General features: G+C 59.4%; 54 protein-coding genes, 1 pseudogene and 2 riboswitches (2 of these 57 cut by a window edge). Of the genes and pseudogenes, 18 read left to right on the forward strand and 37 right to left on the reverse strand.

Annotated features, from left to right (window positions below; genetic code table 11):
- Positions 1–1,392 carry the 5' portion of an acyl-CoA dehydrogenase family protein gene (locus ACR3EQ_RS13920; RefSeq protein WP_480490956.1) on the reverse strand. The gene continues 372 nt to the left of window position 1, outside the view, so only the first 1,392 of its 1,764 coding nucleotides appear in the window; it begins with the start codon at positions 1,390–1,392; its stop codon lies off the left edge, out of view.
- Positions 1,393–1,504: 112 nt separating this feature from the next.
- Between ACR3EQ_RS13920 and ACR3EQ_RS13925 the strand changes: the two genes are divergently transcribed.
- On the forward strand, positions 1,505–2,533 hold the full coding sequence (locus ACR3EQ_RS13925) for an AraC family transcriptional regulator (RefSeq protein ID WP_480490958.1): 1,029 nt from the start codon (positions 1,505–1,507) through the stop codon (positions 2,531–2,533).
- Between the two features lie 45 nt (positions 2,534–2,578).
- On the opposite strand, the gene ACR3EQ_RS13930 is transcribed toward ACR3EQ_RS13925, so the two are convergent.
- From ACR3EQ_RS13930 to ACR3EQ_RS13950, 5 genes are read right to left on the reverse strand one after another with little or no spacing between them, the layout of a single operon-like run.
- Positions 2,579–3,235, reverse strand: coding sequence for an energy-coupling factor ABC transporter ATP-binding protein (locus tag ACR3EQ_RS13930; protein WP_480490959.1), 657 nt, complete (start codon positions 3,233–3,235; stop codon positions 2,579–2,581).
- Positions 3,232–4,014 carry a cobalt ECF transporter T component CbiQ gene (cbiQ, locus tag ACR3EQ_RS13935; RefSeq protein WP_170612600.1) on the reverse strand — a complete coding sequence of 261 codons (783 nt, stop codon included), beginning with the start codon at positions 4,012–4,014 and terminating at the stop codon, positions 3,232–3,234. The genes ACR3EQ_RS13930 and cbiQ overlap by 4 nt, the downstream gene beginning before the upstream one ends.
- Entirely contained in the window at positions 4,014–4,595 is a 582-nt protein-coding gene (locus ACR3EQ_RS13940; protein WP_170612603.1) for a cobalt ABC transporter permease, read from the reverse strand. Before ACR3EQ_RS13940 ends, cbiQ begins: the two co-directional genes overlap by 1 nt.
- Complete coding sequence (cbiM, locus tag ACR3EQ_RS13945; RefSeq protein ID WP_170612605.1) at positions 4,592–5,203, reverse strand: cobalt transporter CbiM; 612 nt, start codon at positions 5,201–5,203, stop codon at positions 4,592–4,594. Before cbiM ends, ACR3EQ_RS13940 begins: the two co-directional genes overlap by 4 nt.
- Before the next feature lie 6 nt (positions 5,204–5,209).
- Entirely contained in the window at positions 5,210–5,995 is a 786-nt protein-coding gene (locus ACR3EQ_RS13950) for a DUF4198 domain-containing protein (RefSeq protein ID WP_170612607.1), read from the reverse strand.
- A gap of 129 nt (positions 5,996–6,124) precedes the next feature.
- Positions 6,125–6,324: riboswitch (cobalamin riboswitch) on the reverse strand.
- A gap of 358 nt (positions 6,325–6,682) precedes the next feature.
- Here ACR3EQ_RS13950 and ACR3EQ_RS13955 point away from each other — a divergent pair.
- A complete protein-coding gene (locus ACR3EQ_RS13955; RefSeq protein ID WP_170612609.1) occupies positions 6,683–7,708 on the forward strand; it encodes a LacI family DNA-binding transcriptional regulator in 1,026 nt (341 codons plus the stop codon).
- Positions 7,709–7,712: 4 nt separating this feature from the next.
- Complete coding sequence (locus ACR3EQ_RS13960) at positions 7,713–8,927, forward strand: DNA glycosylase AlkZ-like family protein (protein ID WP_170612611.1); 1,215 nt, start codon at positions 7,713–7,715, stop codon at positions 8,925–8,927.
- A 3-nt stretch (positions 8,928–8,930) separates the two neighbouring features.
- Here the strand turns inward: ACR3EQ_RS13960 and ACR3EQ_RS13965 are convergent, their stop codons facing one another.
- Complete coding sequence (locus ACR3EQ_RS13965; RefSeq protein WP_170612613.1) at positions 8,931–9,629, reverse strand: fumarylacetoacetate hydrolase family protein; 699 nt, start codon at positions 9,627–9,629, stop codon at positions 8,931–8,933.
- A 211-nt stretch (positions 9,630–9,840) separates the two neighbouring features.
- Here ACR3EQ_RS13965 and ACR3EQ_RS13970 point away from each other — a divergent pair, with 211 nt between their 5' ends.
- Positions 9,841–11,256, forward strand: a complete 1,416-nt coding sequence (locus ACR3EQ_RS13970; protein WP_170612615.1) for a pyridoxal-dependent decarboxylase — start codon at positions 9,841–9,843, stop codon at positions 11,254–11,256.
- A gap of 3 nt (positions 11,257–11,259) precedes the next feature.
- Here ACR3EQ_RS13970 and ACR3EQ_RS13975 read toward each other — a convergent pair whose 3' ends face one another.
- Entirely contained in the window at positions 11,260–12,402 is a 1,143-nt protein-coding gene (locus tag ACR3EQ_RS13975) for a DUF3095 domain-containing protein (protein ID WP_170612617.1), read from the reverse strand.
- A gap of 151 nt (positions 12,403–12,553) precedes the next feature.
- Here ACR3EQ_RS13975 and ACR3EQ_RS13980 point away from each other — a divergent pair, with 151 nt between their 5' ends.
- The 4 genes from ACR3EQ_RS13980 (at position 12,554) to ACR3EQ_RS13995 (ending at position 17,019) form a co-directional block, all read left to right on the forward strand.
- A complete protein-coding gene (locus ACR3EQ_RS13980; protein ID WP_170612619.1) occupies positions 12,554–13,726 on the forward strand; it encodes an MFS transporter in 1,173 nt (390 codons plus the stop codon).
- Positions 13,726–14,793 carry a glycosyltransferase family 4 protein gene (locus ACR3EQ_RS13985; protein WP_480490962.1) on the forward strand — a complete coding sequence of 356 codons (1,068 nt, stop codon included), beginning with the start codon at positions 13,726–13,728 and terminating at the stop codon, positions 14,791–14,793. The genes ACR3EQ_RS13980 and ACR3EQ_RS13985 overlap by 1 nt, the downstream gene beginning before the upstream one ends.
- A 114-nt stretch (positions 14,794–14,907) precedes the next feature.
- Positions 14,908–15,930, forward strand: coding sequence for an aspartate-semialdehyde dehydrogenase (locus ACR3EQ_RS13990; RefSeq protein ID WP_170612623.1), 1,023 nt, complete (start codon positions 14,908–14,910; stop codon positions 15,928–15,930).
- 171 nt (positions 15,931–16,101) lie between these two features.
- Entirely contained in the window at positions 16,102–17,019 is a 918-nt protein-coding gene (locus ACR3EQ_RS13995) for an endonuclease/exonuclease/phosphatase family protein (RefSeq protein WP_480490965.1), read from the forward strand.
- Positions 17,020–17,057: 38 nt separating this feature from the next.
- Here the strand turns inward: ACR3EQ_RS13995 and ACR3EQ_RS14000 are convergent, their stop codons facing one another.
- Positions 17,058–17,594 (reverse strand): SRPBCC family protein, encoded by a 537-nt coding sequence (locus tag ACR3EQ_RS14000; protein WP_480490966.1) that lies wholly within the window; start codon positions 17,592–17,594, stop codon positions 17,058–17,060.
- A 203-nt stretch (positions 17,595–17,797) separates the two neighbouring features.
- On the opposite strand from ACR3EQ_RS14000, the gene ACR3EQ_RS14005 reads away from it, so the two are divergent.
- The 3 genes from ACR3EQ_RS14005 (at position 17,798) to ACR3EQ_RS14015 (ending at position 20,367) form a co-directional block, all read left to right on the forward strand.
- Positions 17,798–18,187 (forward strand): hypothetical protein, encoded by a 390-nt coding sequence (locus ACR3EQ_RS14005; protein WP_170613141.1) that lies wholly within the window; start codon positions 17,798–17,800, stop codon positions 18,185–18,187.
- A gap of 63 nt (positions 18,188–18,250) precedes the next feature.
- Positions 18,251–19,633 (forward strand): leucyl aminopeptidase family protein, encoded by a 1,383-nt coding sequence (locus ACR3EQ_RS14010; protein WP_480490968.1) that lies wholly within the window; start codon positions 18,251–18,253, stop codon positions 19,631–19,633.
- The gene (locus ACR3EQ_RS14015; RefSeq protein ID WP_170612631.1) at positions 19,630–20,367 is read left to right on the forward strand and encodes a C40 family peptidase; all 738 of its coding nucleotides are present in this window, start codon (positions 19,630–19,632) and stop codon (positions 20,365–20,367) included. The genes ACR3EQ_RS14010 and ACR3EQ_RS14015 overlap by 4 nt, the downstream gene beginning before the upstream one ends.
- Here ACR3EQ_RS14015 and ACR3EQ_RS14020 read toward each other — a convergent pair.
- From ACR3EQ_RS14020 to ACR3EQ_RS14085, 14 genes are all read right to left on the reverse strand, one after another.
- Positions 20,364–20,714 (reverse strand): DUF2794 domain-containing protein, encoded by a 351-nt coding sequence (locus ACR3EQ_RS14020; RefSeq protein ID WP_170612633.1) that lies wholly within the window; start codon positions 20,712–20,714, stop codon positions 20,364–20,366. The two genes, ACR3EQ_RS14015 and ACR3EQ_RS14020, sit on opposite strands and share 4 nt — an antisense overlap.
- A gap of 75 nt (positions 20,715–20,789) precedes the next feature.
- On the reverse strand, positions 20,790–22,454 hold the full coding sequence (locus ACR3EQ_RS14025) for an ABC transporter permease (RefSeq protein ID WP_170612635.1): 1,665 nt from the start codon (positions 22,452–22,454) through the stop codon (positions 20,790–20,792).
- A 121-nt stretch (positions 22,455–22,575) separates the two neighbouring features.
- Positions 22,576–23,793: a phenylacetate--CoA ligase family protein gene (locus tag ACR3EQ_RS14030; RefSeq protein ID WP_170680234.1), complete on the reverse strand. Its 1,218-nt coding sequence runs from the start codon at positions 23,791–23,793 to the stop codon at positions 22,576–22,578.
- 19 nt (positions 23,794–23,812) lie between these two features.
- Positions 23,813–24,646, reverse strand: coding sequence for an ABC transporter ATP-binding protein (locus ACR3EQ_RS14035; protein ID WP_170612639.1), 834 nt, complete (start codon positions 24,644–24,646; stop codon positions 23,813–23,815).
- A gap of 113 nt (positions 24,647–24,759) precedes the next feature.
- Positions 24,760–26,043: an ABC transporter substrate-binding protein gene (locus ACR3EQ_RS14040; protein WP_480490971.1), complete on the reverse strand. Its 1,284-nt coding sequence runs from the start codon at positions 26,041–26,043 to the stop codon at positions 24,760–24,762.
- A gap of 74 nt (positions 26,044–26,117) precedes the next feature.
- Positions 26,118–27,194 (reverse strand): branched-chain amino acid ABC transporter permease, encoded by a 1,077-nt coding sequence (locus ACR3EQ_RS14045; protein WP_170612643.1) that lies wholly within the window; start codon positions 27,192–27,194, stop codon positions 26,118–26,120.
- A 3-nt stretch (positions 27,195–27,197) separates the two neighbouring features.
- On the reverse strand, positions 27,198–27,455 hold the full coding sequence (locus ACR3EQ_RS14050; RefSeq protein WP_170612645.1) for a hypothetical protein: 258 nt from the start codon (positions 27,453–27,455) through the stop codon (positions 27,198–27,200).
- Between the two features lie 3 nt (positions 27,456–27,458).
- Positions 27,459–28,445, reverse strand: coding sequence for a branched-chain amino acid ABC transporter permease (locus ACR3EQ_RS14055; RefSeq protein WP_170612647.1), 987 nt, complete (start codon positions 28,443–28,445; stop codon positions 27,459–27,461).
- 29 nt (positions 28,446–28,474) lie between these two features.
- A complete protein-coding gene (locus ACR3EQ_RS14060) occupies positions 28,475–29,293 on the reverse strand; it encodes an ABC transporter ATP-binding protein (RefSeq protein WP_170612649.1) in 819 nt (272 codons plus the stop codon).
- 78 nt (positions 29,294–29,371) lie between these two features.
- Entirely contained in the window at positions 29,372–31,315 is a 1,944-nt protein-coding gene (locus tag ACR3EQ_RS14065) for an AMP-binding protein (RefSeq protein WP_170613143.1), read from the reverse strand.
- Positions 31,316–31,933: 618 nt separating this feature from the next.
- On the reverse strand, positions 31,934–32,968 hold the full coding sequence (locus tag ACR3EQ_RS14070; RefSeq protein ID WP_170612651.1) for an NADP-dependent oxidoreductase: 1,035 nt from the start codon (positions 32,966–32,968) through the stop codon (positions 31,934–31,936).
- A 224-nt stretch (positions 32,969–33,192) separates the two neighbouring features.
- On the reverse strand, positions 33,193–33,591 hold the full coding sequence (mutT, locus tag ACR3EQ_RS14075) for an 8-oxo-dGTP diphosphatase MutT (protein ID WP_170612653.1): 399 nt from the start codon (positions 33,589–33,591) through the stop codon (positions 33,193–33,195).
- A 55-nt stretch (positions 33,592–33,646) separates the two neighbouring features.
- On the reverse strand, positions 33,647–34,873 hold the full coding sequence (argJ, locus tag ACR3EQ_RS14080; RefSeq protein ID WP_170612655.1) for a bifunctional glutamate N-acetyltransferase/amino-acid acetyltransferase ArgJ: 1,227 nt from the start codon (positions 34,871–34,873) through the stop codon (positions 33,647–33,649).
- Between the two features lie 5 nt (positions 34,874–34,878).
- The gene (locus ACR3EQ_RS14085) at positions 34,879–35,727 is read right to left on the reverse strand and encodes a peptidylprolyl isomerase (RefSeq protein ID WP_170612657.1); all 849 of its coding nucleotides are present in this window, start codon (positions 35,725–35,727) and stop codon (positions 34,879–34,881) included.
- A gap of 176 nt (positions 35,728–35,903) precedes the next feature.
- Here ACR3EQ_RS14085 and secA point away from each other — a divergent pair, with 176 nt between their 5' ends.
- The 3 genes from secA (at position 35,904) to ACR3EQ_RS14100 (ending at position 41,232) form a co-directional block, all read left to right on the forward strand.
- Positions 35,904–38,621: a preprotein translocase subunit SecA gene (gene secA, locus ACR3EQ_RS14090; protein ID WP_170612659.1), complete on the forward strand. Its 2,718-nt coding sequence runs from the start codon at positions 35,904–35,906 to the stop codon at positions 38,619–38,621.
- 100 nt (positions 38,622–38,721) lie between these two features.
- Positions 38,722–39,651 carry a hypothetical protein gene (locus tag ACR3EQ_RS14095; protein ID WP_170612661.1) on the forward strand — a complete coding sequence of 310 codons (930 nt, stop codon included), beginning with the start codon at positions 38,722–38,724 and terminating at the stop codon, positions 39,649–39,651.
- A 24-nt stretch (positions 39,652–39,675) separates the two neighbouring features.
- The gene (locus ACR3EQ_RS14100) at positions 39,676–41,232 is read left to right on the forward strand and encodes a phosphate ABC transporter substrate-binding/OmpA family protein (RefSeq protein WP_170612663.1); all 1,557 of its coding nucleotides are present in this window, start codon (positions 39,676–39,678) and stop codon (positions 41,230–41,232) included.
- Between the two features lie 19 nt (positions 41,233–41,251).
- Here ACR3EQ_RS14100 and radC read toward each other — a convergent pair whose 3' ends face one another.
- The 13 genes and pseudogenes from radC to dnaK all read right to left on the reverse strand — a co-directional run bounded on the left by radC (position 41,252) and on the right by dnaK (position 52,952).
- Complete coding sequence (gene radC / locus ACR3EQ_RS14105) at positions 41,252–42,007, reverse strand: RadC family protein (RefSeq protein WP_170612664.1); 756 nt, start codon at positions 42,005–42,007, stop codon at positions 41,252–41,254.
- A 35-nt stretch (positions 42,008–42,042) separates the two neighbouring features.
- Positions 42,043–42,780 (reverse strand): ABC transporter permease, encoded by a 738-nt coding sequence (locus tag ACR3EQ_RS14110; protein WP_170612665.1) that lies wholly within the window; start codon positions 42,778–42,780, stop codon positions 42,043–42,045.
- Positions 42,777–43,504 (reverse strand): annotated as a pseudogene (locus tag ACR3EQ_RS14115) (ABC transporter ATP-binding protein). The gene ACR3EQ_RS14110 and the pseudogene ACR3EQ_RS14115 overlap by 4 nt, the downstream one beginning before the upstream one ends.
- Positions 43,501–44,175: a thiaminase II gene (gene tenA, locus ACR3EQ_RS14120; RefSeq protein WP_170612669.1), complete on the reverse strand. Its 675-nt coding sequence runs from the start codon at positions 44,173–44,175 to the stop codon at positions 43,501–43,503. Before tenA ends, ACR3EQ_RS14115 begins: the two are co-directional and overlap by 4 nt.
- Complete coding sequence (locus tag ACR3EQ_RS14125) at positions 44,172–45,107, reverse strand: ABC transporter substrate-binding protein (protein WP_480490976.1); 936 nt, start codon at positions 45,105–45,107, stop codon at positions 44,172–44,174. Before ACR3EQ_RS14125 ends, tenA begins: the two co-directional genes overlap by 4 nt.
- A gap of 20 nt (positions 45,108–45,127) precedes the next feature.
- The gene (locus ACR3EQ_RS14130; RefSeq protein WP_480491785.1) at positions 45,128–46,093 is read right to left on the reverse strand and encodes a HesA/MoeB/ThiF family protein; all 966 of its coding nucleotides are present in this window, start codon (positions 46,091–46,093) and stop codon (positions 45,128–45,130) included.
- Positions 46,090–46,686 carry a thiamine phosphate synthase gene (locus ACR3EQ_RS14135; RefSeq protein WP_480490978.1) on the reverse strand — a complete coding sequence of 199 codons (597 nt, stop codon included), beginning with the start codon at positions 46,684–46,686 and terminating at the stop codon, positions 46,090–46,092. Before ACR3EQ_RS14135 ends, ACR3EQ_RS14130 begins: the two co-directional genes overlap by 4 nt.
- Positions 46,683–47,453, reverse strand: a complete 771-nt coding sequence (locus tag ACR3EQ_RS14140) for a thiazole synthase (protein WP_480490980.1) — start codon at positions 47,451–47,453, stop codon at positions 46,683–46,685. The genes ACR3EQ_RS14135 and ACR3EQ_RS14140 overlap by 4 nt, the downstream gene beginning before the upstream one ends.
- A gap of 1 nt (position 47,454) precedes the next feature.
- Positions 47,455–47,649 carry a sulfur carrier protein ThiS gene (gene thiS, locus ACR3EQ_RS14145; protein WP_321249930.1) on the reverse strand — a complete coding sequence of 65 codons (195 nt, stop codon included), beginning with the start codon at positions 47,647–47,649 and terminating at the stop codon, positions 47,455–47,457.
- A complete protein-coding gene (locus ACR3EQ_RS14150) occupies positions 47,633–48,610 on the reverse strand; it encodes an FAD-dependent oxidoreductase (protein WP_480490982.1) in 978 nt (325 codons plus the stop codon). Before ACR3EQ_RS14150 ends, thiS begins: the two co-directional genes overlap by 17 nt.
- Positions 48,607–49,410, reverse strand: coding sequence for a bifunctional hydroxymethylpyrimidine kinase/phosphomethylpyrimidine kinase (gene thiD, locus ACR3EQ_RS14155; protein ID WP_170612681.1), 804 nt, complete (start codon positions 49,408–49,410; stop codon positions 48,607–48,609). Before thiD ends, ACR3EQ_RS14150 begins: the two co-directional genes overlap by 4 nt.
- A gap of 45 nt (positions 49,411–49,455) precedes the next feature.
- Positions 49,456–49,562, reverse strand: a riboswitch (TPP riboswitch).
- Between the two features lie 262 nt (positions 49,563–49,824).
- The gene (gene dnaJ / locus ACR3EQ_RS14160; RefSeq protein ID WP_170612683.1) at positions 49,825–50,970 is read right to left on the reverse strand and encodes a molecular chaperone DnaJ; all 1,146 of its coding nucleotides are present in this window, start codon (positions 50,968–50,970) and stop codon (positions 49,825–49,827) included.
- 74 nt (positions 50,971–51,044) lie between these two features.
- On the reverse strand, positions 51,045–52,952 hold the full coding sequence (gene dnaK / locus ACR3EQ_RS14165) for a molecular chaperone DnaK (RefSeq protein WP_170612685.1): 1,908 nt from the start codon (positions 52,950–52,952) through the stop codon (positions 51,045–51,047).
- A gap of 214 nt (positions 52,953–53,166) precedes the next feature.
- On the opposite strand from dnaK, the gene ACR3EQ_RS14170 reads away from it, so the two are divergent.
- A complete protein-coding gene (locus tag ACR3EQ_RS14170) occupies positions 53,167–53,769 on the forward strand; it encodes an alpha-ketoglutarate-dependent dioxygenase AlkB (protein ID WP_170612687.1) in 603 nt (200 codons plus the stop codon).
- On the opposite strand, the gene ACR3EQ_RS14175 is transcribed toward ACR3EQ_RS14170, so the two are convergent.
- Positions 53,766–54,587 carry an ABC-2 transporter permease gene (locus tag ACR3EQ_RS14175; protein ID WP_170612689.1) on the reverse strand — a complete coding sequence of 274 codons (822 nt, stop codon included), beginning with the start codon at positions 54,585–54,587 and terminating at the stop codon, positions 53,766–53,768. The two genes, ACR3EQ_RS14170 and ACR3EQ_RS14175, sit on opposite strands and share 4 nt — an antisense overlap.
- Positions 54,588–54,709: 122 nt before the next feature.
- Here ACR3EQ_RS14175 and cysQ point away from each other — a divergent pair, with 122 nt between their 5' ends.
- The 3 genes from cysQ to galE all read left to right on the forward strand — a co-directional run.
- Complete coding sequence (gene cysQ, locus ACR3EQ_RS14180; protein ID WP_480490984.1) at positions 54,710–55,507, forward strand: 3'(2'),5'-bisphosphate nucleotidase CysQ; 798 nt, start codon at positions 54,710–54,712, stop codon at positions 55,505–55,507.
- The gene (locus ACR3EQ_RS14185) at positions 55,507–56,307 is read left to right on the forward strand and encodes a 3-deoxy-manno-octulosonate cytidylyltransferase family protein (RefSeq protein WP_170612693.1); all 801 of its coding nucleotides are present in this window, start codon (positions 55,507–55,509) and stop codon (positions 56,305–56,307) included. Before cysQ ends, ACR3EQ_RS14185 begins: the two co-directional genes overlap by 1 nt.
- Positions 56,308–56,377: 70 nt before the next feature.
- Positions 56,378–56,705, forward strand: partial view of a UDP-glucose 4-epimerase GalE gene (gene galE, locus ACR3EQ_RS14190; protein WP_170612695.1) — the 5' end (the start) only. 656 nt of this gene lie beyond the right edge of the window; 328 of the gene's 984 nt are visible here — the first part of the coding sequence; the start codon lies at positions 56,378–56,380; its stop codon lies beyond the right edge, outside the window.

The following is a 56,705-nucleotide window of genomic DNA, read 5'->3' on the forward strand; positions in this document are numbered from 1 at the left end:
CTCGGCTATTCGGGCGGCGAACCGGCGGGCGGTTTCTCCTCCGTCGCGCATCACCTTGCGGCCCAGAAGATCGTTGGCCTGAATGGCTGTGGTGCCTTCGTAAATCGGCAGAATGCGGGCGTCGCGGTAGTGCTGCGCGGCTCCTGTTTCTTCGATAAAGCCCATGCCGCCGTGGATTTGCACGCCAAGCGAGGCGACCTCGACCGCGCGTTCCGAGCAGAAGCCTTTGACCAGCGGGACCATGAATTCGGCCAGCGCAGCGATTGCCGGATCGTCCTGAAGATGCGCGATGTCCAGCAGGCCTGCCGTTGCGGCCGCCATAGCCCGGCCACCTTCGGTCAGGCCGCGCATCCGCATGAGCATACGGCGTACGTCCGGGTGTTCGATGATGGCGACCGCGTCTTTGGCCTGACCATTCACGGGACGGCTCTGCACCCGGTCGCGCGCATAAGCCAGAGCGCGTTGGTAAGCCCGTTCAGAGGTCGCGATGCCCTGAACCCCAACAGAAAACCGAGCGGCGTTCATCATGATGAACATATATTCCAGTCCGCGGTTTTCCTCGCCGATCAGGAAACCGGTGGCGTCTTTGTATTCCAGAACCGCCGTCGGGCTGGCCCGAACGCCCAGTTTGTGTTCGATGCTTACGCAATTGACCGTGTTCTCGACGCTTGGCGTGCCATCCGGCCCCACCAGTTTTTGCGGAACGATGAACAGGCTCAGCCCCTTCGGCCCGGCAGGCGCGTCAGGTGTGCGGGCCAGCACCAGATGAATGATGTTCTCAGTCAGATCGTGCGCGCCATATGTGATGAAGATCTTGGTGCCAGAGACGCCGTAGCTGCCATCCCCACGCTGCGCCGCCCTGGTCGCCACGCGGCCCAGATCACTGCCTGCCTGCGGTTCGGTCAGGTTCATCGTGCCGGACCAGCGCCCTGCGATCAGCGGCTCCAGATACGTGGCTTTCTGTTCGTCCGAACCGGTCAGCAGCAACGCCTCAATCGCACCGTCGGTCAGCAGCGGGCAAAGACCAAAGCTCATATCAGCGGCATTCAGCATTTCAACGGCAGCCGCGCCGACGGCACGCGGCAATCCCATCCCGCCATATTCCACCGGATGGGTCAGCGCCTGCCACCCCATTTCGACGAACTGCGCGTAAGCTTGCGCATCACCTTCGGGCATCGTCACGCGGCCACTGTCGAACTGCGCGCCCAGCGTGTCCCCGATATGTGACAATGGCGCGATCTGTTCGCTGCAGAACCGGGCATATCCCTCGAGAGCGGCACCAATATCCGTCAGGTCGTATTCCGAATACACTTCCACCCGGGACACCTTTTCCCAGTGGGACAAGTGTTCGATGCAAAACATCAAATCCTGTACGGGCGGCTGATAGGACATGCCAGGCTCCCCTGCGGCGACTATGGTTTCGCGTCATCTACCCGCCCAATGGTTTGCCGATAAGCTCATTTCTTGACAAAATGGTATCCGATTACGCCAACCTGAGGTTCAGATGACCAGCCATGACCCCATATCTCTGACGACTGTATCGGCGGGATTTATCCAGGATTGGCTGGATGCGCTGAAGTCCCGTTGCACCCCGGCTGAGATGACATCGCTGTTAGAGCGTTCGGGCCTGCAGGCCAACCAGATGGCACCTTCTCAACGCGTCACACTGAATGAAATCGCCCGGCTTTATCAGCTTGCCGCGCCCGAAACCGGGGACGAAATGATGGGCCTCTGGAGCCGTCCGATCCGGCCCCGCGCCCTGCAGCATCTGGTGACTGTACAGCGCGAAGCGAGCAGCCTGGCCTCGGCACTTTATCGTTTCTCGACATTTTGGAACCTGCTTCTGGATGACTTCCACCTGGACTTGCACAGCAAATCCGACGCGGTGGAACTGGCGTTGGTCCCATATTCGGACGACACCCGCCCGCAGCGTTTCGGCCACATGCTGATCCTGAAACTGGCGCATGGGCTTTTGTCCTGGCTTGGCGGGACGGAAACACCGGTAAAAGCCGTTCGCTTTGCCTTTGCCCGCCCGGAATTTGCCGCCGACTACGCCGTCGTCTTCCCATGCGCGGTCGAGTTTGACGCTCGGCAGACAAGTATCCTTTTCGACCCGCGTCTGTTCACCCGCCCGATAACCCGCAGTTCGGCTGAGGCATCCGTGTTCCTTGAACGTGCGCCGCTGGACTGGATCTTTACCGGTTCGCGCGCGCATACAAACAGCCTTCGCGTCCGCGCGTTTCTCTACGGCGCAACATGGCAAACCTGCCAGCTAACTGATGCAGCGCGTGCCCTGAAAATGACGCCGCGGACCTTGAACAGGCGTTTGAAAGAAGAAGGGACTTCTTTTCAGGACATCAAGGATGCACTGCGCCGCGACATTGCCATCCGCGCGCTTCAGCAAAGTACGCTCAGTATTGAACAGATCGCCTTTGACACCGGGTTTTCGGCTCCGGCGAATTTTCACCGCGCCTTTCGAAAGTGGACCAGCCGGACCCCCGGGTCATACCGCTTGCACGCGCAGGCTTCCTGACGACGGCGCTCTGTCGCGGACATTCGCATAGCTCGTGCGAACAGGTCATTCACTTGGGCTGACAATCCGCCCGTTTCGCAGTTCCAACGTGTCTGGTGCCAATGCCGCGCGAAACGATGGTGCGTGGCTTACCAGCAGTATAGCCTGCGGCAGACTTCGCAGAATTTCCAGAAGTCGCGCTTCATTTTTGGCGTCAAGCGCATTGGTAGGCTCATCCAAAAGCAGCGCCTCCGGCTCCATCGCCAAAACGGTTGCAAGGGTCACAAGCCGCTTCTCTCCACCAGAGAGCTTGTGCGTAATGCGATCACGCAGACTTAACAGATCCAGATCGGAAAGCACCCTGTCGACGATGGCCAGCGCCTCGGGCTTGCTGCGCCCGAGGTTGAGAGGACCAAATGCGATGTCTTCCGCCACTGTCGGACAAAACAGCTGATCATCAGGATCCTGAAAAACCAGCCCGACCTGGCGGCGGACTTCGTGAAAATCCGCCTCGACGCGCCTTTCCTTTCCCAGGACGGTCACGCGCCCGGCGCTTGGTGTTTGCAGGCCAAGGGCAATACGAAACAGGGTAGATTTTCCCGCGCCATTCGGGCCCGCAATCGAGAGGCGCTGCCCCGGTTCAAGCTGCAGCGAAGCGCCGTCCAGCACTGGTGGCTGGCCAGGGTACGCAAAACAAATGTCTTCAAGCTTGAGGATCGTCATAGATAATCCAGGAACAGCAGGCCAAGGCAAACGGTGCACAGCATCGCGGCGAACATGTGATCGCGTCGTGTCATGTTAAAGTCCTGCAGCAACAAAAGACGCCCGGAAAAGCCCCGGCATTTCATCGCCGCCAGAATCCGCTCGGACCGTTCGATCGCGCGCACCAGCATCATGCCGACCAGATACCCGAAGCTTCGGTAGGTGTGCCAGTTTGTGCCGGGGCGAAATCCGCGGATCTTCATCGCAGCGCGCAGGCGCAGGTATTCTTCCCGCAACACCTCGATGTAGCGGATGGTGAACATCAAAAGGTGCACTAGCACCTCGGGGCAGCGCAGCTTGTGCAAAGCGTGTCCCAGCGTCACGGGCTCCATCGTTCCGACCAGAACCATCAGCGCAAGGATGACCGCGTTGGCCGTCAGTGCAATCTCGACAGCTTTCCAAAGGCCCTGCCAACTGGCCGGAAAGCCAAAAACCGTGAACATCGCGTCGCCGGGCATTGAGAATGGCAGCAGCACCAGCATGAAGATGATGAAGCTGTCCATCATGGCCATACGCTTGAGGGTCCGACCGACTGGCAAGCGTGACATCACCAGTAACCCAAGCGAGACGGACAAAGCGCCGATCAGCGCCGGAATGCTGTTGAGGGCAACCGTGACGATGGCAAAGATGCAGGCCAGCACGATGCGCATACGGGGATCGTAGTCTCCGATCATCCCGAAATGGGCGGCTTTGCCTGCCTCGGCCAGTGTTTTGGCCTGTGGTTCCAGCGCATGTGCCATCAGGTGGCCATCTTTTTACGCGCGGCCAGGTAAAAGCCGATGCCGAACAGACCAATGATATAGCCAATACCACCCAAGATGTTCTGCAGATCATTGTGCTCGCGGTAGGCGGCGATCTCGCGCCGCAGTGGGCGGGTTTCGTCGCGCACCGCTTTGGCGATGGCGGCGCGTTCCTCATCCGAGAGCGAAGCCACAGTCACCGCTGCCGCGCCATTCGCAGATGCGACCGGCGTGGCTGTTTCAAAAAGCTCGGCTTCGACCCCCATGATTTCGGCCACTTCGTCGGCCGGCATGGCAACTTCGGCGACGTGCCCTGCACCCAGATCTGCCTTGAATGTATGAGCCACAGCTCTGGTCGGGCTGTAGAGAAAGAAACCGTCCGTATCGGTTACTGTGCGACCCAGTTCAGAGCCATCGGGGCCATAGACGATGACTTCCTGGTCTGCGGCCATATCGCCATTGGAAAACCCCAGCTCGCCTTCGATTGCGTCGCCTGCCGGAAATACGCCTGCAATAACCTTGTGCGCAAGAGCCGGGAGCGGGGCGAGAGCAAGCGTACAAACAAGGATCAACTGTTTCATGTGGACGCAACCTTTACAAAAAGTTCCGGTTTGACCTTGCGGGCCAGAAGAACGGCAAAACCTGTCAGCACGGCCTCGATAGCCATGACGGGAATGTGGGCGAAAAAGACAAGCTTGGCAGCGGGCAGGAACTCATCGCCGGACAGCGCCAGCGAGACCGCGACAAAAGCCGTCGTGGCCGCGATCGAAAACGCGCCGCCGATGCCGCCCCAGATCGCCCCATGAACAGGTGAGCCACGTGCGATCAGGCGACCAAAGATCATCCAGGTCAACACCGCCGGAAGAGCGATATTCACCGTGTTGATCCCCAGCACGGTCAATCCGCCGAAACCAAAGAACACGGCCTGCAGCAGCAAGCCGACAAAAAGGGCCGGAAAGGCGGCCCAGCCGAGCAGAAGCCCGGCCAGACCGTTCAGAATCAAATGCACAGACGACGGGCCAATCGGCACATGGATCAGCGAGGCGACAAAAAAGCTGGCCGACAACACGCCCGCCGTGGGAATGCGATCCAGATCCAGCGATTTCAGGCCCAATGCGATCCCGCCAGCCGCGGCGACCGCACCGCCGATCACGACAGGGTTGGAAAGGGCTCCGTCGACGATGTGCATTCAGGCTTACTCCAGATCCCAGGCGCGGATCCAGATGACCGCATCCTGGCTCAGCTCTTTGCCTTCATGCTCGGTTTCCGGACCCACGCCCAAAGCGGCGAAGCCCCAGTACCCGGCTTTTGGCACACCAAAAGTGAAATATCCGTTGTCATCCGAAATCGCGACCAACGCGCCGCCCGGCAATGGGGACACGGTGGCGCCCTTCGCGCCGGTGCCGGTCATGTCCGGTGCTGCGGCGATGTACTCGATTTCGATTTCTGCGCCGGCGACGGGCTGTCCCTCGCTCAAAACGCGACCGGTAAAGGTTGACCCGGCGATGATGTTGTAAGGCTTGTTCAGCGGCAGAATCTCGGTGGCCAGCCCCTGCGGCTGATCCCAGTCGGTCGGCAGTTCGTTTCGGTTGAGGTAAGCCTTGGTGATCTGCTGGATATAGATATCCTCGGATTCTTCGTAGTAAGGCGCAGGAACTGTAACCACCACATAGTCACCCGAGCGTTTCACCGGCACTGAACCCAGGAACGCTTTGGCAATGTTGTCCGGTCCTTCAAAAGTGGTTTCTTCCAGCGTATCCATCAGATCGGTTTTTTCACCGTTGTGGATTACAAAGAATTCTTCCGGTTTTTCCAGGGTCATCACGTGACCGGCTTCAAACGGGTGCCAGAAAACCAGTTTGACCGGAACGTCACCGGGGCGTTCGATCATCGTGTCGTCGGTATATTCCAGCAGGAAATGGGCCTGCGCCAATGCAGGCATCGCCAAAGCAGCCGTGGCAGCCACCAGCAGTTTTTTCACAAATCGAGTCCTTCTCACGTCGCGCCATCCCCGGCGCAAATTTACTTTGACGATGGGGAACGCGAAGCCATCTGCCTTGTCGGGCAAACAGATCCGGCGCACACCCCGTCGCCGATGATGAACGCCCCTTCCAAGGGCGCATGTTCGGCAGGTCTCCTGACTTGCGGGTCAAAGCGCTAAACTAACCTTCCCGGGATACCCCAGTGGCATTATCAGCCGCGCTCGCCGCCTACAGTTGCGGGGGCAGTTGCAGAGTTGGCGAAATGTGCCGCACTGCATTCCCTATTGCTTCCGAGGATGTCCCCGGAACCGAACATGGCGCGTTCATGCCAGAATATGTAAGACACGGTCAACAATTGATTGCGGCGTTGCATGCGCCATTTGCGAAATCAGGAATTGCATGTTCGCGCTTGCTACGCGGTTTGGTATGCGCCACCGCGAGTGTGTGTATTTTCCTAGATCTCTTTCCGCGTTCAATAGTCGTCGGTTCAGTTCGCGGACTTGAGATTTTTAGGCCTGAAACTGCGGGCGTTGACTCGCGTGTAAAATTGAACTCGCCGCAAATATGTAGGGTCGCTCCGATGCACAAAAGGTCCGACCGGCCCAGCGTTCGACGCCGAAGCAGAGTTGTTGTATTTGTCGCCGTGTTCACGCTACCATCGGGCAAAACAACAGTGCAGGTGCCTCGTGACCACAGAAACAAAACGCCCGCTTACCCTTCGCGATGTCTCGGAAGCGTCGGGGGTATCCGAAATGACGGTCAGCAGGGTCCTGCGCAATCGGGGTGATGTTTCGGATGCGACCCGAACACGGGTTCTGGCCGCCGCGAAAGAGCTGGGATACGTGCCCAACAAGATTGCGGGCGCGCTAGCATCCAGCCGGGTCAATCTGGTCGCGGTCATCATCCCCTCACTGTCCAACATGGTCTTCCCCGAGGTCCTGACCGGCATCAATCAGGTTCTGGAAGACACCGAATTGCAGCCAGTGGTCGGCGTAACCGATTATTTGCCGGAAAAAGAGGAAAAGGTCCTTTACGAGATGCTCTCGTGGCGGCCTTCGGGCGTGATCATCGCAGGGCTGGAACACACGGAAGCGGCCCGGGCAATGCTGGATTCCGCGGGCATTCCGGTGGTCGAAATCATGGACACCGACGGCAAACCCGTGGATGCGATGGTCGGCATTTCGCACCGCCGTGCCGGTCGCGAAATGGCGCAGGCCATTCTGAAGGCCGGATACCAGCATATCGGTTTCATGGGGACCAAGATGCCTTTGGACCACCGCGCGCGCAAACGTTTCGAAGGCTTTACCGAAGTTCTGGGCAAACACGGGATCGAGATCGAGGATCGCGAGTTCTACTCGGGCGGGTCGGCACTGGCCAAGGGGCGCGAGATGACGCAGGCGATGCTGGAACGGTCGCCGGAACTGGATTTTCTGTATTATTCCAATGATATGATCGGCGCTGGCGGACTGTTGTACCTGCTGGATCAGGGGATAGACATCCCTGGTCAAATCGGGCTGGCGGGGTTCAACAATGTCGAACTGCTGCAAGGTCTGCCCCGCAAACTGGCAACCATGGATGCCTGCCGGCTGGAAATTGGCCGTCAGGCCGCAGGGATCATCGCCGCACAGCTAGCCGACCCGGAAGCCGAGATTGAAACCCGCGTAACCCTGACGCCAAAGATCAGCTACGGCGACACACTGAAGCGGCGTTAGAGTCTTGGCATTGCCGAAACTGGACAACCGGACAGCCCGTGCGGTGTTCATGGATCGTCACTTGTTGTCCGAAACCCCGTCGGGCAGCGCAAAGGGCGCGGATCTTCTGGACCTGATCCGACGGCTTGGTTTTGTTCAGCTGGACAGTATCAACACCGTGGCCCGCGCCCATGACATGATCCTGTTTTCGCGCAGGTCCACCTATCGCAGCACACATCTGAAGCGCCTGTATGAACGGGACAGGGCGCTGTTCGAGCATTGGACACATGACGCCGCCGTCATTCCGATGGAGTTCTACCGGCATTGGCACCTGCGCTTTCAGCGCGACGCCGATTTGTTGAAAGCCCGCTGGAAGAATTGGCGGCGGGATGGATTTGAACAACAGTTCGCCTCGGTTCTGCTGCACATCCGCGATCACGGTCCGGTATCCTCGTCCGATGTGGGAAAGGACGAAAAGAAAGGATCGGGCGGCTGGTGGGACTGGCACCCGTCCAAAACCGCGCTGGAGTTCTTGTGGCGCTCGGGCGCGCTGACCGTCATTGGCCGGGACGGCTTTCAGAAACGCTACGACCTAACCGAACGGGTGATCGAAACTCATCTGTGCCCCGGTCATGCACCATGCGACGCCGAAAAAACGGTGGACTGGCTGTGCAACGCCGCCCTCGACAGGTTGGGGTTTGCAACATCGGGCGAACTGGCTGCGTTTTGGGATACGGTCAGCGCGGCCGAGGCGAAAGACTGGTGCGCCGCAGCCCAAAAAAGCGGCGAGATTGAAGAAATCGAAATCAGCTGCGCGGATGGCCGTACAAGGAAAGTGCTTTCCCGCCCGGGCTTGGTTGAAGAGGCCCGTGAACTGCCCGCGCCACCGGGCAGGATTCGCGTGCTCAGCCCGTTTGACCCGATGCTGCGGGATCGAAACCGTGCCGAACGCCTGTTCGGGTTTCACTACAGGATCGAAGTGTTTGTGCCCGCGCCCAAAAGAACCTACGGCTATTATGTCTTTCCCCTGCTCGAAGGTGATCGGCTGATCGGCCGGATCGACATGAAGGCCCACAGGGATTGCGGCGAATTGCGGGTACAATCCGTCTGGCCCGAGCGAAAGTTGCGCTGGTCAGAGGCGCGCACCCGGCGTCTGGAGGCCGAGCTGGACCGGGTGCGCAGGTTTGCCGGCCTTGATCGTGTTGAGCTTGCCGACGGCTGGCTGAAAGACCCTAAATAGGCTCTATTCAGCCTTTGACAGGGTCAGGTGGATCGGTTCAAGACCGTCAATTCCGCCATCAATCACATCACCGGCCTGGACCGCACCAACACCGGCCGGGGTGCCTGTCATGATCAGATCGCCCGGACGAAGGTGATAGTAATTTGAAAGATGGCTCACGATCTCATCAATTTTCCAGATCAGCTCATCTAGGGTCGCATCCTGCCGGACTTCACCGTTGACGCTCAGATGAATGCGCTTGTCTTTGTCCGGCGACCAGCTCTCCGACCGGGTCAGCGGCGCAAAAACGGCACCGTTTTCCAGATCCTTGCCCAGATCCCACGGGCGCTGTTTGTTCCGTTCACGGATTTGCAGATCGCGGCGGGTCATGTCCAGCGCGCAGCCATAGGCAAACACCGCGCCCAAAGCCTGCTCGCGACTGACGCGGAACACCGGCTTACCGATTGCAATCGCCAGCTCCATTTCGTGATGATAGTTTTCGGTACCCGGCGGATATGGCACGGTCGCTCCGGTCAGGATGGCGTTTGGTGCGGACTTGGTGAAATAGAACGGCGCCTCGCGGTCCACTGTATTTCCCATTTCAGCCGCATGGGCCGCATAGTTCCGCCCGACGCAAAAAATCCGGCCCACCGGATATTCGGCCTGCTCGCCGACAACCGGTATCGCAACAGGGTCGGGAAGAGAAAACAGCTTGTCCTGCATGACAGCCCCCAGTTTGAAACATCGCCGGGCATCTTAGGTGTCTTCCAATCACTGGCAAGACGTTGGCGACCGGGATGCGCAACGTTTTGACCTGACATTCAAGACTTCGGGTTTCTTAGAAGCATTGACCTTTCGCTCCGGATAACTCTCACTGCCCCGGATATTCAACCACCCGGGACATCCCGGATCAGACGGAAACACGGGGAACAGCATGCAGTGGAACGAATTCGCGGAATGGGGCCGAAAAGTCGCTGACTGGACGCAGAACTACCACGAAACCGTTGGCGACAGGCCCGTCCGGGCACGGTGCGAACCGGGTGAGGTCTTGAATGCGTTACCGTCTGAACCGCCCGAAACCGCCCAGCCCATGGAAGACATCTTCCGGGATTTTGAGCAGATCGTAATGCCCGGCATCACCCATTGGCAGCACCCCCGGTTCTTTGCCTATTTCAACTCGAACGCCTCGGCCCCGTCGGTTCTGGGTGAGTTTCTGGCCAGCGCCATCGCGCCACAATGCATGTTGTGGCAAACCTCGCCCGCTGCAACCGAGATGGAAACCCGGATGATGGATTGGTTGCGGCAGGCTTTGGATCTGCCGGACGGTTTCGCCGGAGTGATTCAGGACTCGGCCTCGTCGGCGACGCTGGCCGCCGTTTTGACGATGCGGGAAAAGGCACTGGCCTGGCAGGGCAACAAACAGGGGCTGTTCGCGCAGAAACCCCTGCGCATCTATTGTTCATCCGAGGTTCACACCTCAATCGACAGGGCCATCTGGGTTGCCGGAATTGGCGAAGACAACCTTGTGCGTGTTCCCATCAAGGGCGACTGGCGCGGAATGGACCCCGACGCGCTGGAAGCGGCCATTCAGGCAGATTTAGACTCTGGTTTACAGCCTGCGGGCGTCATTTTGTGCGTCGGCGGAACCGGCGTCGGGGCAACCGATCCTGTGGATCGTTGCTTAGAAATCGCCGCCGAATACGACCTCTATTCCCATGTCGATGCAGCCTGGGCCGGGTCGGCCATGATCTGCCCCGAGTACCGGCACTACTGGCCCGGGATCGAACAGGCTGACAGCATCGTCTTCAACCCCCACAAATGGCTGGGGGTACAGTTCGACTGCTGCGCGCATTTCCTGAAGAACCCCGAAGATCTGGTCCAGACGCTGGCTATCAGTCCGGAATACCTGAAAACACATGGTAAAGACGGGATCGTCAATTACTCGGAATGGTCCGTTCCATTGGGGCGTCGCTTCCGCGCGCTGAAACTGTGGTTCGTGATACGCACCTACGGGCTGGAAGGCCTGCGCCAGCGGATGCGAAATCACGTCAACTGGTCCAAAGCGCTGCATGACAAACTTGCGTCGGAACCGGATTTTCAGATCACGACGGCGCCCATGTGGTCACTCTGGTCATTTCGGTACATGCCCGAAGGCTGCGCCGACCCGGATGGTCTGAATTTGCGGCTGGTCAACGCCATCAATGATGACGGACGGATTTATCTGACACAAACACGTGTGGATGGCGATCTGGTCATCCGGTTCCAGGCCGGACAATTCGAAACCACGGAACAGGACGTGATGATGGCCTATGACGTCATAACGGACATTGCCCGTGGCCTGACTCCTTAGAGACTAAGCCCTCATCCCGGCGGCGGCCTGGGCGTAACCGCCGGATGCACCGTCAACAAAATGCACGTGATCATCGCGAACGGCAGAGGGCACAAAACAGGTCATCATCGCCTCGTCCTGAGCATGGATGCCATAGCGGATCTTGCCCTGCTGGCGCGCCCGTTCCAGCATCTGCCGGATGCGTGCCAGCGTGGCCTGGTCGCAATCCAGCGTCATCTTGAGGCCGTCGTCGAATTTGCGGAAATCCGCATTTTTGCTGACCATTTCTTTGTAATGTTCGGGCTCGAAACTGCCCAGTCGCCTACCGGACAGAAACAGCAGAAAGATGAGCAGGTTTTCACCCAACATCTTCACGGTGTGCCAAAGAATGTTGCCGCCGGCGCGCATGACACGCGCGTTGATCGCAATACCCGGCGGCGGCCACGAGATTGGCGGCCCGTTGACCGGCACCGGGTGGCCCGCGCGATCCAGCGCCTCGGACACGGACAGCACCGACTGCGCCAGATCGGCAAAATCGATTTCTGTCGCGGTCGCGGTCGGTTGCACAACCAGCGATACGATCTGGCCATGTTTCGCCGGGCTGTTGGACCACCGGCAGGACAAGCCCGTCAGATCCGGTTGCGCGCCAGGTGACGTATCGGGAACGGCGTATTGCCCCGACTTCATCTGCGTCTCGGCCCAGGCCAGCCCACCGCCCGAGAACATCGCGTAGTCCACGCCCGAAGATGGCGCATAGCGGGCAACGCGCACATCCCGCCCCGCATTCCGGATATCCGCAACCGGCACCACGGCGCCGCGCAGGGAAACCGAAAACTCTTCATACGCCCAACGCTGCAAAGCGGACAGGCTGGCGCAGGCTGTATCCGCTGCGCCGGCCGGGACGGCGAAACCCGCGCCGTCGCCGCCAAAGATATAGGGAAACAGCTTGCCGCCTAATGCGTTGATCATGCCCGAAATCACCGCCGCACCGACCATATTCACGGTTTTGTACCGGCCCCGCGCGATTTCACCGGTCGAATCGACGATATCCGCAACCCCGACGACCCAGTCATCCGGTACTGGTGTAAATCGCGCAGGCTTTGCAAGTTCGGTAAAGTCCCTCAACAGCGGCAGGGATTCATAGAAATCGGAATGAACGTCTTTCATTGTCCCCTCAGCGTTGGTGCCTTGTGTCGGTTCCTGATTTGAACAATAGCCCGATTGTGATGTCTGTCCGCCAAATTCAGCATAGCACACGCGCTTGTGCATGATGGCACGACATGCCAAGCATGGCCCGTATTCAGGTTGAGGGCAGATCATGCAGGCAGGATTGGTGGTTTTGTGTCTGGCCTATGTGCTCAGCCAGTTTTTTCGCGCTTTTCTGGCTGTGCTCAGCGTGGATCTGGGCCGGGACCTGGGGGCCACGCCCGAGGACCTGGCCTTTGCCTCGGGCCTGTGGTTCTTCATATTCGCCCTGATGCAGATTCCGGTCGGCTGGGCGCTTGACCGGATCGGACCCCGCCTGACCGCTTCCTTGTTGCTGCTGATCGGCGGTGCAGGAGGGGCTGCTGTTTTTGCGATGGCAACTGCGCCGTTGCATATCAGTATCGCGATGGCCCTGATCGGCATCGGGTGTTCTCCGGTGCTGATGGCCTCGTACTATATCTTCGCGCGCGAGTTTCCTCCCGCCCGTTTTGCCACACTGGCCGCCGTCATGCTGGGTGTCGGTTCCGTCGGTAACCTGGTGGCCTCGTACCCGACGGCACTGGCGGTCGAACTGATGGGCTGGCGCGCAACGCTGGCCGGACTGGCGGCGATCTCGGGCTTTGTGGCGATTGGAATCTGGCTGACGGTCCACGATCCGCATAAGATCGAAACAGAACAGAAAGGATCGTTGCTGGATCTGCTCAGGGAACCAGCGCTCTGGACGATACTTCCGTTGATGCTGGTGGCCTATGCGCCTTCCGGGGCGCTGCGAGGATTGTGGGCCGGGCCGTACCTGCAGGACGTCTTTGGCCTGGGCACCGCGCAAATCGGGCAGGCAACCCTGGTAATGGGCGCAGCGATGATTGCGGGAACCTTTGTCTATGGCCCGCTTGACCGCATTCTTGGCACGCGCAAATGGGTGATCTTCGGCGGCAACGCGCTCAGCGCTGTGTCCCTGATCCTGTTGTGTATCTGGGTCGCCGACGCGGTCTGGGTGTCCGTCATCCTGCTGGCCCTGATCGGATTTACCGGCGCCACATTTCCCGTGATCATGGCGCATGGCCGTGCCTTCATCCCCCCGCATCTAGTCGGCCGGGGCGTCACCCTACTGAACCTGTTTGGAATTGGCGGCGTTGGTGTGGCGCAGTTTGCCACCGGGCGGCTTCATGCCGCTACAGAAGGCGCGGGGCCCGCTGCGCCCTATACGGCCATTTTCGGGTTCTTTGCCATAACAGTTGCGATTGGGTGCCTGATTTACCTATTCAGCCGCGACAGCATAGACTGATGCCAATCAACCCTGAACAGGAGATCACAGTGCGGGAAATCGAGGTCATCGCGCCCAACCTGAAACACAGCCTGTCAGGCGTGACCACAACGATCATTCGGCTTTTACCGATCCAACGCGACATGATCGAAATTCGCGCGACGGGACCCGGACTGCCCGACGATCTGCCGCACATCCGGCTTTGGAAGGTTCCGTTTCTGTCAAACCGGGTACAACGGGTCTGGCATGCCCGGCGCAACACCGAGATGCTGGCAGGACTGGTGCTGAAACATCTGTTCCGGCGCAATTTCCGCCTGCTCTTCACTTCGGCCGCGCAGCGCGATCATTCGGGGTTTACCAAGTGGCTGATCTCGAAGATGGATGCGCTGATCGCGACAACGCCGCAGGCGGCTTCGTTTCTGAAACACCCCGCAACTGTCATCATGCACGGGGTGAACACGGACCTGTTTCATCCCGCACAATCCAAGCAAGCCCTGCGCCAGAAGCTCGGTCTGCCCGATGGCGTTCTGATCGGCTGTTTTGGCCGTATCCGCCCGCAAAAGGGCGTGGACCTTCTGGTGGACGCCGCAATCGAGGTTCTGCCGTCCCACCCCGACGCGCAGATTATCTTCACCGGCCGGGCCACCAAAGAGTTCGAAGGCTTTCAGCAGGAACAGGAAAAAAAGCTCAAGGCCGCCGGGTTGGCGGACCGGGTGCATTTTCTGGGCGAGCGTCCGTGGGAAGAGATCGTGGAAACCTATCGCGCGCTGGACCTGTTCGTGGCCCCGGCACGGCACGAAGGCTTCGGCCTGACCCCGCTCGAGGCGATGGCGTCGGGTGTGCCTGCCATCGCCTGTCACGGTGTTGGCGCATTCAGCGCGCAGATCAAAGATGGTGTGACCGGCCGTCTGGTCGAGAAAGACAATGCAAAGGCGCTCGCGGGCGCGTTGCAGGACATGTTGGATGACCGCAAAAAGCTGGCGCAGGCCGGGCAGGCTGCACGGGCCCATGTCGAACAGAATTTTCGAATCGAGGGCGAGGCGGAAGCCATCGTTCGGGTCTATCGATCCTTGTTGGAGGAGCATTGACCCGCCGCAACGGTGTCAAATTGGTGTTCCGCGCCGAAATTCGCTTCGATTAGTCTTTTTTCTTCGCCGCAACGCGGCTATGAACGCGCGTCCTTAGACTTCAGGAGACATGATATGGGCTATCGCGTCGTTGTCGTCGGCGCCACAGGCAATGTGGGCCGCGAAATGCTGAACATCCTGGCTGAACGCCAGTTCCCCGTGGACGAACTTGCCGCGCTGGCAAGCCGCCGTTCGCTGGGCACCGAGGTCAGCTTTGGCGACAAGACACTGACGACCAAGGATCTGGATACATTCGATTTCAGCGGTTGGGACATCGCGCTGTTTGCCGTGGGTTCGGCGGCGACCAAGGACTATGCGCCCAAAGCCGCGGCTGCCGGCTGCGTGGTGATCGATAACTCGTCGCTGTATCGCTATGACCCTGACATTCCGCTGATCGTGCCGGAATGCAACCCGCAGGCGATCCACGACTACAAGAACAAGAACATCATCGCCAACCCCAACTGCTCGACCGCGCAGATGGTTGTCGCGCTTAAACCGCTGCATGACCGCGCCAAGATCAAGCGCGTTGTCGTGTCGACCTATCAGTCGGTTTCGGGCGCAGGCAAGGAAGGCATGGACGAGCTGTGGGATCAGACCAAGGCCGTGTACAACCCGATCAACGAGGTTGAGCCGAAGAAGTTCCAGAAGCAGATCGCTTTCAACGTCATTCCGCAGATCGACGTCTTCATGGAAGACGGCTCGACCAAGGAAGAGTGGAAGATGGTTGTCGAAACCAAGAAGATCGTCGATCCGTCGATCAAGGTAACGGCCACTTGCGTTCGTGTTCCGGTCTTTGTCGGCCATTCCGAGGCCGTGAACATCGAGTTCGAGGAATTCCTCGATGAAGACGAAGCCCGCGACATCCTGCGCGAGGCACCCGGCATCATGGTGATCGACAAGCGTGAGGCGGGTGGCTACGTCTCGCCCATTGAATGCGTTGGTGATTTCGCCACTTTCATCAGCCGTATCCGTCAGGACTCGACCGTCGAAAACGGCCTGAACCTGTGGTGTGTGTCGGACAACCTGCGCAAGGGTGCGGCCCTGAACGCCGTTCAGATTGCCGAGCTGCTGGGCCGTGAGGTTCTGAAAAAGGGCTGAATTCTTCCCATCCGAATGTACGAAGGGGCCGCTTCACATGAAGTGGCCCTTTTTTCTCGGCCCCGGCCCGGTGATAGGCCGGACGTTCGAGACCCTCACACCAGTTTCAACTGGACGTATACACCACAAAATGCACAGTGTTTGCCCTGAGCATTTCGATTGAGGCAGAACGTGCGTTTCCTGAACAACAACAGGTTTGCCCGATCCGCTATTCTGGGTTGTGCAACGCTTCTCATGGGTTTGGTGATCTTTGGATTCACCGGACGGTATTTTGCACCCGGTGACTCGGTCGCCCTGATGAGACCCCAGATTGGCGTGCTGCTGATCGTCTTTGCCGCGATCCTCATGGCCGTGCGTGCCAGGGGTTTCGCGTTGGCCTCCCTTGTTTTCGCAGTGATTGCGGTGGGGTCTGTTGCCGCCGGGCTCGTACCTGTATCAGACGAATGCGATGATCCTTGTGTGACCTTGTATCAAAAGAACCTGATGTCTGTGGCATGGCCCCGGTATTCCCTTGCCGATGACATTCTCTCGTCGGACGCGGACATCGTGACACTTCAGGAAGTTTCCAGCCACAACAGGCAATATATGGAAAACCTGTTCGGGAATTACCCGACATCGGCAATATGTGAGTTCAGGCCCGAGCAGAACGTTGCGATACTGACCAGACTGGCCATTGTTGAGGATTCAGAATTTTGCCTACAGGGGCTTGGACTGGTGGGTCTTCAGGTCATCGGTCCGGGTGGTCAGCCGGTTTGGGTTGTCTCCGTTCACCTCAACTGGCCCTACCCTTATGGCCAGTTCGAACAGAGCAAAAAGATCGCCCACCAAATCGAACAACTGGACGGCCCTGTTCTGATCGCCGGGGACTTCAACATGGCCCATTGGGGCAGCAGCGTGCGCCGTATCGGTATGGCTGCCGGCAATCACGTGTTTGGCGCAGTTATGAACACGCACATTCTTGGCAACTGGATGATGCCGATGCCGATCGACAATCTTTTGGTGCCCAATGGCACGACGGGCACGGCGGAACTGCGCCCGTTCATGGGATCCGACCATATGGGAATCAGGGCCCGCATCAGCCTGCCCTGAGAACTCATATTTTCAGCTTTTTAGAGCCTGTTTTTGCCTTACTGGCCGGATTCGACCAGTTCTTTGAGGTTGGAAAGCCCGCGCTCGTAATCCCCGCCGACCCATTCATCCATCATGAGCCCCATCCAGCGCGACATGGGGTTCATACCAAGATCACTTTCAAAGCCCCACGAAATCTCGGTCTGATCGCCTTCGGGCTGCAGAATAAACGACGCACTTGCCGTCCCCATGGATCCGAAATCCAGCGCGGTTCTGACGAACTGGTTTTCAACGCTTTCGATGATTTCTTGTGATCCCGATCCGACCTGAGGATGCTCAGAGCTCCAGTTCAGGGTATTCCCGACGCCGGCTTCTGGGCCGCTGTAGGCCAGTTTGGTTTCCGGATCGCGCGACAGCCATGGCGACCATTTCTCGGTCGCCTGCATCGAGTTCACAAAAGGAAAGATGGCAGCAGCCGGTGCGTTGATGGTGACGCTTCGCGAGACTTCGGCCTTACCGGGCAGCAGATAGGACGCGCCCACCAGAACCAGTATCAATACAAGTAAAATCAGAAGAATTCGTTTTATCCATCGCATGGCTGTCTCCGACTCCAAGCAGAATAATCTCATGTTAAAAACCGGCGGCGCCAGATTGGACCAGAGCCGCGCCAGCTTGACTTTGCCGCGCCACGCAAACGGAATTCAACATAAATTCGAAGAACTTTCCCGACCCATTGCAAGGTTTTGCAAAGATTATGGGGCGCATTCTCAGCCCGTGCCGTGGGGGCATGAACATAGGGGTGAACGTGGTGGATAATGTAATCACGCTGGAGCACACGGAATCCGTGCGGCTGGATCCGGATCGCATTGGCGGCTTGTGCCGTCAACTTGGTGACAAGAACGCGCTGGATGTCATGTGCCGAACCGTTGAAGAACTGGCCGTGCGGCTTTCGAACTGCGAACGTTTCTGGCGGCAACGCAACTGGGCCGATCTGCGCAAATGCGCCAGATCACTGGTGGCGATTGCCGATCAGATCGGAATGACGGCGCTGGCCCATGTGGCAAGTGATGTAGCCAGGACAGTCGATGCCGGGGACGCCGTGGCCTCGGGGGCGACGCTGTGCCGTCTGATCCGTGTGGGCGAGCGGTCGCTGACGGCAATTTGGGATCAGCAGGATCTTTCCGTTTGACGGGGGTTGCAGGCGCGCGTCCGGTGGCTAGTCTGGGCGCGAACCGAGCCAGCCGAGAACCCTATGACCCTGTCCTTTGCACCTGCCTCTGAACCGTCCTTGCCGCTTCATGTGATCGAACAATCCCGGCTGGAGGACTGGCTTAAAAACCAGAGCGCGAAAGTGCAATCATGGATTGCCGTCAACGGTTTCACCGGTGCTTTGGGACAGGCCCTGTTGATACCGGACACTGATGGTGTGCCGGGCTGCGCAGTTGCGGGATACGGAACGGGCGCCACGCGGGCGCGCAAACGTTTTCCTCTGGCGGCCGCGGCCGAAGCGTTGCCCCAAGGCAACTACCGCATTGCGTCAGGTGTTCCCGAGGATGCGCTGGACACAGAAAGCCTTGGCTGGCTTTTGACCGGATACACTTTTGATCGCTACGCCAGCCAGTCTCCTGTTGGTGCCAGGTTGGTTGCACCCGACGGGTTGAACAGCGCGCGGATTGAAGCGATCGCCACCGCCGAGGCGCTGATCCGAGATCTTGTCAATACGCCCGCGTCCGACATGGGGCCGGATCAGTTGCAGGCCGCCGCGGAAACGCTCGCGCAGGAATTCGGGGCCTCTTGCAACGTGATCGCAGGCAACGCTCTGCTGGAAAACAACTTTCCAATGATCCACGCTGTCGGTCGTGCCGCCGCGCAGGAACCTCGGCTGATCGAAGTGAACTGGGGCACCAGCGGCCCCAAACTGACGCTGGTGGGTAAAGGCGTCTGTTTCGATACCGGTGGGCTGGATCTGAAACCGGCGGCGGCGATGGGACTGATGAAAAAGGATATGGGCGGGGCGGCCAATGTGCTGGGTCTGGCCCGCATGATCATGTCCCTGAACCTTCCGCTACAGCTTCGGGTCTTGATCCCTGCCGTGGAAAACGCGGTTTCGGGTAGTGCATTCCGTCCCGGCGACATCCTGACCTCACGCAAGGGGTTTACCGTCGAGATCAACAACACCGATGCAGAGGGGCGGCTGGTTCTGGCCGATGCCCTGACACTGGCAGATGAGGGGCAGCCGGATCTGCTGATCTCGATGGCCACGCTCACCGGCGCGGCGCGCGTTGCGGTCGGAGCGGATCTGGCTCCATTCTACACCGATGACGATGGCGCGGCGGAAATCCTGACCGGCGCGGCGCGGTTAGCGGCGGATCCCGTCTGGAGGATGCCGTTCCACGAACCTTATGAAGCCTTGATCGAACCCGGCATAGCAGATCTGGACAATGCCCCATCGGGCGGGTTCGCAGGTTCGATCACTGCGGCCTTGTTTCTGCGACGCTTTGCAGGCCAAAGTCGCTACATGCATTTTGACGTCTATTCATGGCAACGCGCCAAGGAGCCGGGACGCAGCAAAGGTGGCCTTGGACAAGGCCCTCAGGCCTTGCTGGCCGCGTTGCCGGAGTTGTTGGACCTATGAGCCGTCTTCGAGTCATCGAACCGGTTGTCGACCTTCTGCGCCAACCGGACGGACCGCGCGACCGTCAATTGCTGTTTGGTGATACGGTTGAGGTCCGTGAAAACCGGGAAGGGTGGAGCCGCGTCACTTCGGACAAGGACGGATATCAGGGCTGGGTTGCGACAGACCGTTTGGGGCCCGAGGCGTCACCGACCCACTGGATCACGGCCCCGTCGACTCATACCTATGTGTGGGCGGACATCAAAAGCGCGGATCGGGCATCGCTGAGTTTTGGCAGCAAGGTTCAGGCTCTTTCCAAGCAAAACGGGTTTTTTGAAACCGAGCTGGGGTTCATTCCGTCCACCCACGCCACCACAATTTCCGACACAGTGAATGACCCGGTTGCCGTAGCCGAACTGTTTTTGGGCACGCCCTATCTTTGGGGTGGCAACAGCCGGTTTGGCCTGGATTGCTCGGGGCTTGTTCAGGCCGGGTTGCTGGCCTGTGGCATTGCCTGCCCCGGTGACAGTGGCGATCAGGAAAGGGCGTTGGGACACCTGGTGCCGCAGGATGCACCCGCAAAACGGGGCGATCTGTTATTCTGGAAAGGACATGTGGCCTGGGTCAGCGGCAACAACATGCTGCTGCACGCCAACGCCCACGATATGGCGGTCGTATATGAACCGATGGATCGGGCCATTGCCCGTATCCGGGAACAAGGCGACGGGCCGGTTACGTCACATAAAAGGCTCTAATCCAGGTCAACCGCCCGGATCAGCTTCCGCTCAAGCACGCGCAACACGGTGCGCAGGTCATGGCCGCGTTTCAGAATTCGACCGTCCATGCCAATGACCGAGTACATTCCTTGCCGCTGACGAAGGCGGGGGTGTTTTTCCACCCGATAAATCGGATGCTCGGCCGTGCGTCGGAAGATCGAAAAAACTGCCGTATCCCGTAGGTTTGAAATGCCATAGTCGCGCCATTCTCCGGCGGCGACCATTCGGCCATAAACAGACAGGATCTGGGTCATCTCGCGCCGGTCAAAAGCGACTGGCATCTGAGCCGGGCTGGCAGAAAACCCGCTGGGTGGCTGCATTTTCATACTCTCAGCCTTGCCGGAAATTCTATTTTAATCAACCCCGAGGCAGACACGCTGGTTCATTTTGCCTTGAACCTGTTACCTGCGGCCAACCTGCCGGCAGATCAGGATAACCGGCAACAATCCAACAGCCAGTATCACAAGCGAGGGTACGGCAGCCCCTTCCAGCCGCTCATCAGACGCCAATCTGTAAGCCTGCACTGCCAGCGTGTCGAAGTTGAAGGGCCGCATGATCAGCGTCGCGGGCAGTTCCTTCATGACATCGACAAACACGATCAGCAGCGCAGTCAGCAGCGATGGCGTCAGAATCGGCAGGTGCACCCGCCGCAGCGTCGCCAGCGGCGTCTGGCCCAAAGACCGCGACGCGGCATCCATATTTGCGTGAACCGTGCTTTGTCCGCCTTCATAGGCGCTGAGCGCGGCGGCCAGAAACCGCACCATATACGCCGCGACCAGCAACCAGATCGAACCGGTGATTAGCAACCCGGTCGAAATATCGAAGGTCTTGCGCATCCACGCGTCCAGCGTGTTGTCGAACCCGGCAAAAGGCACGATCAGACCGACCGCAATGACACCGCCCGGAACCGCGTATCCCAGCCGCGCCAGATAAGCCGCCGCTGACGAGACGCGCCCCGGTCTCAGGCGCTGATAAAAGCCCACGCAAATGGCGGCGAACACGGTCACCACTGCGGCTATACCGGCCAAAGTCAGCGAGTTCTGGATGAACCCGATATAGCGCCGCGACAGAAGGTTCTGTTCGGAGGTCATCCCCATCTGCACCAATATGATCACCGGCAGAAGGAAACCCAGGACAACCGGTATGATGCACAGGACAAATGCCCCGACCGACTGCCAGCCTTTCAAATGTGCTGTTGGCAGCGCGGCGTGGCTTTTACCGGCCTGATAGTATTTGGCTTTGCCGCGCTGGGTCCGTTCGGCCACGGCCATCAGCAGCGCGAACCCAAGCAGGCACAGGGCCAGCTGAGCGGCAGCGGCGCGGTCGCCTATGGAAAACCAGCTTGTATAGATCCCGGTGGCAAAAGTCTGAACGCCGAAATAGGCGACTGTTCCAAAATCGGCGATGGTCTCCATCACTGCCAGCAGAACACCGCCCGCAATCGCCGGGCGCGCCATCGGCAGGGACACGCGCCAGAATGCCATCCACGGGCTGTTGCCCAACGCCCGGGCCGCCAAAAAGGCTGAACCGCTTTGCTGTATGAACGCCGCGCGCGCCAGCAGATAGACGTAGGGATACAGTACCAGGATCAGCATGACCGCCGCCCCTTCGGTCGAGCGGATTTCGGGGAACCAGTAGTCGCGCGGCCCCCAGCCCGTTATCTGCCGCAGGTTGGTTTGAACAATGCCGGGGTGATCCAGAATGAAGGTGTATGCATAAGCCAGAACATAGGCCGGAAAGGCCAGGGGCAGAACCAGAGCGATCTCGAGAAGTCGCACACCGGGAAAGCGTGTCATGGTCACAAGCCACGCGGCACCGACACCGATCGAAAAGGTCCCCGCCGAAACCAGGACCACCAGAACCGCCGTGGTCAGCGCGTATCCGGGCAGAACCGTGGACATCAGATGCGAGATCGTGGCCGTACCACCGGTTGCGGCCGCCAGAACAACCGCCACCATCGGCAGCAGACAGGCCGCAGCCACAAAAAGAGCGACCCCGCCAACAAGCCTGGTGCCCAATACGCCGCGGTTGCGGGATCCGTGTTCTGAATACTCTATTTCGGCCATTGTCCCGGCTAACGAGTGGCAAATGCGCAGGTTTGGTCTTTCATTGACCAAAACGCTCGGAAAAGCCAGTAGGCGGGGCAACAATTCTGCGGCACTTACTGCCGCAGACTGTTCCGATGCGTCATTCGTAGACGCGCTGATCCTCGATCACCAGCCCATCCTTGGGAAGCGAGCCGGGTGCCACCACCTCGACCGCGCCCTTCAGCTTCAGGACCTCGACGACCGATTTGGCATAGGCCGCGTCGTTTTCGCAGGGGCTTTCGATCTGAACCGTCATCATGTCCATCTCGCCCTGCCGGGCTGCAATCACGCGCGCCTTGACGATCTCCTCATGCTTGTCCACCAGCGCCGCAACCTGTTCCGGACGCACGAACATGCCCTTGATCTTGGTGGTCTGATCGGCGCGGCCCATCCAGCCCTTGATGCGGGTATTTGTCCGCCCGCAAGGGGACTGGCCCGGCATCATGGCCGACAAGTCACCGGTGGCAAAGCGGATCAGCGGGTAATCCGGGTTGAAGGTCGTGACCACAACCTCACCAACCTCGCCGGGTGCAACCGGAATTCCGGTGCCGGGGGTGACGATCTCGACGATGACATATTCGTCGATGATCATCCCTTCCATCGCGGCACTTTCATAGGCGATGTTGCCCAAATCCGCCGTGGCATAGCATTGCAGGCAGGAAATACCCCGGTCGGCATAGTCCTGCCGCAATGAGGGAAACAGCGCACCCCCGCCCACAACCGCCTTCGAGAAATTCAGCGAAACGCCCATCTCGTCAGCCTTATCCAGGATCACTTTCAGGTAATCGGGCGTTCCCGCATATGCGGTGCATCCGATATCACGGGCAGCAGTGACCTGAAGCTCGGTCTGGCCGGTGCCTGCTGGCAACACGGCAGCGCCGACGGCCCGCGCGCCGTTTTCAAAGATCATTCCGGCTGGTGTCAGATGATACCCAAAACAGTTCTGCACGATGTCTCCGGGCCCGACTCCGGCGGCGTGCAGAAACCGCCCCATGCGCCACCAGTCGTGATCCGTGCTGCCCGGTTCGTAAATCGGACCCGGCGATTGAAACACATGGTGGAAATGCCGCGCCGGTTTCACCGTAAACCCACCAAATGGCGCACGTGCGGCCTGCCCCTGTGTCAGGTCGGACTTCCGCAAAACCGGCAGTTTCGCCAGATCCTCGATCGAGGCAACCGCGTCGACATCCGCATCCGCGAAATGAGCCGCAAATCCCGGTGCCGATTTCGCCCGCTGCAATTGCGCGCGCAATGCCTGGGTCTGATCAGACAAACGTTGATCGGCCGAGCGGGTTTCGAGTGCATCGAAGTAAGTCATCGCCAAATCCTCCATCCGCTCATAGCCACCGCTTGCGGCGGCGATAAGAGCGCACGTCCCGAAAGCTCTTGCGGCCTTCATCCGACATGCCGAGATAGAATTCCTTTACGTCCGGGTTTTCGCGCAATTCTGCGGCGGGGCCGTCCATCACGACGCGACCCGATTCCAGAATGTATCCGTAATGCGCAAACCTAAGCGCGACATTGGTGTTCTGTTCGGCCAGCAGGAAGGACACGCCTTCTTTCTCGTTCAGATCCTTCACAATGCCGAAAATCTCTTCGACCAGCTGCGGCGCCAGTCCCATCGACGGTTCGTCCAGCAGGATTGTCTCGGGCCGGGACATCAGCGCCCGTCCCATCGCAACCATCTGCTGCTCGCCACCCGAGGTATAACCGGCCTGGCTTCGGCGGCGTTCCTTGAGGCGGGGGAAATATGTGTAGACCAGCTCAAGGTCCTGCTGAATCGCGGCCTTGCCATCCTTGCGGGTATAGGCACCGGTCAGCAGGTTTTCCTCGACCGTCAGGTGTTCGAAGCAATGGCGACCCTCCATCACCTGGATCACGCCTTTCTGCACCAGATCGGCCGGATCGCTTTCGTGAACACTGGTTCCGCGATATTTGATGGAACCTTTGGTCACCTCGCCCCGTTCGGAATGCAGCAGGTTTGACACCGCTTTAAGCGTCGTCGTCTTGCCTGCTCCATTGCCGCCCAGCAAGGCCGTGATGCCGCCCTTGGGCACAGTCAGGCTGACGCCTTTCAGCACGAGGATCACATGGTTGTAGATCACCTCGATATTGTTGACTTCAAGCAGGGTTTCCGCCTGCACGTCAGTGGTTTGTGCCGCATCCAGCATCAGCGTGTTTCCTCATGCCTGCCCCATCCGGGGCGGTTCATCAGGAGCGGCAGGCGCGCCGCCGCTCCGATTGTTTGGCGACCCCGGATCGCTCCGGGGCGCGGAGTCTTCTCTTATTCGCAGCGGGCTGCGACGTTGTTTTCAGCCGCGTACGCGTTCGAATCTTCCGCAACCAGCGCGCCGATCACTTCGCCATCGGTTGGCTTGAAGTCGGAAATGAGGCTCCAGGTCTTGGTGCTTGCATCCCATTGGGACACACCGATCAGGCCTGGGCCACCATGGTTGTCGCACGACACCTGGAAGGTCGGGCCAAAGTTCGGCATGCCCAGTGCGGCCATACGCTCTTCGGTGATATTGAGGTTCTCCATCGCGTCACGCACCATGCCCGGTGTGACGTCGCCGGTTCCGTTGGCCTCTTGCGCGTCTTTGATCGCCTCGGCGGCCAGCATCGCGGAATAGAGACCGCGGTTGTACAGAACGGTACCGACCTGATCGCCTGCGCCTGCGGCCTTACCGGCATCGACAACATGCGTTTTGATGTCATCGAATACGGGGAAGTCATTACCGACCGCGTGGAAGGTGACGGCCTTGTACCCGTTCGCCTTGTCGCCTGCGGGCAGCACGTCATGCTGCGCACCCGACCACCAGACGCCGATGAAGTTTTCCATCGGGAAACGGATGTTCGCGGCTTCCTGAATGGCGACCTGGTTCATCACGCCCCAGCCCCACATCAGAACGTAGTCCGGCTTTTCGCGGCGGATTTGCAGCCACTGCGACTTCTGCTCCTGACCGGGGTGATCGACCGGCAGCGTGGACAGTTCAAAACCGTGCTTCTTGGACAGCTCTTCCAGCGTGCGGATCGGCTCTTTGCCGTAGGCCGAGTTGTGATAGACCAGCGCGATTTTCTTGCCGTTCAGATCACCGCCATTTTCTTCCAGCAGATAGTTCACCGCGCCCGAGGCGCCGTCCCAGTAATTGGCGGGATAGTTGAAGACATGGCTGAACACCTTGCCGTTGCGGGCCGAAGTCCGGCCATATCCCATGGTGTGAAGCGGGATGTCATCGGCCGTCACTTTCGGGATGAGCTGATAGGTGATGCCGGTCGACAGCGGTTGATAGATCAGCGCGCCCTCGCCCTTGGTCGATTCATAGCATTCCACACCTTTTTCGGTGTTGTAGCCGGTCTCGCATTCGACAACACGAACGGGAACACCGCCGATACCGCCATCCCTCTCATTCAACAGAGTGAAATAGTCGTTGTAGCCGTCCGAGAACGGAATACCGCCCGCAGCATAAGGCCCTGTGCGATAGCTGAGGTCCGGGATCACAAGATCCGCCAAAGCGGGCCCTGCGGCCATCAGAGCGCCCAGCGCCATAGTTGCCAGTTTCTTGTTCATCGGGTGTTTCCTCCCTTGGTTATTCCGATGCGGTTTCGGGCTTTGCACCCGTCTTATGATTGGGCCGGTTCCGTTTAGTGCGGGAACGGCCAGAGTCTGAGCTTTTCCTTGGCCACGCGCCACAGCTGCGCCAGCCCGTGTGGTTCCAGGATCAGGAACATGATGATCAGCGCACCGACGATCACAAGCTGAAGATGCGCCACGATATCGGTGGGCCAGCCCAAAACGTCGACCCCGACAACCTTCAGAACCACCGGCAACAGCACAAGAAACGCAGCCCCGGCAAAGGATCCGAAAATAGAGCCTAGTCCGCCGATAATCACCATGAACAGCACCAGGAACGACTTCTGGATGCCGAACACCTCGCCCACTTCGACCGCGCCCAGATAGACCGCAAAGAACAGCGCACCAGCTATGCCGACAAAGAACGAACTGACGGCGAAGGCGCTGATCTTGGCCTTCAGTGGGTTCACTCCGATGATTTCGGCTGCGATGTCCATGTCACGGATTGCCATCCATGTGCGCCCGGTGGTGCCGCGCGTCAGGTTGCGGGCAATCAGCGCGCTGACCGTCAGGAAGATCAGGCAGAACAGATAGGTTGCCCAGGCCGGAGCATTCGGCCCCGTGATGATGATGCCGAACACGTCACGTTCGGGCGCATTGATCTGACCCGAAGCGGAATAGTTGTAGAACCACGGCACCCGGTTGAACAGCCAGACCAGAAAGAACTGCGCCGCCAGCGTGGCCACCGCCAGATAGAACCCTTTGATCCGCAGCGAAGGCAGACCGAACAGCACACCCACGATGGCCGTAATACCTCCGGCAAGCAGGACATGGATGAACATGCTGACATCGGGAAAGGCCGTCATCAGCTTGTAGCAGGCATATGCGCCCACAGCCATGAACCCGCCGGTCCCCAGCGATACCTGCCCGCAATAGCCCACCAGAATGTTCAGCCCGATGGCCGCAATTGCGTAGATCAGGAACGGCAACAGCAGCGCGTTGGCCCAATAATCGTTGATGATGAACGGAATGATCCCGAACGCCACCGCCAGCACCACGTAGTAGCGGTACCGATCAAACTTGATCGGGAAAGTCTGGCTGTCATCCACGTACGAGACTTTGAAGTCCCCGGCTTCACGATAGAACATGTCTTACTTTCCCCATTCTTCCTGCGCCCGGTTCCGGGTCGCAGCGTCCAATTGTTTTGAAGACTTGGCGTAACCGCTCTGTTCGGTGTTGCGCACCAGTTTCATATAGGCCAGCACGCCCGTCACCAGACCGGCAAACGCCAGGATCGCGGCGATCATCAACTGGCCGTCCGTTAGCCCCTCGGCCGTGATCGCGATGTAGCCGAAGGCCCAGAACCCGGCCCAGGCGATGACGTTAATGATGGCGATCAGCTTCTGCACGACCTAAACCCTTTCGATGATCTTCTCACCGAACAGACCCTGAGGCCGGAACACGAGGAAGATCAGCGCCAGAACATAGGCGAACCAGTTTTCGGTCGCGCCGCCCACCATCGGGCCGATCGCGAATTCGAACAGCTTCTCTCCCACACCGATGATCAGCCCGCCCACGATCGCGCCGGGGATCGAGGTGAACCCGCCCAGCATCAACACCGGCAGCGCCTTGAGTGCGATCAGCGACAATGAGAACTGCACGCCGGACTTGGTGCCCCACATGATCCCTGCGACCAGTGCCACGAATCCGGCCACCGACCAGACCATGACCCAGATGAAGTTCAGCGAAATGCCGACTGACAGCGCAGCCTGGTGATCATCCGCCACGGCGCGCATCGCCCGGCCCTGTTTGGTGTACTGGCTGAAGGCCACCAGCGCCGCCACCAGCAGCGCCGCAATGACCGTCGCCACGATATCCAGATTGTCGATGAAGAAGCCGTAATCGAAGATGTTGAACGTCGTCTCGTCAATCCACAGGTTGATACCCTGCGGCAGGCCAACATCCAGCGTCTTGATCTCGGATCCCCACATCAGGTCGGCCACACCTTCAAGGAAATAGGCCAGACCGATGGTCGCCATGAACAGAATGATCGGCTCCTGCCCGACCAAATGGCGCATGACGAACCGCTGCACCGCCCAGGCCAGCAAGACCATCACCGCCATTGTCAGAATGATCGCCAGCAACGCGGGCACGTTCCAGCCGAAATAGTGGACATGGGTGCCGAAGATCGCGTTGATCAGATGCGCAAAGGGCACCTGACCATTCATGATCCCGACCAGTGTCATCGCCGCAAAAAGGGCCATAACCCCTTGCGCGTAATTGAAAATCCCGGACGCCTTGTAGATCAGCACAAAGCCCAGCGCGACCAGTGCATAAAGCACCCCGGCCATCAGACCGTTGAGGATGACCTCCATCGCAAATACGAGTTGTTCAGGCATGTCAGCCCCTCCCCAATTCTGCCAAGGCTTCAGTCATGGCTGACCCCCAGATAGGCGTCGATGACTTCCTGATTGTTGCGCACCTCGTCGGGTGTGCCATCGCCGATCTTCTTGCCGTAATCCATCACGACCACCCGGTCGCTCAGGTCCATCACCACGCCCATGTCGTGTTCGATCAGGGCAATCGTGGTGCCGAATTCGTCATTCACGTCGAGGATAAAGCGGCTCATGTCCTCTTTCTCTTCGACATTCATGCCCGCCATCGGTTCATCCAGCAGCAACAGCTTGGGCTCCGCAGCCAGCGCACGGGCCAGCTCGACGCGTTTTTTCAACCCGTATGGCAAGCGCGCCACGGGCGTCTTTCGGATGTGCTGAATTTCAAGAAAGTCGATGATCTTCTCGACTGCCTCGCGGTTCTCGACCTCTTCCGCCTCGGCCTTACCCTTCCAGAACGCCTGCTGCAGGACGTTGGTCTTCATGTAGTTCAGACGGCCGGTCATCACGTTATCCAGAACGCTCATCCCCTCGAACAGGGCGATGTTCTGGAACGTGCGCGCAATGCCCTGACGCGCCACTTCGTAGGGGCGCATCGCCGGGCGTTTCGATCCGTGGAACCAGACCTCACCCTCCTGCGGAACATAGAACCCGGAAATCACGTTCAGCATCGAGGATTTACCGGCCCCGTTCGGGCCGATGATCGCGCGAATTTCACCTTCGCGGATGTCAAACGAGATATCCTTGATCGCCACGACGCCGCCAAAGCGCAGGGTGATGTTCTTCATCTCCATCACCACACCGCCGATCTTGCGGCCGTCTTCGGTGACATATCCTTCGGAATTATCCAGCATCAGTCGCTCCCTGACGTTTGGAAAAACGGGACGGCGGGCGGGGCGATGACCGCAGGTCGAGCGGCGTACGACCGGCCCTCATTCTGCCGCCACCTTGTGCTGCGCGACAGGCACGACCGGTGCATCGACAATCTTCAAGGTCGCGCTGATCGCGCCTTTGCGGCCATCCTCATAGGTCACTTCCGTGGTCGTCGAAATGCTCTCGGACCCATCATAAAGTGCCTGGATGATGTCGTGGAACTTCTCTTCAACGAAGCCGCGCCGCACCTTGCGGGTCCGGGTCATTTCACCGTCATCCGCATCCAGTTCCTTGTGCAGAACCACAAAGCGATGCACCTGGCAGCCCGACAACATTTCGTCAGCGGCCACAGACTTGTTCACCTCTTCCACATGGCCGCGAATCGTCTCTAACACACGGGGATGCGCCGCCAGTTCCTGATATGACGCATAGGCCACATTGTTGCGTTCGGCCCAGTTGCCGACAGCAGTCAGGTCGATATTGATGAATGCCACGCAGCGATCCTTGCCGTTGCCGAACAGGACAACTTCAAGAATGTCAGGAAAGAACTTCAGTTTGTTTTCGACATATTTCGGCGCGAACATGGACCCGTCGGCCATTTTGCCCACATCCTTGGCGCGGTCGATGATCCGCAGATGGCCGCTGCTTTCTTCGATAAATCCGGCGTCCCCGGTCGCCACCCAACCTTCGGCATCCTTGGTCGATGCCGTCGATTCCGGGTTGTTGTAATACTCGACGAACACACCGGGCGAGCGGTAGTGAATCTCGCCCTTGTCGTCGATCTTCAGTTCGACATCCGGCGCAGGGACGCCAACAGTGTCGGCCCGAACCTCTCCATCCGGCTGAACGGTGATAAAGACCGTCGCTTCGGTCTGGCCGTAAAGCTGTTTCAGGTTGATGCCCAACGAGCGGTAGAAATCGAAAATCTCCGGCCCGATTGCCTCACCCGCCGTGTAGCCGACGCGAAAGCGACCGTAGCCAAGCGTGTCCTTCAGCGGACCATACACCAGCAGATTGCCCAGCGCGTATTTCATCCGGTCGCCGAAACCCACCGGCTTGCCGTCTAGCAGCAGGCCTCCGACCTTCTTGGCATGCGCCATGAAGTGGTGGAACATGCGCTGCTTCAGTTTGCTCGCATCCTCCATCCGGATCATCACGTTGGTCAGCTGGGTCTCGAACACGCGCGGCGGGGCAAAGAAATAGGTCGGTCCGATCTCGCGCAGGTCCGTCATCATCGTGTCGGCGCTTTCGGGGCAGTTCACGCAGAAGCCGCACCAATAAGCCTGTCCGATCGAAAAGATGAAATCCCCCACCCACGCCATCGGCAGATAGGACAGAATGTCTTCGTTCCGTGTCAGATGATCGAAATCGGCCGAGTTCTTGGCGCTTTCGATCACGTTGCGGTTCGACAGCACCACACCCTTGGGCTTGCCGGTGGTGCCCGAGGTGTAAAGCATCACGCATGTGTCGTCATAGGTGATCTCTGAGATGCGCTTGTCCAGTTCCTCATCGAACCGCGCATGGCCGGCGCTGCCCTCGGCCATGATATCGGCCAAAGCGTTCATCTGACTGTGGTCGTATTTCCGCATCCCCCGCTTGTCGGTATAGAGGATGTGTTTGACCTGATCCATTTTTTCCTGGATTTCGATGACCTTGTCGACTTGCTCCTGATCACCGCAGACGACGTATTTCGCGCCGCAATGTTCCAGAACATAGGCCATCTCTTCGGCGACCGAATCCTGATAGAGAGGCACCGGAACCGCGCCCACCATCTGGGCTGCGACCATGGACCAGTAATGCGCCGGGCGGTTGCGGCCGATCACCGCGATATGGTCGCCCTTCTCGACGCCAAGCTCCAGAAAACCCAGCGCGATGGCGCGGATTTCCCGGGCTGCTTCCGCCCAGGTCCAGCATTGCCAGATCCCGAATTCTTTTTCCCGATAGGCCGGGGCATCCCCGAACCGGGTCACATTGCGGTGTAACAGCGCCGGAAGAGACTGCATCCCTTCGGCGCCCGACTGCGTCTGAGCCAATCTTTTCTCCTCCCCATCCGACCCCTCTCCCAGGGGGCGGAAATGGCGGGTCCGGAACAGGGTCCGAACGCCAATGCCCCGATTTGGGACAGTGGCACAATCAGCGTCAACTTTTTCCTGATGTTTTCTCAATTCTTACGAATTGTAACAGGGGTAGAGTGGTGATCTTCTGATTTGTACAAAGCGCACACTAAGAGAAAAAATGCTTCCGGCAAAAGCGAGGCGGAGAAAAGACCGCCCATTCTTCAAATGGTCACTGACATTGCGGCGGGCTGGAGGCGGGGTGCGCGGGTGATTTGAACGGTCCCGAAACAGAAACTGCGCAAGTATTGCGAACTATGACCAACAGTGATTGCTCGGTAGCCCAAATTGCACAGGAAGCTTAATCTGGATGAATTGCCAGCCCCAGTTTCTAGGCTGCGGTCACGAGTGAATGGCCGCAGCTAGCCAAGGTTCAAAGCCGTTTGAAAACTGATGCTTAGGATCGTCGCGGATGAAGACATTAACCCCCCGCCGCCAACTGAGCCCAATAACTTCTGTGGAAGCATCTTTCGGCAAAAGGCAGCTCCGATTGAAATAGTCGGGTGCCTACGACCCGACTTTGACAACCATCTTTCCAAAGTTCCCGCCAACCAGCAGCTGATTAAAGGCCGCAGGAGCGTTTTCAAGCCCTTCCACGACATGCTCTTTGTATTTGACGGACCCATCTTGAAGCCAAGCGGTCATGTCCCGAGCAAACTCTTTGTACAGCGACAGCGGAAAACTGTCGTAGATGATAAAGCCCTGCATCTTAACCTTCATACGCAGTATGGTGCCCATGATGGCCGGTCCCATATCAGGTCCCTTTGGAAGACCAGGTAAATTATACCAAGCCACCACACCACACACGGGGATACGAGCAAAAGGGTTAAGCAGCGGCAAAACCGCGTAAAGCACTTTGCCCCCAACGTTTTCGAAATACACGTCAATCCCGTTCGGACATGCTTCGCGCAATTCGGTGGCCAAATCATCCGACCGGTGATCAATGCAGGCATCAAACCCGAGGGTTTCGACCACGTGAGCGCATTTCTCGGGCCCTCCGGCAATACCAACGACCCGGCATCCTTTCAGCTTTGCGATTTGCCCGACTGTTGCCCCGACCGGCCCAGCTGCCGCTGCCACAACGACGGTTTCGCCCGGTTTTGGCTCTCCAATTTTCAAAAGTCCTGCGTATGCGGTGTAGCCAGGCATCCCAAGTATACCCAAAGCCCAGGATGGGTTCTGCGGGTTCTTACCCAAGTTTATCACCTGAACTCCGTCGGAGATCGCATAGTCTTGCCAGCCACTGCCGGAAAGCACGAAGTCGCCTTCTTCGTAGCCCTCGAGATTGGAAGTCACCACCTGCCCAACGACCTGGGCAGTCATGACTTCTCCGATCGCCACAGGCTCGGCGTAGGACTTGGCATCATTCATGCGCCCCCGCATGTAGGGATCCAAGGACAGGTAAACCGTGCGCACCAGCATTTCGCCTTCGCCGGGCACTGGCACATCGGTTGTCTGCAATTTCAGTGTGTTGTCGTCTGGTTGACCTTTTGGTCGCTCGGCGAGAACAATTTGACGGTTGATATCCGATGTCTGTGCCATTTTGGCCTCCTTCTGTTGCCGAACCACAAAGACATTGCCACGTTATGGGCCGGTGCAGAAGGCGCGTGGCGTGAAACATGCTCTTTGCGGGAAAACTCGGGTCCGATCAATGCGACATTGGCTTTTGGCCGTGTTCCGAACATCGGCGGTGCGCTCCAAGCCGTCTCTGGGTCCGCATACCCGGCGTCCAGGCTGATCACTCTAACTGTCTTATGCATTCCACTCTACAACCAATCCCGCAGGATCGGGATCAGCGGCACATCCGCCGCAGGCATCGGGTAGCTGCGCAAATCATTCGCGCGGACCCATTTCAACGCCTGTCCTTCTTTCGACTGCGGGATGCCCTGCCATTTGCGGCAGGCAAACAGCGGCATCAGCAGATGGAAGTCACTATAGCTGTGACTGGCAAAGGTCAGCGGGGCCAGGCAGGACGCCCAGGTGTCGATACCCAGTTCTTCGTGCAATTCGCGGATCAGGGCGGCCTCAGGGGTTTCGCCGGGTTCGATCTTGCCACCGGGGAACTCCCACAGGCCAGCCATGGATTTACCCTCCGGACGCTGCGCCAACAACACCCGGCCCTCAATATCGATCAGGGCGACAGCAGACACCAACACGGTTTTCATGGTCGCAATCCCGGACGCAAAACCGGGCTCCACTTTTGCTGGAATTGCTCCGGTTTCACGAGCGATAGTCCGCGTTGATCTCAATATAGCCGTGGGTCAGATCGCAGGTCCAGACGGTGGATTTGCCCTCGCCCAGCCCCAGATCAACGGCAATGACCAAATCCTGACCTTTCATATAGACGGCGGCGTCTTCCTCGCGATAGTTGGGGCTGACCCAGCCTTTCTCGGCCACCAGAATATCCCCGAAGGAAATGCTCAGCAGGTCCCGATCCGCTGCGGCACCGGACTTACCGATAGCCATGACCACGCGGCCCCAGTTGGGGTCTTCGCCCGCGATGGCCGTCTTGATCAGCGGAGAGTTGGCGATAGCCAGCCCATGCACCTTGGCATCCGCATCCGAGGCCGCACCAGTCACGCGAATTTCCACGAATTTCGTGGCGCCTTCACCGTCGCGCACCACCTGCTGTGCCAGATCCAGCATGACGCCTTCCAGCGCCTCGGCAAACGCCGCATTGCCGGTGGCATCCACCCCCGAGGCCCCCGTCGCGCACAACAGCAGGCTGTCCGAAGTCGAGGTGTCGCTGTCGACGGTGATGCAGTTGAACGTCCGGTCCGTCTGCGCGCGCAGCATCGCCTGCAGTGCCGATTGCTCGACCCGGGCATCCGTGAAGATGTAGACCAGCATCGTCGCCATGTCCGGCGCGATCATGCCGGAGCCCTTGGCAATCCCTGCAATAGAGACTGTTTTACCATCGATCTGAACCTGCGCTGAGGCTCCTTTCGGGAAGGTATCGGTGGTCATGATGGCGCGGGCGGCATCCTCGATCGCATGACGGCTGAGCCCCGCCTTCAGCGTCTCAAGCTGAGCCACGATGCGTTCATGCGGCAGCGGTTCACCAATCACGCCGGTTGATGAGGTAAAGACCCGTTCGACCTGAACGCCGGTGGCCTTGGAAACGGCCTGGGTCACTTCTGCCACCGAGGTCTGGCCATAATGGCCGGTGAAGGCGTTGGCATTGCCCGAATTCACAACGATCGCTGCCGGTCCTTCGCTGGATCCGCCAATCTTGTCCTGACAATCCAGCACCGGGGCCGCGCGAGTCGCCGAGCGGGTGAATACCCCGGCCACGGATGTGCCCGGATCCAGCACTGCCAGCATGACATCGGTACGACCCTGATAGCGCACACCGGCCTCGACGGTCGCGAAACGCACGCCGTCGATGGCCGGAAGGTCGGGGAAGGCCGCAGGTGCCAGCGGCGACACTTTAGTGATATTGGCCAAGGGGCTTACTCCTGAATCAGATCCAGCTGCCGCATGATTTCCGGACCGGCACCTTCCAGCGCCGGACGCTCGATCTGGGCTTTCTGGGTCAGTTCGTCGATACGGGCCTGAATGGCTTCCTGCTGGATGGTCTGGGCCAGTTCATTGCGAACCTCGGCAAGTTCAGGGGCCTCGGACTTGCGCTGATCGTTCAGGATGATCACGTGCCAGCCGAATTGGGTCTGCACAGGATCCGAGATCTGGCCTACTTCCAGCTCCAGCACGGCGGCCTCAAACTCGGGCACCATGCGGCCCTTGCCGAACCAACCCAGCACGCCGCCATTGGGGCCTGACGGGCCGGTGGACTTTTCCCTGGCGAGCTCCGCGAAATCCGCGCCATCGTCCAGCTGGGTCTTGATTTCCTTGGCCTCATCCTCGGTTTCTACCAGAATGTGGCTGGCCTCGTACTCGTCCTCGCCTTCAAACTCGGCGATCTGCGCGTCATAGGCGGCCTGAATCGACTCGTCCGTCACCAGACCGCCGGTGATTTCGGCAACCGTCTGCACGGCCCTCAGCGAACGTTCCTCGTTCTTGAGTGTCAGGGCGTTGTAGGTGGAAAGGCCTTCCTGTTCCTGGCTGAGCAATTGCTGCTGGACCAGCTGCTCGACGATGAAGTCAAAGAGAACCTGGTCTTCCATCTGCTGGTATTGCTGCGGCAGGCTTGCGGCGGTGGCGATCACGTGACCCAAAGTGATCTCGTCCCCGTTGACGCGCGCAACCACAGTGGTCGCATCCGGCTGGGTCTGGGCGGCCAGTGGCAGGGCCATCACGGCGGTCAGGGCCAGCGATGGCAGAAAAGTGAGGCCTTTGGGCATTGAATTATCCTATTTCCATGCCGCGACAGGGCGCAGCGTTGACACTCTGGAACCTGCCGCTTACATCGCTTTGAAGCCTTGGACAGGGCCGCCTTTCACCCCCCGTATCTATGGGTTGCGCGCAAGGTGGGCAAGCCTGTCGCAACCAAGACAAGAACAGATCCGCTGGAGTGAACATGCTGGGACTCGGAACGCTTGCCAAAAAGGTGTTCGGAACACCGAACGACCGCAAGATCAAGGCGACCCGCCCGCTGGTCGAAAAGATCAACGCGCTGGAGCCGGAGTTTGAGAAACTGTCGGATGAGGGTCTGATCGAGAAGACCAAAGAGCTGCGCCAACGCGCGCTGGATGGCGAGAGCCTGGATGCCTTGCTGCCCGAAGCTTTTGCCAACGTGCGCGAGGGTGCTAAGCGGGCGCTGGGTCTGCGGGCATTCGACGTGCAGCTGATGGGCGGCGCGTTCCTGCATCAGGGCAACATCTCGGAAATGAAAACGGGTGAGGGAAAGACGCTGGTCGCCACCCTCCCGGCTTATCTGAACGCGCTGACCGGCAAGGGTGTGCACGTGGTCACGGTGAACGAATACCTGGCCAAGCGCGACGCGGAATGGATGGGCAAGGTTTTCTCGGCCGTAGGCATGACGACCGGTGTGATCTGGTCCGGTCAGCCGGACGAAGAGAAAAAGGCGGCCTATGCCTGCGACATCACCTATGCCACCAACAATGAGCTGGGCTTCGACTACCTGCGCGACAACATGAGGGCGGACCTGAACGACGTCTATCAGAAGCACCATAATTTCGCGATCGTGGACGAGGTCGACTCGATCCTGATCGACGAGGCGCGGACACCGCTGATCATCTCGGGTCCATCGCAGGACCGGTCGGACTTGTATACCGCCATCGATACGCTGATCCCGTTGCTGCAGGACGATCACTATTCGCTGGACGAAAAGTCGCGCACGGTCACCTTTACCGATGAAGGCAACGAGTATCTTGAGCAGCAGTTGCTGGCAAACGACCTGATCCCCGAAGGTCATTCGCTGTACGACCCCGAAAGCACGACCGTGGTGCATCACGTCAACCAGGGCCTGCGCGCGCACAAGCTGTTTCAGCGCGACAAGGACTACATCGTCCGCGACGGCAATGTGGTACTGATCGACGAATTTACGGGCCGGATGATGCCGGGCCGCCGGTTGTCCGAAGGCCTGCATCAGGCCATCGAAGCCAAGGAAGGCGTGCAGATTCAGCCCGAGAACGTGACGCTGGCCAGCGTGACGTTCCAGAACTACTTCCGACTTTATGACAAGTTGGGCGGCATGACCGGTACCGCGCTGACCGAAGCCGAGGAATTTGCCGAGATCTATGGGCTGGGTGTGGTCGAAGTTCCGACCAACAAGCCGATCGCCCGTCTGGACGAAGACGATCAGGTCTATCGCACCGCCCCCGAGAAATACGGCGCGATGATCAAGGAAACCAAAAAGGCGGTCGAGAAGGGCCAGCCGGTTTTGCTGGGCACCACCTCGATTGAAAAATCAGAGGTGCTGAGCCAGATGCTGACCAAGGAAGGCATTCAGCACAACGTGCTGAATGCCCGCCAGCACGAGCAGGAAGCGCAAATCGTCGCCGAAGCGGGTCGTCTGGGCGCGGTGACCATCGCCACCAACATGGCCGGACGCGGTACCGACATCCAATTGGGCGGCAACGTGGAAATGAAGGTTCTGCAGGCACTTGCCGAGAACCCCGAAGCGGACCCCGCCGAGCTGCGCGCGGCGGAAGAGGCGCGTCACGCCGAGGAAAAACAGAAAGTGCTTGAGGCCGGTGGCCTGTATGTCATGGCCTCGGAACGGCATGAAAGCCGCCGCATCGACAACCAGCTGCGTGGTCGTTCGGGCCGCCAGGGCGACCCGGGCCGCACCGTGTTCTACCTCAGCCTCGAAGACGATCTGATGCGCATCTTCGGCTCGGAACGGCTGGACAAGGTGCTGACAACGCTGGGTATGAAAGAAGGCGAGGCAATCATCCACCCATGGGTGAACAAGTCGCTGGAACGCGCCCAGTCCAAGGTCGAAGGCCGCAACTTTGACATGCGCAAGAACGTTCTGAAGTTCGACGACGTAATGAACGACCAGCGCAGGGTGATCTTCAACCAGCGGCGCGAGATCATGTCGACCAGTGACCTGTCGGAAATCGTGTCGGACATGCGCGAACAGGTGATCGACGATCTGATCGACGAATACATGCCGCCGAAAACCTATGCCGACCAGTGGGACACCGACGGTCTGCACGAGGCGATCAAGGACAAGCTGACCATCGACGCCCCGGTTCAGGATTGGGCCGCCGAGGAAGGCGTAGATGACGAGCAGGTGCGAGAGCGCCTGATCAAAGCCGCAGACGAGATGATGGCCCAGAAGGCCGCCGCGTTTGGTCCCGAGAACATGCGCAACATCGAAAAGCAGGTGCTGCTGCAGACCATCGACGGCAAGTGGCGCGAGCATCTGGTGACGCTGGAACATCTGCGCTCGGTCGTAGGCTACCGCAGCTATGCCCAGCGCGATCCGCTGAACGAGTACAAGAACGAAAGCTTTCAGCTGTTCGAAGGGATGCTGGACAGCCTGCGCGAAACCGTGACACAGCAATTGTCGCGCGTTCGCCCGCTGACCGAGGAAGAGCAGCGTGAGATGCTGGCCCAGATGGCGGCGCAGCAGGCCCAGGCGCAACAGGCGGTCGAACAGGCCGCCGGTCAGGCCGAAGCAGTCGCTGAAGCCGACGCCTCGGGTGATGCCCGGCCCGGATTTGACGAAAGCGATCCGGCGACCTGGGGTAACCCGTCGCGCAACGACCGCTGCCCCTGTGGATCCGGAAAGAAGTTCAAACACTGTCACGGCAGGCTGACCTAACGTCACCTAAATTCGAACACAATGACTTCGCGTCGCGGTCACAAATTGGCCGCGATTGACCGGGAAAGTGTGACTCGCTCCTTCAACTGGGGAGGGTGTCTTGTTCGTTGTAAGAAACTACGTGACCATGGGTGGCACTGTCGTCTGCGCGCTCGCCATCGGTTACCTGATGCAGAATGGATCTGCCGCGCAACCTGATGGAAGTCAGGCCGGTATCTCTGTGGCTTCTGCCGCAGGACAGCCTGTTGGGCTGGCCGGGCTCGAGCAGTTCGCGCTTACCTCGTCTTCTGCAAGCACCGCGTCACTTTCTGCTCCGGCACCCTCGCAACGCAGCCTGCAACCCGGCCAAACCGGCCCCGAAGTAATGACCGACTGCAACCTGAGCGCGCGCGCCACCGCAGTGCCCGGTGCCGCGGCAAGGTTGATCGTCAAGGCCCCCTGCCACGCCAACCAACGGATCGAGGTTCATCACAGCGGGCTGGCCGTTTCTCAACAGACGGATGAAAACGGCGCCTTGGATCTGACGATGCCGGTGCTGTCGGAATACGCGATTTTTCTGATTTCCTTCGACGATCAAAAAGGTACGGTGGCAACAACGCACGTGCCGGACATAAGCCAGTACGACCGCGTCGCGCTGCAATGGAAGGGCACGACCGATCTACAGATTCACGCGCTGGAGTTTGGTGCCAGCTATGGCGGTGACGGGCATGTCTGGGCGGACAGCTCGGCAACGGGTGTCGGCGAGGTTGTCCATATGGGCCAGCCGGGTCTTGGCACCGCGCAGAATATCGAGATTTATTCCTTCCCTTCCGGCCAGTCTGCGCAATCGGGTGCCATCGGCCTGACGGTCGAGGCTGACGTGACCAAGGCCAATTGCGGCTCGGATCTGAGCGTACAGTCGCTGGAACTGCGCGCCGACCGCCGCCTACGCTCACGCGATCTGGTGCTGAACCTGCCCGACTGTTCGCAGGTCGGAGAGTTTCTGGTGTTGAATAATCTGTTCCAAGACCTGACAATCGCGGCAAAGTAAACCGCAGGCAGGCTCGAAACTCCTATGACATCCTTACGTGCAGCAGTGGCTGCACTTTTTCTGGCAACGCTGGCGCCCGGTGCCCAGGCGCAGGACATCACGCTGACCTCGCATGACGGCAAGGTCGAGGTAACCGGAAACCTGCTGGGATATGATGGCGAGTTCTATCGCATCGACACCCAATTCGGTGAACTGACGGTGGACGGGTCCGGCGTGACCTGCGATGGCCCCGCCTGCCCCAATCTGACCGATTTTGTGGCAGAGGTCCGGTTCTCCGGGTCGTCCGTCATGGCCGAGAAAGTCATGCCTGCCCTGATTCTTGGTTTTGCCCAACAAGAAGAGTTGTCGGCGACCCCATCACGGATTGACTCGGCAACCTTTGCCTACGAGCTGTTTCAACCCGGGCGACCCAGACCTTTGGGGCGGTTCTTCTTTCGCGTGGGCAATACAGGCCGGGGGTTTTCCGATCTGAGCGCGAATGAAACCGATATCGTCATGGCCTTGCGCGAAATCCGTCCGGGTGAGCGACTGGCTGCGGAAGACGCCGGGATGGGCGATCTGACAAAAGCGCGGCGATCCCGGGTTGTGGCGCTGGATGCGATGGTGCCTGTGGTGTCCGCCGTCAACGCAATACGACAGATCTCGCCCACGGATCTGGCACGCGTGTATTCCGGCGAAATCCTGAACTGGGCCGAACTGGGCGGGGCCGATGCGCCGATTGCGCTACATCTGCCGGACATAGGATCGGGCTTGTCCCAGGCCTTCGAGGATCAGTTGCTTGCGCCCGCTGGCGTGGCGCTGTCCGACACGGTCCTGCGGCATGGGCGCAGCAACGACTTGGTTCACGCAGTGGCCGAGGATCCGTTTGCCATCGGAATCGCCAGCCGGGCCGAAGCTGACAAGGTTCGCGCGCTGCCGCTTGCCGGGGGCTGCGGCCACGCGCTGACGGCGACCCGGCAATCGATCAAGACCGAGGATTATCCGCTAACCTCACCTATGTTCCTGTACCTGCCGTCATACCGCCTGCCCCGGATCGCACGACAGTTTCTGGCCTATACCCAAAGCCCGGAAGCTCAGATGGCGATACGGCAGGCCGGTTTCGTGGATCAGGCACCCGAGACCATGCGTATCGGATTGCAGGGGGACCGCCTTGCCAACGCAATCGCAAACGGCGGGGACGAAGTTGGCCTGGACAGCTTGAAACAGATGATCGAAACGCTGCGCCCGATGTCACGCCTGTCGCTGTCTTTCCGGTTCGAGGCCGGGTCTTCGCGCCCGGATGCCCAGTCCCGCGCGAACATTCTGCACTTGGCGCAGGCGCTTGAGGCCGGTGCCTACGAGGCCCGAAAGCTGACCTTCGTGGGATTCAGCGATGGTGACGGGCCAGCGGCGGGGAACGCCCGCATTGCGCTATTGCGGGCCAAAACAGTGCGCAACGCAGTTCTGGCCGCTGTTGAGACCGCGATCCCAGACAGTGTCGAGATCTCGGTCGAAGGGTTCGGCGAAGCCATGCCCATGGCCTGCGACGACACCGAATGGGGCCGCAAGATCAACCGCCGGGTCGAAGTCTGGATCGAGTGACTTCGAATCCCACCGACAGCTACAGATAGCCCTGCGACCGGAAACTCAGCTCTGTCGATTTTCCGATGATAAGGTGATCGTGCAGCACCAGGCCAAGCGCTGTACAGGCATCATGAATGCGATTGGTCATGTCGATGTCGGGCTGTGATGGCGTGGGATCACCTGACGGGTGGTTGTGCACCAGGATCAAAGCCGAGGCATTCAGTTCCAGCGCCCTTTTCGCCACCTCGCGCGGGTAGACGGGAACATGGTCCACCGTGCCCTTGGCCTGTTCCTCATCCGCGATGAGGACGTTCTTGCGATCAAGGTAGAACACGCGAAACTGCTCGGTCTCGCGATGGGCCATGGTGGTGTGGCAATAATCCAGCAATGCGTTCCAGCCCGAGATCACATGCCGTTGCATCACCCGTGCGCGGGCCATGCGATGGGCGCAGGCTTCCAGAATCTTCAGATCCGTGATCACGCTGTCGCCGACACCCTTGATCTGTCGCAACCGTTCTTCGGGCGCGGTCAGCACCCGGTTGAAGTCGCCCAGTTCGTCCATCAGGGCCCGGGCCAGGGGCTTTACGTCCTGTCGGGGGATCGAGCGGAACAGGACCAGCTCCAGCAGCTCATAATCCGGCATCGCTGCAGAACCGCCAGACATGAACCGTTCGCGCAGCCTTTTGCGATGGTCCTTGATATAAGACGGCAACCGGCCTGCCGGCAGCGGCTGCACCGGGGCTTCGTCGTTTTCAAAAAGCATCGGGGCTTCGGCAAAGGCGTCGTTGGTCATACGCGCAGACTGGCGCAGAATTGCTTTCCGAAACGTTAACGCACCTCACCCGCCATGCGCGCCGTGGCGCGGTGCACCACCATGTGCAGCAGGATCGAAAATACACCCAGCGTCAGCATGGCCGCGAACATCAGGTCCGTCTTGGCCCGCCCGTTGGCCAGCAGCATCAGGTTCCCCAACCCCCCGGACGAGCCACCGACCCATTCTCCGATCACGGCCCCGATGGGTGCGTAGACAGCCGCCAGCCGCATCCCCGAAGCCAACGAGGGCAGGGCGGCCGGTATTCGGATATGCCACAAAACTGCGCGCGGGCTGGCCTGCATGGTGCGTGCAAGGTCCAGATATCCGGCCGGAGTGCGCATCAATCCATCAAAAAAGGATGACGTCACCGGAAAATAGATGATCAGCATGGCCATTGCCACTTTCGACCAAAGATCAAACCCCAGCCAAAGCGTCAAAAGCGGTGCCAGGGCAAAAACCGGCAGGGCTTGCGTGAACACCAGCAAGGGTCGCACCAGGATCCGGGTCATGCGCGAACTGGCCAGCGAGACGGCTGTGACAACGCCCAAGGTTACACCAAAAACGAAGCCGGTCAGAACCTCGATGGCCGTCACCCAGGTGTCCTTTGCGATGATCCACCGGTTGTCCCACCATGTTTCGGCGACAATGGCCGGGCCGGGCAGGATGAATTTCGGCCAGCCCGTGAAGGTGACGATGCCCTGCCAGACGACAAGGGCAAAAAGCGCGGCCGCAAGCGGAGACAGGTATTTCATGCTGCCTCCTGTCTCAGCAGGCGCAACAATGCGCCTTGCGTGGCCAACGAGTCCGGGTCGTCCACTTTGCGGGGGGCCGGAGCCCGGGGCGGCTGGCATTTGGTCAGCCCGGGCCGGGTCATGACAACAATGGTTTGCCCCAGCCGGGCGGCTTCGGCCGGATCGTGGGTGACCAGCAAAACGGTGCGGCCCAGCAACACCTCGGCCGCGAGATCCTGCATATCGGCGCGGGTTCGGGCATCAAGGGCCGAAAACGGCTCGTCCAGCAATACGAAAGGGCGGCCCTCCATTAGCGTTCGGGCAAGAGCCACGCGCTGGCGCTGACCACCTGACAGTTCCGACGGTTTCATGGTCAGGTGATCCCAAAGGCGCATCCGTTTGATCAGACGGTCGCGCCGGTTCAGATCGGCCTTTCCCCCCTCAACTGTGCGCCCAGCGTGATATTCCGAGCCACACTTGCCCAAGGCAGCAACAGATCGTCCTGCGCCATGTACGCGACACGTTCTGGCACCGGCAAGCCATCGTCGGCCGTGATTTGCCCCGAGAACTCCGCCCCGGTCTGCAATCCCGCGATCAGGCGCAGGATGGTGGTTTTACCGACGCCGGAACCGCCCAGAAGACAGGTCCATTCCCCTGCCGCCATTGTAAGCGAAAGCGGCGCGAACAGGGTCGCGCCTCCGATTGTGGCCTGTCCGCTGATGGTCAGGGCAGGGGCAGACATCATGGCGTCAGGCCCATCTGCCAGAAACTGACTTCAAGTTCGGTCGCGGTGCGGAACGTCCGGCTCAGGCGGTCCCAGCGAGGGGAGGCTTCAAAATCTTGACCAATGCGCCATGTTAGAGCCTGATCGAGCAACTCGCCAACCGCCTTGCATGCAGCGTGATAGTCTTCGCTGGCATAGGCGTTGATCCAGTCCCGATAGGTTTCGGACGTGGCCTCGGTTGCCAGACGCGCGCCAATCTCGCCATAGCCCATGACGCAAGGCGCAAGCGCTGCCAGCAAGTCCAGCAAGTCACCGCTGTAGCCTGCCTCGAGCACAAAGCGCGTATAGGCCAGGTTCTCGGCACGCTCGGGCGTCGCAAACAGGTCCTGCTGTGAAATGCCCGCAGCCTCGCAGACACCGATATGCAGTTTCATCTCTTCGCTGATCAGACCGTTCACCGTGCGCGAGGCGGCCAGCATCTCTTCGTGGGTTTCCGATTTCACCACCGCAAGCGCCCAGGCACGGGCAAAATGGATCAGAAATACACAGTCCTGCCGCAGATAGTGAAGGAATGCCGCGCGCGGAAGCGTTCCGTCCTTCAACCCTTCGACAAAGGCGTGGCGGGTATAATCCCGCCACGGCCCCTGCGCCGCATCGCGCATCAGCGCGAAGGCCTTGCCATATTCATTCATTGCGCAGTCACGTCGATGGCGATGGCGCTGACCGGGTTGATGCTGTCGATCATGCCGCTGTCTTTCAGAAAAACCTCGAACCGGGTGTACCGACCGGCATCGAGCCCGGCCGGGCGCAGGGCAAAACGCGGCAGCGTGTCGAACCAGGCACGGGCATTCAGCTCATCCTGCAGCTCGGGCGAGGTTGCTGCGAAGATTTCCCAGCCTTTTTCGGGGTTGTTGACGATGAACTGTGTTGCCTTCTCCGTCGCGGCCAGAAAACGGGCGATCTTGTCGGTATCCATTGTGTCCGGGTTCGCGACATAGATCAGTTCGTCATAGGACGGCACGCCCTCTTCCTCGATATAGAAGCAGGTGCCGGGATGGTCTTCGATGTCCATCTGGTTCAGCTCGAAATTGCGGTAGGCGCCGATCACCGCATCTACCTGCCCCGACATCAGCGACGGTGAAAGCGAGAAGTTGACGTTGATCATTTCGACATCGGCCAGTGCGACGTCATACTTGCCCAGAACGGTGCCCAGAACCGCCTCTTCCACGCCAGCGACAGAAAAGCCGATTTTCTTGCCTTTCAGGTCCGCCGGGGTTTTGACCGGGCCATCTTCCAATACCAGAAGGCAGTTGAGCGGGGTCGCGACTAGCGTGCCGACACGTTTCAGGGGCAGACCCTCGTGTATCTGCAGATGCAGTTGCGGCTGGTAGGACACAGCCAGATCGGCCTGCCCCGCAGCAACCAGACGCGGCGGTGCGGACGGGTCAGCAGGCGGGATGATTTCAACTTCAAGCCCCTGTTCGGCGAAATAGCCGTTTTCCTGCGCCACGATAATGGGGCCGTGATCGGGGTTGATGAACCAGTCCAGCAAAATGGTCATCTTGTCGTCAGCCCAGGCCGGTGCAGCGGCCAGCAGCGATAAGGCTGTGATCAGTTTCTTCATATCTCGCGTTTCCTTCCTGTTCACGAGGTTGAGGCCGCGACGAGGACAATCTCGCCCGGCCAATCCGATTGAATCCGTTCGGCTGCGCGCCACGCCCGTAGACCAGTGGCGCAGCAAAGGGCCAATCTTTTTGCTTGTTTAGGCTCTAATCTGGACAATTCGACTGGCGTTAGTCGTTCTGCGCCGGGGTGTATCGGGACCAGCGCTTCATCCGTGCCGCGAAGCTCGATGATCCGGTCTTCGGCCGTGAGTTGGCTGGCAGACAGGAAGCGGAAACAACTTGCGGGTTCTGGCGCATCATCGAAACGGAAACTGTTGCTGCGCAGGGTGCGGGCATCAAAGTTCACCATTTGGCCCAGCGGCGATGGTTGCAGGCCCAGGATCACGCTCAGCGCCATTTGCGCCTGCGTCGCGCCGATCACACCGACAACCGGACCCAAAACACCTGCTGAGGCGCAGCTGGCACCACTGTCGGGCGCGTCTGGAAACAGCGCACGTAAAGACGGCGCGCCGCCGCAAAAACCGCCCACATAACCTGACAACCCGAGCACCGAGGCACTGATCAGCGGCTTTCCCTGTGCCAGACAGCTGTCCGACAGGACATAACTGGCCGCATAACTATCCGCACAATCCAGGACCACATCCGACCGCGACACCAGATTTGCCGCGTTTTCGCATGTCAGGGCCTGACTTTGTCTGGTGACTTCAAGCTTGGAGTTGAGGTCGCGACAGCGCCGCGCCGCAACTTCAGCCTTTGGCAGGCCGACATCCCGTTCCGTGAAAAGCGTTTGCCGGTGCAGGTTCGACAGATCAACGACATCGCCATCAACAACCATGATGTGACCCACCCCTGCCCCGGCCAACAGCGGCAGAACCGGCGCGGCCAACCCTCCTGCCCCGACGACAAGTACTCGTGCAGCGGACAGGCCCGCCTGCCCTTCGGGTCCCACTTCGGGCAGGATCATCTGACGTCCGTAACGGTTCATCGCGTGATGTCGATCCATTCGCGCAACCGCGCTTCGGGGTCAGGGTTCAGCGTGATGTCGGTCACTGCCGCGACAATATCGGCCCCGGCCTCGAACACGCCAGGCGCGCGCTCGACCGACATTCCGCCAATGCCGACCAATGGGATACGCCCCACCCGCGTCTTCCATTCGGTCACGCGGGGCAGACCTTGCTGCCGCCACTTCATCTTTTTCAGGATGGTCGGATAGACAGGTCCGAGCGCCACATAGTCGGGGTCCATCGACAGAACCCGCTCAAGCTCATCATCGTCATGGGTTGAAACACCAAGTTTCAGGCCTGCCCGGCGGATGGCATGCAGATCGGCATCATCCAGATCCTCCTGCCCCAGGTGGACCCAGTCGCAGCCCGCCTCTATTGCCTGCTGCCAATGGTCGTTCACGACCAGTCGGACGCCGTGGCTGCGGCACAGTTCGAGCGAGATCATAATCTGGGCGCGCACCGCATCACCCGATTGGTCCTTGATCCGCAACTGCACCAGTTTGACGCCCAGAGGCAGCATCCTGTGCAGCCAGTCTGAATGATCGAAGATCGGATAGAACCGGTCCAACGTCATGACAGAAATGCCTTTCCGATCACTGGCGTTGAAGGTTCGGCCATGTCGCGTGCCTCGATCGGGTCGGCCTTATAGGCCAATTGGCCGGCCTGAATCGCCAATGCCATTGCACGCGCCATCCCCACCGGATCACCGGCACGGGCCACCGCCGTGTTCAGAAGAACAGCATCATAGCCCAGCTCCATCGCATGCGCGGCGTGGCTTGGTCTGCCGATGCCGGCATCAATGACAAGCGGCACATCGGGAAACGCAGCCCGCAGCGCCCGCAGCGCATATTCGTTGTTCAGACCGCGCCCGGACCCGATGGGCGCGCCCCACGGCATCAGAACCTCGCAACCCGCCTGCAACAGGCGTTCGCCGACGATCAGATCGTCCGTTGTGTAGGGAAAGACCTGAAATCCATCTTCCGTCAGGATGCGGGCGGCTTCGACCAGTTGAAACACATCCGGTTGCAGGCTGTCGGTATGACCGATCAGTTCCAGCTTGATCCAATTGGTCTGAAAAGCCTCGCGCGCCATCTGGGCGGTTGTCACAGCCTCTTTCACCGTGTGGCATCCGGCGGTGTTGGGCAGGACAATGACACCCAGGTCGCGGATCATCCGCCAAAAGCTCTGCCCAGCCCCACCCGCGCCTTCACGGCGCAGGGATACCGTGGCAACACCCGCCCCGCTGAGGCGAAACGCTTGTTCCAGAATGGCCGGACTGGGATACTGCGCCGTGCCCAGCATCAGCGGATTGGGCAGTTCTGTGCCGTAAAAGGTCTTCACGTCAGCCCCCCTGCATCGGGGCGACAACTTCGACCCGGTCACCATCTTCGAGTTTTAGTGCCAGTCGAAGGCTTGAAGGGACGAACTGTTCATTCACAGCGGTAGCTACGCAGCCCGAGAATCCACATTCCGCCAGCAAATCTGAAAGGGTTTCTGCGCGGCTTTCGCGCGCCTCGCCATTAAGCACGATCTTCATCGACCATCTCCGAATGTTTGTTTTCCAGCGCCAGATCGGCGACGCCCTGTGCCAACGCGGGCGCAAGCAAGTAGCCATGGCGATACAGGCCATTGGCATAGATCGTTCGACCCAACCGGCGGATGCGAGGCAGGTTGTCGGGAAAAGCGGGGCGAAGATCGACACCGATTTCCAGGATCTCAGCCTCACCAAAAGCCGGGTTCAGCGCATAAGCCGCACTGAGAAGCTCCAACATCGAGCGGGCAGTAATCCGGCCGCTGTCCTCGGATTCGATCATCGTTGCGCCCAGCATGTAGACCCCGTCACCCCGCGGGACGACATAAAGCGGCATGCGCGGATGCAGCAGTCGCACAGGGCGAGAGAGAGTGACATCCGGGCAGCGGATCACCAGCATCTCGCCTTTGACGCCACGCAGATCATGCAAGATCTCGCGCGCGTGCAACCCCCGGCAATCGATCGCATTCTCCAACCGGGAAGGGGCCAATGTACGGTGAAAGGGCACACCTCGGTCCCTGAGGTGGCTGCAGAGGTCCCGCAACGCTTGCCGGGGATCAAGATGGGCCTCTGCCCGGAAGAAGAGACCGTTACTGAAACTGTCTAGATCAGGCTCTAAATAGGCGATATTCGCACTTCCGACTTCTGAATGCCCATCCGTTCGGCGTGCAAAGCGGCGCAGATCCGGCAGGTCGCGCGAATGCGCAACAACCAGCGTTCCGCACCGATGCACCCGCGTTCTGGCGTCCCACCAGTCAATCGCTGTTTGTCCAAGCCGCAGAACCGGCTCCTCGGCATTTTCGTATTCACACCAGGGGGCAAGCATGCCACCCGCCCACCAGGAACAGCCATGTGGACCCGGCGCACCTGCCGGATCGAATATCTGCACGTCAGCGCCGCGCGACACCAGCTCGGTTGCAACAGTCAGACCGGCTACTCCGGCGCCTATGACCGACCAGACAGTCATGCGGGCCAAAGCTGATGAAAATGATGAACCGGCCCATGCCCGCGACCAATGTCCAGATCATCGGACCGGGCTATCGCGCCTTGCAGATAGCTGTGCGCATCTGCAACGGCCGTCGTCAGCGGTTTTCCCAGCGCCAGCCCGGCAGCAATTGACGCGGACAATGTGCAGCCAGTGCCATGCGTATTTCTGGTTTTCCGGCGCGGTGCCGTGAACTCTGCCACCAAGCCCGAAGCGTCGATCAAGAGATCACGGCAAATGTCGCCGGATCCATGCCCGCCCTTCATCAGAACGGAACCTGCGCCCATGTCACACAAGGCAAGCCCCTGTTTTACCATCTGATCCGGCGTCTCCGCAGCCGGGCAATCCAAAAGGCGTCCGGCCTCAGGCAAGTTCGGCGTCAATAGCGTGGCTATGGGCACGAGCACCGCCCGTAATGTCTCAACCGAGTCTTCTGTCAGCAAGGCATCGCCGGATTTGGCAATCATCACAGGATCCAGAACGATGGAACCACGAAACGCTGCAAGGCTGTCTGCAACACATCGGATGATCTCCGGTGTCGCCAGCATGCCAATCTTGACGGCGCCCACGCTCAGATCAGACAGAACGGCATCGATCTGTGCGGCGACAGTATTCAGCGGGATCCCGTGAACGGCGGTAACGGCCCGTGTGTTTTGCGCGGTCACGGCGGTGATCACGCTGGCACCATAAACCCCTAAGGCAGACATTGCCTTGATGTCAGCCTGAATTCCGGCCCCACCGCCGCTGTCCGAGCCTGCAATTGTCAGCGCAATAGGCGTCATATCGTTGCTCCATCAAAATTGGGCAACGCGCGCATGGAAAACGTCTGACATTCTGAGACCGTTCCCTACGCCGGTATTGCCCGGATCAGGTTCGATGGGTTAGCGCATTAACGCCTCTCAGCCCTTCGATCAGGGCACCCCAACGGTTGACCGGACAATCACAGGCACATCAGAAAAATACAAGACTGAATTTGATCTGTTTTATGGCCACCCTGACACCTTGGGTAAGGCCAAAGGTATTTGCGAGGCTCTGCCTCGCGCTCCGGGATATTTGGGGCCAGATGAACAAGGGATCTTTCCTTCATCTGGCCAAAAATATCCCGGGGGAGGCGCCCAAAGGGCGGCGGGGGCAGCGCCCCCTGCAACAAAAAAGCCGCCCGAAACCGGGCGGCTTTGGTCGGGAAAGCGGTTCCCTTAGCTTTTCATGCCATCCCAGAAGGACTTGACCGACGAGAAAAAGCTTTTTGATTCCGGGTGGTTGTCCTCTCCCAGATCGTCAAACTCACGCAGCAGTTCTTTCTGTCGACTGGTCAGGTTGACCGGTGTTTCCACAGCCAGTTCGATGAACATGTCACCCACGCCACCGCCACGCAGGGCGGGCATTCCCTTGCCACGCAAACGCATCTGGCGGCCCGACTGGCTGCCTGCCGGGATCTGCACCCGGCCACGACCGCCGTCGATGGTGGGCACTTCGATCGAACCACCCAGAGCGGCCTTGGCCATGCTGACCGGCACGCGGCAATAGAGGTTTATGCTGTCACGCTCAAACAGCTTGTGATCGGACACTTCGACAAAGATGTACAGATCGCCCGGGGGGCCACCACGCATTCCGGCCTCACCCTCACCCGCCAGACGGATACGGGTGCCGGTTTCGACACCGGCGGGGATGTTGACGGACAGTGCCCGTTCTTTTTCCACGCGCCCCGCGCCGCCGCAGGATTTGCACGGATTCTTGATGATCTGACCCAATCCCGAGCAGGTCGGACAGGTGCGTTCAACGGTGAAAAAGCCCTGTTGCGCGCGGACCTTGCCCATACCCGAACAGGTCGGGCAGGTCGTCGGTTCAACGCCGCTTTCAGCGCCCGACCCGTCACAGGCCGAACAGGCCACGGCAGCGGGCACGTTGATAGTCTTTTGCAGACCCGCAAACGCCTCTTCCAGCGAGACGCGCAGGTTGTAACGCAGGTCGGAACCGCGTGCGGCACGACGGCCACCGCCACCGCGCTGGCCACCCATGAAATCGCCGAACAGGTCGTCGAACACGTCCGAAAACGCGCTGGAGAAATCGCCCTGACCAAAGCCGCCGCCGGGCCGGCCACCGCCACCCATGCCGTTTTCAAACGCGGCATGGCCAAAGCGGTCATAGGCGGCCTTGCGTTCTGCGTCTTTCAGAACGTCATAGGCTTCGTTCGCTTCCTTGAACTGCGCCTCGGCTTCCGGGTTGTCCTTGTTGCGGTCGGGATGCAACTCTTTGGCTTTCCTGCGAAAACCTTTCTTGATCTCGTCCGCCGATGCACCCTTGGACACGCCGAGTACATCGTAATAGTCGCGTTTTGACATCAGTGTTTCCTTCTGCCTCAACGTAAACGGGCCGGCCCGGTATCCGGACCGGCCCGAATTGGCCCGGTTACCCGTTAGTTACGCTTGTCGTCGTCCAGATCTTCGAACTCGGCGTCGACAATATCGTCATCACCCGGAGCGGCGTCCGCAGCTGCCGGTTCATCCTCGGCCTCTTCGGACTGCGCCTTGTAGATGGCCTCGCCCAGTTTCATGGCCGCTTCGGTAACGTTCTGGATGCCCGACTTGATCTTGTCGGCGTTTTCGGTTTCCAGCTCGTCCTTCAGCGCGGCAATTGCCAGCTCGATGGCTTCGATGGTGGTCGGGTCGACCTTGTCGGCATGCTCTTCCATCGACTTCTCGGTCGAGTGGATGAGGCTTTCCGCCTGGTTCTTGGCGTCGACCAGCTCGCGGCGTTCCTTGTCGGCTTCCGCGTTCTCTTCCGCGTCCTTGACCATCTTTTCGATGTCCTCGTCGGACAGACCGCCCGAGGCCTGGATGGTGATCTTCTGTTCCTTGCCGGTGCCTTTGTCCTTGGCCGAAACCGAGACAATGCCGTTGGCGTCGATGTCGAAGGTCACCTCGATCTGCGGCATGCCACGCGGTGCCGGCGGGATGTCTTCGAGGTTGAACTGACCCAGGATCTTGTTGTCCGAAGCCATCTCACGCTCACCCTGGAACACGCGGATGGTTACGGCGTTCTGGTTGTCCTCGGCCGTCGAGAAGACCTGAGACTTCTTGGTCGGGATCGTGGTGTTGCGGTCGATCAGACGAGTGAACACGCCACCCAGGGTTTCGATGCCCAGCGACAGCGGGGTCACGTCCAGCAGAACCACGTCTTTGACGTCGCCCTGCAGAACACCGGCCTGAATGGCGGCACCCATGGCAACAACTTCGTCCGGGTTCACACCTTTGTGCGGCTCTTTACCGAAGAATTTGGTCACCTCTTCGATCACTTTCGGCATCCGGGTCATACCACCGACCAGAACAACCTCGTCCACGTCAGCAGCCGACAGACCGGCGTCTTTCAGAGCGGCCGCGCAGGGCTTCATCGACTTCTTAATCAGGTCGCCAACTAGCGATTCCAGCTTGGCGCGGGTCAGTTTCATGACCATGTGCAGCGGCTGGCCGTTCGAACCCATCGAGATGAACGGCTGGTTGATTTCGGTCTGCGAGGTCGAGGACAGCTCAATCTTGGCTTTTTCAGCAGCTTCTTTCAGACGCTGCAGCGCCATCTTGTCGGCAGACAGGTCGACGCCGTGTTCCTTTTTGAACTCGTCCGCCAAGTAGTTGACGATGCGCATGTCAAAGTCTTCACCACCCAGGAAGGTGTCACCGTTGGTCGATTTGACCTCGAACAGGCCGTCGTCGATTTCCAGGATGGTCACGTCGAAAGTACCGCCGCCAAGGTCATAGACCGCGATGGTTTGAGTGTCTTTCTTGTCCAGACCATAGGCCAGCGCGGCAGCTGTCGGTTCGTTGATGATCCGCAGCACTTCCAGGCCGGCGATCTTGCCGGCGTCCTTGGTGGCCTGACGCTGCGCGTCGTTGAAGTATGCCGGAACGGTGATGACAGCCTGCGTGACTTCCTCACCCAGATAGCTCTCGGCTGTTTCCTTCATCTTGCCCAGAGTGAAGGCCGAAATCTGGCTTGGGGAGTACTTTTCACCGCGGGCTTGGACCCACGCGTCGCCATTGCCGCCATCAACGATGGCGTACGGCACCATTTTCTTGTCTTTTTCGACTTCGGCATCATCCACACGACGACCGATCAGACGCTTAACGCCAAAGATCGTGTTGTCGGGGTTGGTGACCGCCTGACGTTTTGCGGGCTGACCGACCAGTCGCTCATCTTCGGTGAAGGCGACGATCGAGGGCGTGGTCCGCGCCCCTTCGGCGTTTTCGATGACTTTCGGCTGCGAGCCGTCCATGATGGCCACGCACGAGTTTGTGGTACCAAGGTCAATCCCGATTACTTTACCCATATTTTCAATCCCTTTCTCTTCAAGGCGATGTCCCGAGGCCGGGACCCGTTATGGCATCCCTGCCCCGATCTGCATTGCGTAATGGCCCTACACCATTGCGCGTCCCGGCGTATATAAGGGCGCGACGAAAGGCCTGCAAGCGGTGTAAAACGCAGGTTTTCGGGATTTTGTGGCCTTTTTCGGCAAGGTTTTGGCAAGGATTGAGGATTCTGGGATGGCCCGGCTGATTTTGCGCGGATTCGACATCAGAAAGGGCTGGCTGGATGCATCGGCCCAGACGCAACTGATCGAAACGCTGCGCCCGATTCTGAAAGCAGCGCCACTGGTGCGGCCGGTGACGCCGCAAGGCAAGGCGATGTCGGTCCGCATGACCTCGGCCGGGGCCGTTGGCTGGGTCACGGACCGGGATGGCTACCGGTATCAAACACAGCACCCGCAAGGGAAGGCCTGGCCCGACATTCCCGAGCCGATCCTGAACCTGTGGCACGACCTTGCCAGCCGCGAACGCGACCCCGATTGCTGTCTGATCAATTATTACGGGGAAGGCGCCCGGATGGGTCTGCATCAGGACAAGGACGAGGCCGATTTTTCCTGGCCGGTTCTTTCGGTTTCGCTGGGGGATGATGCGCTTTTTCGGATCGGCAACACCACCCGAGGCGGCAAGACCGAGTCGATCTGGCTGAGTTCGGGCGACGTTGTCATCATGGGCGGGCCGGCACGGCTGACCTATCACGGGATCGATCGCATCCGTTTCGGATCTTCCAAACTCTTGCCAAAAGGCGGGCGGATCAACCTGACGCTGCGGGTGGCCCGTTAGCGGCGTGCGTCCCAACTTTGCGACACGTGCTTGCGTGTAAAGAACTCACCCAACAGCCCGATCATCAGCAGCGCTATGCCGACCCATAAGGCATATTCCCAGTTTGTGTTCCGTGGAAAATAGTTGCGGAAAATGAAGCCCCGGGCCTGGTCGATGATGTGAAACAGCGGGTTCCAGGCGAACATCATCAGGATATAGCCGCCCAGCGCATTGGCGACGAACATCTTGCCCGAGAACACCATGTTCAGACGCCGATAGATGTTTTTCAACATCTCCGCCGTCCTTGGAAACCACGGCTTCAGGGCCATCAGGTTCAATCCCACCGTGCATCCAACAAACCAAGACAGGATCAGCATTCCGAAAGCGCCGCCTGGGTCCAGAATTTCCAAAGGTTCAACCGCGACATGATACACGAACAGGATCACCAGTATTGAAACGAGCTGCGTGTAAAGCGCTCCGAAGGCCGCCGCCAAAAGCATGATCATCGGATTCATCGGCGAATGCAGCATCATCGGATTGTTCCCCGGCGCAATACCGGCAATCGCGGATACCGACTTTACATGCATGATGAACATGAAAACGCCCGACAGCATGTAAAGCACGAAGTTGCCGCGGATTTTGGCAATCCGTCCCCCCATGAATGACAGGATCAGGTAGAAGACCGTGGCCAGAATGACGATCTGCATGATGTTGATGAAAATCGCGATGACGGCATTCGAATGCTGCGAGCGTATCTGCCGCACGACGGCGTGAAACACCAGTTCCGCCGTGGTGAAGGCACCGCCCAAAAGCGTTTGGTTGCGCTTGTAATAAAACACCCGACGCGTCTTTCCTGCTTCTTTGCCCAAAAACTGGCACGAAATTCTTGCCGTTCCGTAACCGTCACATCATAAGTCCAACAGGACATTGGATCAACAAATCCCAGGAACGGAGCATTTTTGTGACCTACGACGCGTTAATTCCCGTCATCAGACGCCTTGCCCTGCAAGCAGGGAACAAGATCATGCAGATTTATGAGGCGGATGATTTCGACGTGAAGGTCAAATCCGATAGCAGCCCCGTGACCGAAGCGGACGAGGCGGCAGATGCCCTAATCTCGGCCGGCCTGCGCGAAGCCTTTCCCGATACCCTGCTGGTGACCGAGGAACAGGCGGCCTCGCACACGCAGAAGGGCGACACGTTCCTGATCGTCGACCCGCTGGACGGCACCAAGGAATTCATCAACCGGCGAGGTGATTTCACCGTCAATATCGCGCTGGTGGAAAACGGCATTCCCACGCGCGGCGTTGTTTATGCACCTGCCCGGGGCCGCATGTTCTACACGCAGGCCGATGGCCGGTCGGTCGAAGAAACAGGTGGGCTTGAGATGGACATTATCGGGGACGTTACGCCAATTTCAGTGTCTGAACCGGACAATTCCGCCCTTTTGGTCGTGGCCTCGAAATCGCATCGGGACCAGGCGACCGAGGATTACATCAACAAATATCAGGTGAAGGACAGCAAAAGCGCCGGCTCGTCGCTCAAGTTCTGCCTTGTGGCCACTGGCGAGGCCGACATCTATCCACGGGTTGGCCGCACGATGGAGTGGGACACCGCCGCCGGACACGCGGTTCTGGCCGGCGCCGGGGGCAAGGTCGTTCGCTTCGACGATCATTCACCGCTGAGCTATGGCAAGGAAGACTATGCAAATCCGTTCTTCATTGCCTACGCTCCGGGTGTGGAACTGAAGGAAGCCTGATGTCTGTACTGATCGCAATCCCCGCCCGTTACGCGTCGACCCGCTATCCGGGCAAACCTCTGGTGCCGCTGACCGGTGCAAATGGCGTGTCCATGACCCTGATCGAACGATCCTGGCGCGCTGCGTGTTCGGTATCCGGCGTGGACCGCGTTGTAGTGGCCACAGACGATGACCGCATTCGTGACGTGTGCGAAGGGTTTGGGGCGGAAGTGGTCATGACATCCGAGACCTGCGGCAACGGCACGGAACGCTGCGCCGAAACCCATGCCAATCTGGGTTCGGGTTACGAGATCGTCGTCAATCTGCAGGGAGACGCACCGCTGACACCGCATTGGTTCGTCGAAGATCTGATCGCGGGGTTGCGCACGGCCCCTGACGCGGGTGTGGCCACGCCGGTCCTGCGCTGTGACGGTGATGCGCTGAACAGCCTGCTGAATGATCGCAGGAACGGACGGGTCGGCGGAACAACCGCCGTTTTTGGGGCAGATCACAGCGCAATGTACTTCTCGAAAGAGGTGGTCCCCTTTACCACGGCCACTTATGCGGGTGACGAGCCAACCCCGGTGTTCCATCACGTGGGTGTTTATGCCTATCGACCCGATGCGTTGGCCGCTTATCCCGACTGGCCGGTGGGGCCGTTGGAGAAACTGGAAGGACTGGAGCAGCTTCGGTTCATGGAGAACGGCCGCAAGGTTCTGTGCGTGGAGGTTGAGGCCAAGGGCCGCCAGTTCTGGGAACTGAACAACCCGCAGGACGTGCCCAAGATCGAAGAAATGATGGCCGCGATGGGGTTGGATTGAACGTTTTTCCCCATTTCACCGCTTCCGTTCATGGCCTATTGTTTTTTGACATTCGGAAATTGGATCACCCATGACAGTTGTTCTTGTCACCGGCGGAGCCGGATATATCGGGTCGCATGCCTGCAAGGCCCTTGCTGCCGCTGGCTATACGCCTGTGACATATGACAATCTGGTTACGGGCTGGCGGGACGCAGTGAAATTCGGCCCGTTCGAGCATGGTGATCTGCTGGACCGAAACAGGCTGGATCACGTGTTTGCCAAATACCGTCCCGCTGCGGTGATGCATTTCGCCGCCCTCAGCCAGGTGGGCGAAGCGATGGCGCAACCCGGCAGATACTGGGCGAACAATGTCACCGGTTCGCTGAACCTGATCGAAGCAGCCGTCGAAGCCGGATGTC

The sequence above is a fragment of the Ruegeria sp. AN11 genome (assembly GCF_056536005.1).

Bases quoted from the DNA above. Each gene is read 5' to 3' on its own strand.
- ACR3EQ_RS13925 (WP_480490958.1), top strand. From the start codon at position 1,505: ATGACCAGCCATGACCCCATATCTCTGACGACTGTATCGGCGGGATTT.
- ACR3EQ_RS13930 (WP_480490959.1), bottom strand. From the start codon at position 3,235: ATGACGATCCTCAAGCTTGAAGACATTTGTTTTGCGTACCCTGGCCAG.
- cbiQ (WP_170612600.1), bottom strand. From the start codon at position 4,014: ATGGCACATGCGCTGGAACCACAGGCCAAAACACTGGCCGAGGCAGGC.
- ACR3EQ_RS13940 (WP_170612603.1), bottom strand. From the start codon at position 4,595: ATGAAACAGTTGATCCTTGTTTGTACGCTTGCTCTCGCCCCGCTCCCG.
- cbiM (WP_170612605.1), bottom strand. From the start codon at position 5,203: ATGCACATCGTCGACGGAGCCCTTTCCAACCCTGTCGTGATCGGCGGT.
- ACR3EQ_RS13965 (WP_170612613.1), bottom strand. From the start codon at position 9,629: ATGCAGGACAAGCTGTTTTCTCTTCCCGACCCTGTTGCGATACCGGTT.
- ACR3EQ_RS13970 (WP_170612615.1), top strand. From the start codon at position 9,841: ATGCAGTGGAACGAATTCGCGGAATGGGGCCGAAAAGTCGCTGACTGG.
- ACR3EQ_RS13975 (WP_170612617.1), bottom strand. From the start codon at position 12,402: ATGAAAGACGTTCATTCCGATTTCTATGAATCCCTGCCGCTGTTGAGG.
- ACR3EQ_RS13980 (WP_170612619.1), top strand. From the start codon at position 12,554: ATGCAGGCAGGATTGGTGGTTTTGTGTCTGGCCTATGTGCTCAGCCAG.
- ACR3EQ_RS13985 (WP_480490962.1), top strand. From the start codon at position 13,726: ATGCCAATCAACCCTGAACAGGAGATCACAGTGCGGGAAATCGAGGTC.
- ACR3EQ_RS13990 (WP_170612623.1), top strand. From the start codon at position 14,908: ATGGGCTATCGCGTCGTTGTCGTCGGCGCCACAGGCAATGTGGGCCGC.
- ACR3EQ_RS14000 (WP_480490966.1), bottom strand. From the start codon at position 17,594: ATGCGATGGATAAAACGAATTCTTCTGATTTTACTTGTATTGATACTG.
- ACR3EQ_RS14010 (WP_480490968.1), top strand. From the start codon at position 18,251: ATGACCCTGTCCTTTGCACCTGCCTCTGAACCGTCCTTGCCGCTTCAT.
- ACR3EQ_RS14015 (WP_170612631.1), top strand. From the start codon at position 19,630: ATGAGCCGTCTTCGAGTCATCGAACCGGTTGTCGACCTTCTGCGCCAA.
- ACR3EQ_RS14020 (WP_170612633.1), bottom strand. From the start codon at position 20,714: ATGAAAATGCAGCCACCCAGCGGGTTTTCTGCCAGCCCGGCTCAGATG.
- ACR3EQ_RS14025 (WP_170612635.1), bottom strand. From the start codon at position 22,454: ATGGCCGAAATAGAGTATTCAGAACACGGATCCCGCAACCGCGGCGTA.
- ACR3EQ_RS14030 (WP_170680234.1), bottom strand. From the start codon at position 23,793: ATGACTTACTTCGATGCACTCGAAACCCGCTCGGCCGATCAACGTTTG.
- ACR3EQ_RS14035 (WP_170612639.1), bottom strand. From the start codon at position 24,646: ATGCTGGATGCGGCACAAACCACTGACGTGCAGGCGGAAACCCTGCTT.
- ACR3EQ_RS14040 (WP_480490971.1), bottom strand. From the start codon at position 26,043: ATGAACAAGAAACTGGCAACTATGGCGCTGGGCGCTCTGATGGCCGCA.
- ACR3EQ_RS14045 (WP_170612643.1), bottom strand. From the start codon at position 27,194: ATGTTCTATCGTGAAGCCGGGGACTTCAAAGTCTCGTACGTGGATGAC.
- ACR3EQ_RS14055 (WP_170612647.1), bottom strand. From the start codon at position 28,445: ATGCCTGAACAACTCGTATTTGCGATGGAGGTCATCCTCAACGGTCTG.
- ACR3EQ_RS14060 (WP_170612649.1), bottom strand. From the start codon at position 29,293: ATGCTGGATAATTCCGAAGGATATGTCACCGAAGACGGCCGCAAGATC.
- ACR3EQ_RS14065 (WP_170613143.1), bottom strand. From the start codon at position 31,315: ATGCAGTCTCTTCCGGCGCTGTTACACCGCAATGTGACCCGGTTCGGG.
- ACR3EQ_RS14070 (WP_170612651.1), bottom strand. From the start codon at position 32,968: ATGGCACAGACATCGGATATCAACCGTCAAATTGTTCTCGCCGAGCGA.
- mutT (WP_170612653.1), bottom strand. From the start codon at position 33,591: ATGAAAACCGTGTTGGTGTCTGCTGTCGCCCTGATCGATATTGAGGGC.
- ACR3EQ_RS14085 (WP_170612657.1), bottom strand. From the start codon at position 35,727: ATGCCCAAAGGCCTCACTTTTCTGCCATCGCTGGCCCTGACCGCCGTG.
- secA (WP_170612659.1), top strand. From the start codon at position 35,904: ATGCTGGGACTCGGAACGCTTGCCAAAAAGGTGTTCGGAACACCGAAC.
- ACR3EQ_RS14100 (WP_170612663.1), top strand. From the start codon at position 39,676: ATGACATCCTTACGTGCAGCAGTGGCTGCACTTTTTCTGGCAACGCTG.
- radC (WP_170612664.1), bottom strand. From the start codon at position 42,007: ATGACCAACGACGCCTTTGCCGAAGCCCCGATGCTTTTTGAAAACGAC.
- ACR3EQ_RS14110 (WP_170612665.1), bottom strand. From the start codon at position 42,780: ATGAAATACCTGTCTCCGCTTGCGGCCGCGCTTTTTGCCCTTGTCGTC.
- tenA (WP_170612669.1), bottom strand. From the start codon at position 44,175: ATGAATGAATATGGCAAGGCCTTCGCGCTGATGCGCGATGCGGCGCAG.
- ACR3EQ_RS14125 (WP_480490976.1), bottom strand. From the start codon at position 45,107: ATGAAGAAACTGATCACAGCCTTATCGCTGCTGGCCGCTGCACCGGCC.
- ACR3EQ_RS14130 (WP_480491785.1), bottom strand. From the start codon at position 46,093: ATGAACCGTTACGGACGTCAGATGATCCTGCCCGAAGTGGGACCCGAA.
- ACR3EQ_RS14135 (WP_480490978.1), bottom strand. From the start codon at position 46,686: ATGACGTTGGACCGGTTCTATCCGATCTTCGATCATTCAGACTGGCTG.
- thiS (WP_321249930.1), bottom strand. From the start codon at position 47,649: ATGAAGATCGTGCTTAATGGCGAGGCGCGCGAAAGCCGCGCAGAAACC.
- ACR3EQ_RS14150 (WP_480490982.1), bottom strand. From the start codon at position 48,610: ATGACTGTCTGGTCGGTCATAGGCGCCGGAGTAGCCGGTCTGACTGTT.
- thiD (WP_170612681.1), bottom strand. From the start codon at position 49,410: ATGACGCCTATTGCGCTGACAATTGCAGGCTCGGACAGCGGCGGTGGG.
- dnaJ (WP_170612683.1), bottom strand. From the start codon at position 50,970: ATGTCAAAACGCGACTATTACGATGTACTCGGCGTGTCCAAGGGTGCA.
- dnaK (WP_170612685.1), bottom strand. From the start codon at position 52,952: ATGGGTAAAGTAATCGGGATTGACCTTGGTACCACAAACTCGTGCGTG.
- ACR3EQ_RS14170 (WP_170612687.1), top strand. From the start codon at position 53,167: ATGGCCCGGCTGATTTTGCGCGGATTCGACATCAGAAAGGGCTGGCTG.
- ACR3EQ_RS14185 (WP_170612693.1), top strand. From the start codon at position 55,507: ATGTCTGTACTGATCGCAATCCCCGCCCGTTACGCGTCGACCCGCTAT.